The following is a 57,671-nucleotide window of genomic DNA, read 5'->3' as shown; positions in this document are numbered from 1 at the left end:
GGCATATACGGCATCGGCACATTTTCCTACCAGATTCAGTTCCTGATCCCTGGAGATAAAACTTTCCAGAATTTCTGCAGCAATGGGCTCGTCTTCTACGATAATGCAGTTGTATTTTTTAGAGGCTGGGTGTTGTGTCATGGAAATCTATGGTTAATGTTACAATATAGCGGCCGCTTTGATCTGCCACAGAAAGTGTGTGTTGTGGATAAAGCAGTTCAAGCTGTCTGCGGATATTTTTCTGGCCTATTTTTGTGGAATGCGTATGAAGTATTTCTTCTTTGGAATTCTCTATGAAATAAGTAAGAATTCCGTTTTTCAACCGGATATCGATGGTAATAAATGCCTCTCCTAAACTTTCGGAAACCCCATGTTTGAAGGCATTTTCAACAAATTGTATCAAGATCAGCGGTGAGATTTCCTGAGAAGGATGATCAATATCTTCCGTAAAGTTGATGATGAGATGCCGATGTCGGATTTTCTGAATCTGTATGAAATCTTTAATGTTTTCAATATCCTTGGCTATAGAAATGCTTTTTTCTGCTGCTTCATAGATATTATACCGCATTATCTTGGAAAGCTGAAGAATAACATCCGGAGTTTCATCAGCTTTTTTCAGGGCCATTCCGTAAATATTATTGAGGGTGTTGAACAGAAAATGCGGATTGATCTGTGCCTTCAGCATAGTAAGTTCCTGATCCAGTTTTTCAGACTTTAGCTGGGAGATCTGTTCTTTCAGAAGATTTTTCTGACGGGTAATTTCAACCCCGAAAATAAGACCTACCATAAAAATAAGGTCCATAAAAGAATTGAATGCCACATAACCATTGATAAATCCCGACGGATATTTTCCATCCAGAGTTTCTGTAACTCCATAAATATAAGGGTAAATGATATAATGCGTTAAAAAGCGATGCCCAAAAACAGCGGTGATCACGATAAAAATATAGAGAAGATATTTGAAAATTTCCTTAATATGAATCTTTTCAAATACATACAGCAAGGCATAAGCAAGCGGCATTTTGATCAAAAGATATCCCAGTTCCAGGATCAGAGTATTCTGAAGCCTTACTGACCATTGGAAATCCGGAAACTGATACCTGGACCAGTAAAAGTCAAGGTAAACTTCCAGGATATAATACAATATCCAAAAAAGCAAATGAATCTGCCATTTAGATCTTTTGTATGGTTTCAGGTTGATCATGATTTTTAAGAATACAAAGTACGATTTGTTCAATCAAATATAGAAATATAAGTGGACCAAATTGAGGTAATGATCTACAAACTACGATTTTGAATGGTCGTCTTGGAAACTAAAATAAAAAACTGCGGATTTTAAGCAAATTTAAATATCCTTTTCATGGGGAAAACGGTTCTGCTTTTTAAAATAAATTTCAGGATACATAAGGCTCAGAAAACTGAAGATCAGCAAAACATTGAATTCAATTCCATTCGTTCCACCTCCCACTACAAACCAGCCGTTTTGCCAATGAACGAAATAGATTCCAAAAACGAAAATAAGAATATTACCAATAGCCACGGGCTTTATATATCGGTCAAACCAAAGTAATGGTACAGAGAAAAGATGGGTTAGTTTTACAGCCCATGCAATATAAATCCCAATGGGACTGAATCCTATACTATCCAGATAAAAATGCCCGAAATTATTAACATCTCCACTGAAAATAGAAATTACACTATGCATCAGCAATATCACTGACAGCCCCAAGCGAAGGAAGACACTTTTTTTCATACCTCAAAGCTATAAGACAAAAGAAAGGATTGATGTATGTTGTATATCAATTGCTTTGTAGTGTATATGAAAAAATAAAGAGCAGTAATGGATGTACTGCTCTTTGAATATTTGTAAGATTTTATATTCTTAATTCTGACTTAAAGTTTTCTTTAAAAACTTCTCCAGTTCCTTTCCGTGAAGGTTTTTAGCTAAAATTGTTCCCTGTCCGTCGATGATGACATTAAAGGGAAGTTCATCAACTTCGTAAAGTTTGGCTACAGGACTTTTCCAGAATTTTAAATCACTGATCTGTATCCATTTGATCGTAAACCGGTCAATTGCTTTCTGCCAGCTTTCTTTATTTTTATCTAAGGAGACTCCAAGAATTTCAAACTTATTGTTTTTTACCTGTTCAGAATAGGTGTCATACAATGTTTTCAGCTCAGGCTGCTCCTCTACACACGGAGCGCACCAGGTTGCCCAGAAATCGATCAGAACCACCTTTCCCTTTAATGTTGAAAGGGTGAATGAAGTTCCGTCTGCCTTGGTCATTGTGATTTCAGGAGCTTTCTTTCCTACTTCTATTGTACTTTGAGCAGCAACAGATCCTGAGAAAATTATTAAAAATAATAAGGTAAAACCAGTCTTCATATTAATCATTTGTAGGAAAATCTTTATCTAGCCAGTCTGTTTTGATGTTTTTCGGAAGATTTAAAAGCTTTGCATTTTTAAAGCCCATTTCCATCAGTAATGCAAAAGCAGGACGTATATTGGGACATTTTACAAAAGGACAGCATCCGCAGTAGATTACAATTTCTCTGTTTTTAGGAATATCTTTAAGATAATTTCTCAGTTTCTCCAGGTTTTCAGGCTCATGCGTTGGTCCTATATCTACAGAACCTTTGATGATGGCTTCCGGACCTACTGAAATGATCACCAGATCTTTTGTTGTATGCTTTACAATTCTGGAAGCCAGTAACGCCGGATCCATCAGCTGGCTGTCTTTCCATGGATCCTGTTTTTGCTGTGCCTGACTGAAAATGGAACAGACAAAGCAGGTAATGATAAACAAATACTTCATACTTCTATTTTTCACAAAGATAAGATGAAAAGTTTAGAGTTCGAAGCTGAAAGATAAAAGCAAAATTATTTTAATTTTCAACCCGATTACAAATAATTTTATACATTTATATTAAGTATCATTCAAAAAAAATACCTCATAAAATGGAAGAAACATTCCAGCCTGATGCCATCATCATAGGAAGCGGACTGGCAGGGCTTACTGCTGCGATGGAAATTACCAATGTCGGGAAAAAAGTACTGCTTTTGGATCAGGAAACCGAACAGAATATAGGAGGGCAGGCATTCTGGTCTTTCGGAGGTTTGTTTCTGATTAATTCGCCTCAGCAAAGGAGAATGGGAATTAAAGATTCTTATGAACTGGCACTTCAGGACTGGAAAGGGACTGCTGGTTTTGACCGCCCTGAGGATTACTGGCCCCGTCAATGGGCAGAAGCTTATCTGAAATTTGCTTCCGGTGAAAAGTATGAATACATCTCGAAATTGGGTATCAAGCTGATGTTTATGGTGGGCTGGGCAGAACGTGGTGATGGTTCAGCAACAGGGCATGGAAATTCAGTACCTCGTTTTCACGTAAGTTGGGGAACCGGGACAGGTGTCGTAAAACCATTTGTAGAAAAAGCTTACAAAGCTCAGGAAAAAGGATTGCTGCAGATGAAATTCAGGCACAGAGTGACAGAATTGCTGGTTGAAAATGGAAAAATAAGAGGTCTTAAAGGAGATATTCTGGAAAATGACACTCAGGAAAGAGGTGCTGAGACTAACAGAACTGTTATCTCAACCTTTGAATATACTGCTCCGAATATCATTATAGCTTCCGGAGGAATTGGTGCCAATCATGAGCTGGTAAGGAAAAACTGGCCGGAAAGACTTGGTAAAGCCCCGGAAAATATGGTTTGTGGTGTTCCTGCCTATGTAGATGGTAAAATGATTGGTATCGCAGAACATACAGGAGCTCATATTATCAATCGTGACAGAATGTGGCACTACACAGAAGGTTTACAAAACTGGAATCCCATCTGGCCCAACCACGGAATCCGGATATTGCCAGGACCATCATCTTTATGGTTTGATGCTGAAGGTAAACGGCTTCCCGCTCCCTTTCTTCCTGGATTTGATACATTGGGAACCTTACAATATATACAGGAAACAGGATATTCTTACTCGTGGTTTATCCTCACTCAGAAAATTATAAAAAAAGAATTTGCCCTTTCGGGGTCAGAACAGAATCCGGATATTACCAATAAGGACTACTCCCTTTTTCTGAAAAGGATTTTTGGTAAAAAAGCTCCCGGACCGGTAGAAGCTTTTAAAGAACATGGAAAAGACTTTATTGTATCAGATAATCTGGAAGATTTGGTTGACAGGATGAATGAATTGGCCGGAAACAGACTTTTGAATTATGAAAAGATAAAATCTCAAATTGAAGCGCGGGACAGAGAATTAGACAATAAATTTTCAAAAGATACCCAGGTCAATTATCTCAGAAATACCCGCAATTATTTAGGGGATAAACTTGGGCGTGTAGCAGCTCCGCATAAAATTTTAGCTCCTGAAAACGGACCTTTGATTGCTGTACGGCTCAATATTTTAACCCGAAAAACGTTAGGAGGGATAAAAACCAATTTGAATGGACAGGTATTAAAAGATGATGACAGTATCATTGAAGGACTGTATGCTGCCGGAGAAGTGGCTGGTTTTGGTGGTGGCGGAATGCACGGTTACAGAGCGCTGGAAGGGACATTTTTGGGAGGCTGCATTTTTTCAGGAATGAAAGCCGGGAAATATATTGCAGGACTTAAAAATTAAATAATAGTACAAGTATGAGCAGTTACTTTGATCATAAGGTTATTTGGATTACCGGAGCATCATCAGGGATTGGGGAAGCTTTAGTAACTAATTTGGCAAAGAACAGCCATGCAAAAATCATCTTGTCCTCCAGAAAAGAAGAACAGCTGCATCTGGTGGCTCAAAAAGCCGGATTGAATACAGATCGGTATGTGGTGATTCCTTTAGACCTGAAAAATTATAAAGAAATGCCTGCCATTGCGGCAAAAGCTTCAGAACAGTTTGGGAAGATTGATATTCTGATCAACAATGCCGGGCTTTCTCAACGTTCTTTAGCCATGGAAACGGATATTGAAGTAGATAAACAGCTGATTGATATTGATTATATTGGAACGGTGGCGCTTACTAAAGCAACTGTACCTTATATGATCAGAAATAAAGGTGGGCAGATTGCGGTTGTGTCCAGTCTTATGGGAATATTTGGTGCTCCTATGCGAAGTGGATATGCAGGAGCAAAACATGCTTTACATGGTTTTTTTGATGCTTTACGGGCAGAACTATTCAGCCAGAATATTAGGATTACGATCATTTGTCCGGGTTTTATACAGACAGACATTTCTATTAATGCTGTTACCGGAGATGGCTCATCACAGGGAACAATGGATAATGCCACAAAAAATGGCATGCCTGTGGAAATTTTTGCAAAAAAAATGCTCTATGCTATTGAAAAACAGAAAAAACAAAAAGCTATAGGAGGTAAAGAAGTAATGGCAGTATATCTGAAGAGATTCTTTCCAGGTTTATTAGCAAAAATAGTCCGTAAGGCGAAAGTGGTATAAAGAAAAGCACAATTCAGTATTGAATTGCGCTTTTATATTAGAAGGTTTTTACCAACCCTATTCCTACAGTTTTATTCTGATAAAATGGCATCACCATTGTGGAGGACAAGGTATTTTTACTCTTATTTTTTCCACGTAATAAGTTATCAATTTTTGGAAACAGCCAATAGGCAAGTTCGGTAGAAAGAATCCCAAATCCGGCTCCTGCCACAACGTCCCCCAGCCAGTGTTTATCATTCAGCATTCTGTATACCCCGGTGAAAATAGCAAATGGATATCCTGAAATACTCAGCCAGAAATTACTGTCTTTATATTCTCTGAACATAAACTGTGCTGAAGAAAATGCTGTTGCCGCATGTCCTGACGGAAAAGATAAGGTATTTGATCTGTCTGGTCTTTCCTCTTTTACAAGATATTTTAAAGGCATTGTAAAGGCTGCTGCAATCAGTTGTGAAGAAGCATAAATGATAGTGCGGTCTCTCAGGTTATGCTTTCCTTTTATCCCTGCTGCATTCAGTCCATATACAATAACTGCAGGGGCATACTGGGTATAATTATCCAGTTTTATTTGCGTGGGCTGGTGTTCGTTGATTTCAACTTTTGTAGAGATATTAAGCTGTTTAAGATTATTCATCGACAAACCTGCTACTCCATAGGCAATGAATGCTGTAGGAATAATCAGGCTTTTATAATTCAGTTTGCTTTTTTGAATTTTTGTTGTGATCATACTGTCTTGTACAGGTTTTTGAACTTCAATCGTATCATTTGTATTCTGAGCGTTGATTCTGCTTAAACCTGAACTCAAAACCAAGATATAAATCATCGTTGTTTGAAAGTATTTTTTCATCTTAAATCACATTTATAATTATTCAGTTCTGTATTAAAATTTATAGCTGTACCCCATCCGGATCACCTGAGTTTCGTAATAATCATTGCTGGTATAAGCGAATCCGCTGCCTTGAACAGACTTTCTGATCACCATTGTATTGAGTAAATCTGAGGCATTTAAAAACAATTCACCCTTCCCTTTCTGAATGGCTTTTTTCACTCCTGCATCCATTGAAAACCTTGATTTTATTTTTCCCTGCGGAATAATATCCGGAGCTAAATAAACAAGTGTAAACTGCATATTCAATCCCTTAGAAAAATGAAAAACGTTATTCATCTTGATATTTCCTGATAGAGCAGTCTGCTGGTCGGCGGAGAAAGTATTAGGTTCTGGGTACAGATTTTCTACAGTAAATGCATTGATCTGATTACGGTATAAATTTCCATTGACATTGAAGGAATATGCATCTGAGATCTTTTGGTTCCATATTGTTTCCAGTCCTGTATTATAGCTTTTTCCGGCATTCTGGAATATGGCATAAATAAGAGTGCTGTCCGGGACAATACTTGAAATTCTTGTGATGGTTCCGGCAGCAAAGCGGTGGTATAATGCAGCATATAAATATCCGTTATCCCAATTGTGTTTGTATCCCAATTCAATAGAATTTGTAAACTGAGGACGCAGTGCCGGATTTCCTACTTTAATGATTTCTGCATCGTCATATTTTGGAAAAATACGGATATCAACTTCATTAGGACGGTCTACCCTTCTATTATAAAATACCGAGAACTTATTACGGTCATCAATTTTATAAGCAAGTCTGAAATTCGGGAATGGCTGGGTATAATTATATCCGTCACTTTTATAAGTTGGGTGATTAGGATTTACATCATATTGAATTTTTACATATTCCAGCCTCAATCCCAGTTCTGCTTCCCATTTTTCATTTTCAAAAACATAATTTCCGTACACCGCAGGAATAAATTCTTTATAATCGGCTTTCCCACCCGCAGAAACATCGAGAACAGAGTTGGTACCGGGAATAAAATTCATATTGGTAGGAATGCTTCTGTTTCTCAGTTTAATTCCGGCCTCTATTCGTCCGTACTTTAAAGGTTTTATATAATCTACATTGAAATCATAGACCTGCTCATCAGATAATAATTTGAAAGCATCAGTTCCTGCGGAGGAAGGAAGATAATTATCATAGAAATATTTTTCATCCTCTCTGTGGAAAGTATAATTGAATCCTACATTTAAAACATGCCCGGCATCTTTGAATTTATGCTGATAAGAAGCGGTTCCCATCACAGTGGTTTTCAGCTCATCTTCCAAAAACTGCCACAGGCGCAGACGTTGGGATCTATCTCCATTGAAAAACGGCTGATCTCCCCTATCGATAATCTTTTCGCTTCCATACATTCCTGAAATAGTTACTGTATTTTGCGGATCAATAGTCCAGTCTATTCCGGCTTTGGTGGTAAAGAAATTTGTATTTCTGTTTCTTTTCAGCTGAGAATTAATGACTGTTCCATTATCATAAGTACGGGTTACAAATTCATTTTTATTAAGTGTTTCGGTGTATAAATTATCGGCCTGCAAAAATACATTTACCTTATTTTTTCTGTAATTTAATGATAGAGAGGGATTTATTTTAGGCGTTAGTGTATACTGCGGTCTTATTGTAGGAAGGTTTTCTTTTCTTACCCAAAGTGAACCTAAACCTGTTGTAAATCCTGCTTTTCCGTTCCATCCGTTCTGTTTATTCTTTTTCATGATAATATTGATGATTCCAGCGTTTCCATTCGCATCATATTTTGATGAAGGATTGTTGATGATTTCAATTTTATCAATAGCAGAAGCCGGAATATTATCCAATCCTGTCTGGCTTCCAAACCCCGTGAGAGCAGTCTGCTTACCGTCAATGAGCACCGTTACTTTATCATTCCCTCTTAGCTGTACTTTACCATCTTGTACGGTGATTCCGGGAAGGTTCTGCATGCTTTGTAATACCGATCCGCCACTTTGGCTGATATTGTCTGCTACGGAATACGTTTTTTTATCAAGGCGGCTGTCTATTTCATTTTTTTTAGAAGCGGTAATGGTGATGGCATCAATTTTTGTTTCATTTTCCTGTTTCTGAGCCAGTTCAATAGTTGGTATTTCCAGAAACTCTGAAAGGGTTCCTATGAAAACGGGTTGTGTGTACGTATTATATCCGGTGATGGAAGTTTCCAGAAGATAATGGTCCGGCTTTATGCCTGTAATGGAAAATCGTCCTTCCTCATTGGTAATGGTTCCGGCTGTAAAAGTGCTGTCTTTTTCTTTTTTTAAAATAATATGGGCGTAAGGTATTGCTGTTTTATCTTTATTGATGATTCTTCCAGATGCCGTTACAGAGGTTGTCTGCGCAGAAACAAGGGAGGAAATTACCATACTGGCTGGAAAAAATAACAAGGCTGTTTTATTCATTCTGCTAATCTTTATTTTTCTTTAAAAAGTTTGTTATAAGGGAAACATTAGTTATTCCTTTTGAAGAGGTAATTCCCGGCTGTGTTTTCTTTGTGAAATAATGATCATGAAAACCATCAGTGTAAGAGAGATCAGGGAAGCATTGAGAGTTCCAAGGTCCAGACCTCCTTTAGCTAAAGGCTTTGTCAAAAGATCTCCGAATGTAGCACCAAAGGGTCTGGTAAAAACAAAAGCAATCCAGAACAGAACAACATGATTGATTTTCGTAAAATAATGAAGTGCCACCACCACTACTATGATCAACCCTGTAATCAAAGCTCCCGTCATATATCCGAGTCCCAAATTATCACTCAGAAAATCCCCAAAAGCTGTTCCCAGACTATTGGAAAATAAAATAGCCGTCCAGTAATAGAATTCTTTATTTCTTTCAAAAATCGGATAAACCTCCAGGTTCTTATATTTTCTGTACCATAAGAATAAGGAAGTTAAAAGGCCGAGAAACAAAATCAGACTTCCTGCCAGATATCCTGTTTTTAAAGTACGGTCGATAAAATCTGAGATTTCGGTTCCCAAAGTGGTTGTTCCGATAATCACGACCCAATACACTGCCGGAATATATTTTTTTACACGAAGCTGCACCGAAAGTATCAGGATGAAAAACATCAGCGTAACCAGAATTCCTACAACATATCCCAGATTAAGGGTCATAGAAATAAAATCTCCCAAGGTCTCTCCCAATGTAGTGGCTACAATTTTCATAAGCCAGAAAAGGAGTGTAACGGCTGCTACTTTGTTTGCTGTTCTCATTTTGCTTTGTTTTCAATACAAAGGTGCAAACCGATTTAGAAGAAATTTAGAATTGCCTGAGCCGTGAAATTTTTTAACTATAATTTAACAGTGAAGATGTGATGTTTGTTTTCAAACCTATAGCTGATAGTCCAATGATGAAACCTGCAGATTTCCTGGATGATAGAGAGTCCGAGCCCGCTTCCGCTGTTATCCGTTGAAAGCTTAGAGAATCTTTTGAAAAGCAAATCCATATTCAGCTTTTCAGTACCCGAATTGGAAACTTCAAAAGAAGAATCTGCCAATTGTATAGAAATAGAACCTCCGGGAGTTGTATGGCGGATTGCATTGATGATGAGATTGTTGATCAGTATCTCAGTCAGAATACTGTTTCCATTCACCTGTACATTATCTACTATCTTTTCCTGAACGGAAATATTTTTTTGCTCAATATGTTCCTGGAGAGTATCAATACTTTGTTGAAGCAAATGATCAAACAAAATAATCTCTGAACTGTCAAACTGATTATTATCAATTTTAGCAAGCAGCAAGAGGTTTTTATTGATGCGAGAACTTCTTGTAAGAGCCTTGTTTATGTCTTCAGCGATTTTGTACTGTTTTTCAGTAAGATCCTGATCCTGAAGTAAAAGATCCAGCTTATTTTTAATAATGGCCAGCGGTGTCTGCAGCTCATGGGAAGCATTTTCTGTAAATTCTTTCTGGGTTTTATAGGTAGAAATATTACGCTCTATCAGTTTATAGAGAGACTGATTAAGTTCTTCAAATTCTGTGGTGTCAGAAACCGGAAACTGTATGGTATTCTGGCTGTTAAGGTTGAAGGTTTTCAGTTGATCCAATGTATTCCTGAACGGTTTCCAGATAGATGAAGAAAGTTTTCTGTTCAGATATAAAAGCCCTAGCACTATGATTACAAAGAAAAATATGGTAATCATTGCAATTACAGCTATTGTTTCATGAGATTCCTCAATATTGGTCTGTATTGTAAAAAGATAAGGTTTGTTCTGTAGATAAACGACTTTTCTCAGGCATCTGTAACGCTCTTTTTTTTGTTCCGAAATAAAAGGTAAGTGTTTTTCGTAAGTATAAACTGTGTCCCGTTTTATTTGTTGAGCTGAAATTTTCTCAATATTCGTTTCAGGCTGGATATGATTCCACAGTGCAAGACTTTTGCCTAATTCTTCCTCAGACAGTTTCAACTGGTTGAACTCATAAGCCGTCTTCTCAACAATAATCTGATTATGCTCATCCAGTTCACTTTTCCAGATGGTATCCACCACAAAATAATACACAGGAATACTTATCATCAGCACAATAAGTACATAGATGAGAAAAGGTTTTGTCGTTTTGGTAAGTAAAGGCTTCAAGATAATTATGAATTAAAAATTATGAGTTGTTGGGCTCTATGAAAGATTATTTATTTTTTGATGTAATGATGATGCTCCTGATTATCTTTAATATTTCAATAGCTTTATTATGAATACTTTGACACTCATTGGATGATAAATATTCAGTATGATATAAAAGCTCAATCCAATAAATAGATTCATCACATTCTTTTTGAGCAATAGCGAGTTTATGAACAAAGTCTGCTTTATTTTCCGCATTTTGTGACTCTCTTATTAAGGCTCCTACTGTTGTTCCACTTCTTAATAACTGTTTACTCAGAACATATTCACTCCTGCCACTTGAGAGATATTTATAAAGATTAATAATTCTTATTGCAAAATTAAAACTTTTATCTTTCAACACATTTTTCTTTTCGCTTATAATAACTCATCATTTATAATTTTTAATTCATAATTTATAATTAACCTAGCTTTCCCACTTATACCCCGTTCCATATACTGTTTTCAGATAATGTTCACATCCGGCATCATACAGTTTTTTCTTGAGGTTTTTCACATGAGCATATACAAAGTCATGATTGTCAAGCATATCTGCAAGGTCTCCGGAAAGATGTTCCGCCAATGTACTTTTGGAGATGACTTTATTTTTGTTACCGATAAAATAAATTAAGAGATCAAATTCTTTTTTTGTTAATGAAATCGTTTCGCCGTTTACAGCAACTGTTTTAGCAAGCAGGTCAATTTGAAGTTCATTTTGTTTTACTACATTGGAACTACTGAACTGCTTCCTCCGAATGATAGAATATACTCTTGCCATAAGCTCTGAGAGGTGAAATGGTTTGGTAAGATAATCGTCTGCACCCAGTTTTAAACCTTCAATTTTATCGTCCAGAGCATTCTTGGCAGAAATGATAATGACTCCGTCCTGCTTCTGCTGCTTTTTTAATTCTTCAAGTATTTTCAGACCATTTCCGTCTGGAAGCATAATGTCCAGTAAAATACAGTCATAGTCAAATGTCTCTATTTTACTCATCGCTTCACTGAATGTGCTGGCAGCTTCACAGAGATAGTTTTCTCCGGACAGATATTCGGCAATACTTTGGGTAAGCGCTGCTTCGTCTTCAACGATTAGGATTTTCATGCCATAAAACTATCATTAAATTTTGAAGAAATTTTGAATTTAAAATTAAAACATAAATTACAAAAATATAAATCACAAACAAGTGTAAATCTTCAAAAGGGTATTTTTTGTGATATATTTCATAAATTTACGGAGCTGTATCAATCTGATGATAGCATAAAATGTTTCTAAGGTGAAAATTCACAACAAAAAAAAGTACCTGAGCTTCCTTAAATTTAAAAGAGATTTCCAAAAATATGGATTAGAAAAAGCGCGCAGTTATGAGCTTATTCTGCATTGGCTGAACAACAGGCTGAGCCGGAATCAGTTTCTTGTTCTTTCCGGAATTCTGGTAGGCTGTACGGCGGGTCTTGCAGGAGTTATTCTGAAAACGCTGGTACACAATATACACAATTTCATTACTACCAAAGTCCACTTTGAATATCAGATATTATTCTATATTGTTTTTCCTTTTTTAGGAATTGTATTGACCACGATGATCGTTCTGACGTTGTTCAAAGGACAGGATCGTAAAGGTATCGGGGCTATACTCTATGAAATTGCACAGAATTCCAGTATCGTAGCTTCAGTTAAAATGTATTCCCAGGTGATACAGAGTGCGGTTACCGTAGGATTGGGAGGTTCGGCAGGATTGGAAAGTCCTATAGCTGTTACCGGAGCTGCTATTGGTTCAAACTATGCGCAGACCTACAGATTAAGTTACAAAGAACGTACTTTATTGCTGGCTGCTGGTGCTACAGCAGGAATTGCATCTGCATTCAATGCTCCAATTGCCGGGATTATGTTTGCCTTTGAAATTCTGTTGACCGGAGTGGTTTTTACAGATTTTATTCCTTTGGTTGTGGCTGCAGTCTGCGGAAGTCTTTTGTCGAGGATTTTGCTTCAGGAAGATGTTCTTTTCAGGTTTTATACAAGAGATCCGTTCAACTATAAAAATGTCCCTTATTACCTTATTTTAGGACTTGTAACAGGTTTGTATGCCCGTTATTTTGTGATTATTTCCCAAAAAGTAGAACATTTTATAAAAGGACTTCAGCTTTCCAGAATGCGTAAAGCAATGTTTGGTGGCGCTGTACTTTCATTGTTGTGTGTTCTTTTTCCACCATTATTTGGAGAAGGTTATGAAACAGTGAAAGCATTTACCAACGGAAATACCCACTCTATTATTGAAAACAGTTTTTTCAGGTATTTTGAGATCGGAGACTGGACGATTATTGTATTTTTAATTCTGGTATTGCTTTTAAAAGCATTTGCCACTTCTTTTACCATCTTCAGTGGTGGTAACGGAGGTAATTTTGCCCCGTCTCTTTTTGCAGGAGGAACTTTAGGGTACTTATTTGCTTTGGTTTGTCAGCATTTAGGCTTTACAGATGTTCCGGTGACCAACCTTGTTCTGGTAGGAATGGCCGGGGCAATGAGCGGTGTACTGTATGCTCCGCTTACTGCAATATTTCTGATTGCAGAATCCAGTTTCGGATATGATCTGTTTATTCCCCTGATGATCGCTTCTGTGATATCTTACCTTATTGCCAAATGGTTCTCCCCAATCTCTCCGGAACTGAAATCTTTAGCAGATGAAGGAAAGATTTTGACCAATAAACATGATAAAAACCTCCTTTTTGCCTTGAGAACAGAAGATTTTATAGATCAGTATTCTCAGACCATTAATGAAAATGCTTCTGTTACTGAATTATTTGAAATGGTAAAGAATGGAGATAAAAATATTTTTGCTGTTGTGGATGAAAATAGAAAGCTAAAGGGAATTCTTACCCTGGATGATATAAGACCTTATCTTTTTAACAAAGAAATGGATGCTTCTCAGCTGGTCATTCAGATTATGAAAGCTCCACCAGCTATACTTCACCGTGATAATAAACCTCTGGAGATTCTTCAGACTTTTGATGATACAGGGGTATGGAATCTTCCTGTAGTGAGTGAGAATAATGATTTTATAGGCTTTATTTCAAAATCCTCAATACTGATGAGCTACAGACAGCTTTTGAAGGAATATTCTGATTAATTAATAACTGAATAATCACAATCGAAGAACCAAAATTTCTCTTCATTGGAGGGGTGTCGAAAATTCAAAGAATTTTTGACGGGGTGGTTAAGCATTGTCGAAATAAAAAATCCGTTCAGCAATGAACGGATTAAATTTTAGTCTATAATGAAAGTTGAAAATTAGTTGCCTGCACTATTCAACAGATCAATATCTTCCTGATCAAGAATAAGTTTTGGAGCATTGAATACCGTTTCAAGCTGTGATGCACTTGTAGCACTTACAATAGGAGCTGTGATCAAAGGATTGGATAACAGCCATGCCAGAGAAACCGTTCCCTGAGTGGTATTATGTTTTGAACTTACCTGATCCAGAGCTTTTAAAACTTCAAGTCCTTTAGGATTTAAATACTTTCTTACCCCTTCACCTCTCGCGCTTTTTGCAAGATCTGCTTCATCACGGTATTTACCCGTTAAGAAACCAGCTGCCAGAGACCAGTAAGGAAATACACTTAAATCGAACTGCTCTGCCAGAGGTGCATAATTTCCCTCAAAACCTTCCCTTTCCATCAGGTTATAATGAGGCTGTAATGCAACATATTTAGGAAGATTATTCTTTTCAGCAGCTTCAAATGATGCTTTTAAACGTTCCGGTGATAAATTGGAAGCCGCAATATAGCGCACTTTTCCAGCCTTAATGATCTCATCATAAGCCGAAAGCGTTTCTTCTACCGGAGTGATATTATCATCAAAGTGAGTATAATAGAGATCAATATGATCGGTCTGAAGCCTTTTCAGTGACTCATCCACTGATTGTAAGATATGCTTTCTGCTGATATCATAGCCATGTTCTTTGGTTTCAGAACCTACTTTTGTTGCCAAAACGATATCATTACGGTTAGAACGGCTTTTCATCCACTTTCCAATGATCTCTTCAGATTGTCCTCCTTTCCCGTTCACCCACCATGAATAGGTGTCTGCAGTATCTACAAAATTGAATCCTGCTTCTGTAAAGCGATCCAGTATATCAAAAGACTGTTTTTCATCCAGGGTCCATCCAAAAACATTTCCTCCGAAATTGATTGGTGCAATCGTTAAATCGGTGTTTTTGATCTTTCTTTTTTCCATAAAAATAATTTTACTAAGTAGGATCTAAGGTAAGGAATATTATGCCCAAAGGATATTCAAAATAGCCATTCCGTCTATAGTTATTATAAATGAAAACACGGATGTTTCCTCAGTTTTTTTGACTATTATTTTTTTATAAAACGCAAAGACGCAAATAATTCTTACTTGCAACATCGTTTTTAAGACGCAAGGATTTTTTCTCCGATAAAATTATATACCGTAAAAATTAGACACACGCTTGCTGAAAATCTTTGATTTTCTAGCGCCTTACATTCTACAGTAATATTATAAATCTTTGCGCCTTTGCGTTTTTCCAACTCCTAATCATTTCATAAAATATGATTGTTGAAAGATCACAAAGACGCAAGGATTTTATCTCCGATAAAATTGTGTATTGTAAAAATAAGATACATGCTTTGTTGGAAATATTTGATTGCCTGCATTTATATTTTATATTTCCCCAACAGAACAACTCAAAAAAATAAAAACAGCCTCCGCGTTGAAAGCTGTTTTTATTATCTATCAATTAAAAAATACGGTTATTTTTCAACCTGCGGAACATCAATAGCAGTAAGCTGAAGTTTATATTCCTGTAATTGCAGATTGATGGTTGATAATCCGTTGCTGAAGAATGATGATCCTATAAAAAGATCATGATAATATTCTATTCCTTCAAGTATATTTTTCTTGAAAGCATTCCATTTTTTTGTTTGGGCATGGGTAATCTGTACTGAAGATTCTGTAATTTCCTTTCTCAGATAGTCAACATACATTTTCAGTTCATTGATAAACATATTTGGACGTTGAGTATGGGAAAGAATATTGGTATTTCCATAAATATGTTTTACCATTTCCGAAAGTGAAACTTCTTTATCAAAAAAAGCAATATTGGGTCCGGGACATATCACAACCCCCTGTTTTTCTCCTTTGATTTCAAGATTCTGCTCCATATATGCTGCATTCACAAGTCCTACACACAGACAGGCTTTATCGGTTATTTGAGACTTTCTTTTATCAAACTCTTTTTCTGTTAAGGTTTCCCGGTCAGTATACAATTCTTTCAGTTTGATATCCTGATATTTTTTAGAAGCGGTACAGGTTCCTTCCGGTGAGAATTCTTTGCTTAATGCCAGAAGCTTTTTCGGACACGAACTGCCGTATTTACCTTTAGCTTCTTTTTCATACTTCAATAGTTCATTAGAAGTTCCTTTTACCGTATTGAAAGGCACTCCCAGAGGCGAAATATGACTCAGATACAAATCCTGTTCTTTTGATTTTACAAGCAGATTTCGGGTTTCCGTATCTACAGAAGTGGCTTCAGGGACCAGTAAAAACGGCGAGCCCCATCCTACACTGTCTACCTTATAATGAGCCAATAGAAACTCATGTTCTTCGGAAGTTCCTACTCCACCCTGAACGGTAATTTTCATTTCCAAAGGCTCAGAAACCAAAGGCTTTCCTTTTTGTTCCAAAGCAGCTGTCATTAACGTATGCGCTGACTGTATCAGATCATTTTTTTTCTGCTTAAATTCTTCCATGATAGGCCCAAGAAGCATTCCTTCGGTTGCAAAAGCATGGCCGCCGCAGTTCAGCCCGGATTCTATTCTGTATTCTGAAACCCACAGTCCTTTTTTAGCCAGAAAGTTTCCCTGGATCATTGCAGAACGGAAGTCGCTTACTTTAAGAATGATTTTCTTTTTGATCTTTCCGTTTTCATCCGGGAAAAAGTCTTCAAACTCTTCCATATAACTATACAGACGAGGATTCATTCCTGCTGAAAGAACCATTGATGATGACAGTTTGCTTTTGGCAAATCCCCGCAGTGAAGCATGGGCATCGTTATACATTACCGGAAGCTGCTCGTTGTTCTGATAATTGTCCTTATCCACTTTCGTCATGATATTGACGTCAATACTTCCAGGTCTTAAGTTAGATTCTATGAAGTTTTTGATATTGGAGCTCCAGTTATCTTTTTGATTAATGAGATTCTGAAGACTTGTTTTAAGATCCGAAGTATTCGGAAGTATGGCCATGAAGTCCTTTAAAGCCTCTTTGTTTTTGCTGATTTCCTGTTTGAAAGATTCAAATTTTTCATTCACGATATCATCCACCATATCCAGATAGGCAGTAACTCTTCTTGCCCTGTAATCATCTGCTTTTGTTGAGATTCCAAAATAGTCAAGATTAAACTTCTTATTATAAAAGTTTTTCATCTTTTCAAGGATTTCATCATCAATGATAGAGATCACAGAAGAAATTCCATATTGTGCAACACGGATCGGGCTGTCTATGGTGTAAGCCAGTCCCATTACCGGAATATGGAAATTGTGCAAAGGTTTTTTTGTCATAAATTTTCGATAAAAGTTCTTTTCTTATTCATCTAAAAAATCCTTTAAAAACTATTCACTTCTTAAATATATTATTTTAAAATGAATTATGCATTAAATAATATTTTACAAAATGAAAAACATGTCAAATATCATTTTTTTTAATTGGTTTTATAGCTATGTATATAAAGTATAGTCATTCAAATAAAAAAGATCAGCCGGCTGACTGATCTTTTCGTTTTGTAGTAGATTTTATTTTAACCACAAAAGACACAAAAGTTTTTGAACACTTAGGCTTTTTAAGAGCCAGCTTTTATGCATAATAAGTACACCTAAGTTTTATGAAAATCTTTGATTTTCATCTTATATCAACTTTTATGTAGTATTATTGTGACTAAAGTATTTCAAAATGAACGCTTTAATGACTTTCGTTTAAATAAATAAAAAAAATTAGTCAGGCTTAAATTATTCTGCCTTGTTTTTAAGCATCATCAGAAGGCTGTAAGCACCTTTCTGTACAATTTTTTTATCCATTAAAGCATCTGCTTTTACAATCTCTGTAAACTGGTCATCAGAAATTCCGGTTACAACAGGAATCATTTTATAATTCGATTTTCCGAGATCTTCAAAAACATAATTTTTATTTTCAAAAGATATTACCGCTTCATTAGGAAGCCCCTGTGTGTACCGGCTGTTGATATTAACTTCAGCATTGATATACATTCCTTTTACAAATTCAGAATTTACCGAAGACAATTTAGCAACGGCAGTTGCAGATCCCCCATTTTCAATGCTTGGAACTACACTGACAATCCTTGCGTTGGATTTCACATCCGGATTCTGATTGTTGTACACTACAATTTCCTGTCCTGCTTTCACATCATTCACATCATTTTCAAAAACCTTTAATTCCAAAAGCAATCCTGCGGGGTTGATCAGCTCAAACAAAGTATCTGCCGGATTGATGTATTGTCCGTTGTTCACAAGAATTTTACTTACAAAACCGGTAAATGGGGCATAGATATTAATCTTACTTCTGATATTTCCAGTATGTAAACCTCTGGCGTTAATTCCAATGATTCTCAACTTTTCTTCAAGGCCCTTTAAAGTAGCATTCAGGGTAGCATAATCTGCCTGAGCGGTCTGCATCGTCTTATCACTGCTGGCTTTGCTTGTATTAAGATCTTTCTGGCGGTTAAAGTTCAGTCTTGCGGCTTCAAGCTGTGCTTTTGTCACCAGATAATCCTGCTGAAGCTGTATAAATTGTGGATCTTCCACAACAGCAAGAACTTGTCCTTTATTGAAATGGCTTCCATTAATTATGTTAATAGATTTGATGTGCCCGCCCATAATACTGGAAACCGAACTGATGTGTGAAGGTGCAATTTCTGCTTTTCCGTTCAGTCGTACCAGCTTTTCCATATTTCTGTTCTGAATAGATGTGGTGGTAATTCCTACAGACTGAATTTGTTTTTCCGTGAGATGAACCGAATTTTCATTGTTTTTGGTAAATTTTGTGTTTTCGTAAACCGTTTTTTCTTCTTCTTTTTTTCCTGAACATGAAGATAAAGTAAGGATTAAAGTAAGGCTGTATATAGATATATTCTTGAACTGCATGACGTTGTTATTTTGAAATTAAGAAATTAAGTTCGGCACTGATCTGATTCAGTTTTTCCAGCTGATCAATATAGTCTGCTTTGGTTTTTACGGCCTGGTTCACCAATATTACCCAATCCAGGTAATCAATTTCTCCTACTTCCATTTGTTTCTGTGCTGTTTTTAAAATGATTTCAGATTTCGGAAGTTGTTTTTGTTGATAATTTTCAATGATTCTCTGTTGATTCATATAATTATTCAGTTGCTGTCTCAATCTGTTTTTCAGCTCAATTTCTTTTCGCTGGTATTGATTTTCGGATATTGCAATTTTTGCCTGTGCAGCCTTTGCCAAAGCTCTTTGCCCTTTTGTAAACAATGGAATTCCTACGCCCACCTGAACCGAATTAAAACGGTTATTATTGATGTTTTTCATACTCTGATTGGTATATCCAACAAGAAGATCCGGAAGCAGTTTGCTTTTCTCCAGCTGTACTTCCGCCTCTCCTACTTTAATCTGTTGCTGCAGATACTGAAGTTCAGGATGTTGTTTTACCATTTCCTCAGAAATCTGAATACCCATATTCATTGTCGGTTGATCAGCAATCGGCTGGTAAGGATTCTCAGACTGAAGTAATACCTGAAGCTGAAGTTTTGCGATATCTAGATCATTCTCAAGAGTGTTCAGCTGTACTTGTACCTGTTCTTTCTGGATTTCAGCGGTTGATTCCTCTAAAATATTGGCTTCTCCTTTTTTTAATCTTAATCCCGCCTTGTCAGCAAAATTATTGTACATCTGGCTGATATATTCCAATACTTTTTTCTTCTCCTGAAGCACTAATATTCTGTAGAAAACGTCTGTAACCTCTTTCGTAAGCTGTGTTTTGGTCAGATTCTGATTGATGATACCCGCAGACCATTCCGCATCCAGCATTTGTTTTCTTTTTGAATAAACCGTAGGAAAACTGAATCTTTGAGAGATTCCGAAAGAATTGTCGGTTTCCTCTCCCTGAATCTGTCCAAATCCGCCTGTAACTTCCATTTGTGGAATATCCAGATAGCTGGCTTTGAGTTTTTCCTGATAATCTGATACTAATTTTGAGTTTTTAAGGGTTCCGTTTTGTTGATAGGCCTTTTCCAAAGCCTGGTCATAAGTAATGCTTTCCTGAGCCTGAAAACTTCCGAAAGAGATCAGCAGTAGGAAAACGGACAGTTTTTTATAGTTGAATTTTTTAGAGAATTTCATTTTATCTTTATTAATATTTTCGAATAAAACATAGAGAATAGGAAGTACAAAAAGGGTTAAAAGTGTAGCAAGCATCAAACCGCCGATTACAACGGTAGCCAAAGGCCTCTGTACTTCTGCTCCGGCACCATTACTGATCGCCATAGGAAGAAATCCTAACGAAGCCACAAAAGCTGTCATTAACACCGGACGAAGTCTGATTTTTGTACCTATCAGTACAATTCTGTTGGTGTTTGTTATTCCGTTCTTTTTCAATCGGTTAAACTCTGATATCAAAACAATTCCATTAAGTACTGCTACTCCGAATAAAGCGATGAATCCTACCCCTGCGCTGATACTGAAAGGCATTCCTCTCAATGCCAGAAAATAAATACCTCCTATCGCAGACAATGGAATGGCGGTATAGATCAGTAAGCTGTGTTTTACAGAACCGAAAGCAAAGAACAACAACAGGAAAATCATTACTAATGAAATAGGAACTGCTACTCCGAGTCTGGCTTTAGCTTCATTTAAATTTTCAAAAGCTCCTCCATAAGAAACGGTATATCCGGGTGATAGTTTCAGGCTTTTACCTGCCTTTTGCTGAAGTTCTTCCACGATGCTCTGAACATCCCTTCCTCTTACATTAAACCCTACGATGATTCTTCTTTTGGTATCTTCCCTCTGGATCTGGTTCGGACTGTTTTTAAGCTCTACTTTGGCCAGCTGTGATAAAGGAACCTGCTCTCCTGAAGCGGTAGGTATCAAAAGATTCCGGATACTTGTGATATCTTTTTTATGTTCATTATCCATCCGGACTACAATGTCAAACTTCTTCTCTCCTTCGTATAAAGCACCTGCTGTCTGACCGGCAAAAGCCATATTGATAACCCTGTTGATTTCTGCCACGGAAATATTATATCGGGACAGTTCCGAACGGTTATAATCAATAACAACCTGTGGAGCTCCCACAACGGGTTCTATATAAAGATCCTGAGCTCCTTTTACCGTGTTGATAATGCTTCCCATCTTTTTTGCGTAGGCAGCAAGGCTGTCCAGATCTTCCCCATAAATTTTGCATACCACATCCTGCCTTGCTCCGGTCATCAGCTCATTGAAACGCATTTGTACCGGGAACTGAAAACTGGTTGTCAATCCCGGAATAACGCTCAGTGCTTTACTCATTTTATCAGAAAGTTCTGGAAATGTTTTTGCAGAAGTCCATTCTTTTTTAGGTTTTAAGACAATGATCATATCTCCGGAATCCATTGGCATTGGTTCCGTAGGAATTTCTGCACTACCAATCTTCATGACCACCTTCTGTATTTCAGGAAACTGGGTTAAAAGTATATTAGCTGCCTGACTGGTTGCTTTTTTGGTTTCATTGATATTGCTTCCCTGAAGAATCCTCATTTCAACGGCAAAGTCACCTTCTTCAAGAGATGGGATAAATTCCCCACCCATTCTGGAAAGGGTAAAAACAGCACCAACAAACAGTACTAGCACTCCCAGAATAATGGTTTTTCTATATTTAAGGGCTTTTATCAGGAATTTCTGGTGGCCAGTTTCTACTTTTCCCATTACACGGTCTGAAATATTTTCTTTTTCTTTCTTCTTTCTGCTCAATACCAGAGAACTCATCATAGGAATATAAGTAAGGGAAAGAATAAATGCGCCAATCAGGGCAAATGCAACGGTCTGGGCCATTGGCTTAAACATTTTACCTTCAATGCCCTGAAGTGTAAAAATCGGAAGATATACAATTAAGATAATGATCTGCCCAAAAACGGCACTGTTAACCATTTTGGTCGCAGAACCGGAAACCTGGTCATCCATTTCTTTTTTGCTGAGCATATTATCTTTTCCGAAATGCTTTTTGTGGGCCAGCTGATGCAGTACCGCTTCCACGATGATAACGGCTCCATCTACGATAAGTCCGAAATCAAGCGCTCCAAGACTCATCAGGTTTCCTCCTACCCCAAAAATATTCATCATAATGATAGCGAAAAGCATCGCTAAAGGAATTACAGAAGCTACCAATAATCCTGCTCTGAAGTTTCCTAAGAATAAAACCAGAATAAAAACAACAATCAAAGCGCCTTCCGTCAGGTTTGTTTTTACTGTACTGATGGTGTTGTTTACCATTTTAGCACGGTCAAGGAAAGGTTCAATGACAACCCCTTCAGGTAATGATTCCTGTATTTTTTCCAGTCTTTCTTTAATATTTCCAATCACTACATTGGCATTCTCCCCTTTCAGCATCAGGACAATAGCTCCGGATACTTCTCCTGTATCATTATAGGTCATAGCACCATATCTTGTTGCATACCCTATCTTTACGGAAGCAACATCTTTAATGTGAACCGGAATACCTTCTTTGGTTTCTGCCACCTGAATACTTCCGATATCTTCCGTACTTCCCAGAAGCCCTTCGCTGCGAATAAAAAGAACGGTTTCTTTCTTCTCAATATAAGCACCTCCGGTATTTTGGTTATTTTTCTCCAACGCTCCAAAAACATCGTTGATATTGATATTGAATGCCTGAAGTCTGTTGGGATTAATGGCGATTTCATATTGTTTCAGTTTTCCTCCGAAACTGCTGACATCGGCGACTCCTTTAGTTCCCAGAAGCTGTCTTCTGACCACCCAATCCTGAATGGTTCTGAGTTCCGTTTCATCATAGACATTTTCATATCCTTTTTTGGCCCTTACCACATATTGGAAAATTTCTCCCAATCCTGTGGAAATAGGTCCCAGTTCCGGTTTTCCGATTCCGGCCGGGATATTGTCCTGAACAAGCTGCAAACGTTCCTGAACCTGCTGGCGTGCCCAGTAGACATCCGTATTGTCATCAAAAACTACCGTTACTAATGACAGTCCGAAACGTGAGAAACTTCTAAGTTCTGTAATTCCGCTGATATTGCTGGTAGCCTGTTCGATAGGAAATGTAACAAGGCGTTCAATATCTGCTGCACCGTAAGAAGGAGCAGTCGTAATAATCTGCACCTGATTATTGGTGATGTCCGGCTGAGCATCTATGGGTAGTTTGGTGGTTTCATAGACCCCAAAAAGAACAAGCCCCACTGTAAACAGAGCAATGATGAGTTTATTCTTTACAGAAAACTCAATAATTTTATTTAACATGGAAAAAACTATTAATTGATAACCCGGAATGTCTTATAAAAGCAGCTGAAGTCTTTATTTGTACAATTACAAAAGCACAGAAGATATCATATCACTCAGTAAGAATATCTCCCTGATAATCATGTACTTTGTTGTAAACTTATCATTCTGAAAAATTTAAACAAAGTTTAGTAAAGACATCATAAACAGAGTTATAATGCACGATAGGTTAAATTGATGTAATAATAAATGGACTGCTTTAAGTCTAAAGCAATGTCAGTGTAAAATCAGTTATGAAAGCCGCGGAGGCTGGAAAATCTGGGAAAGATAATGATTGGAGAAATCTTTTTCCTTGTAGATACTGTTTTTCTTGGAAACAGTAATTTCTTTAGGTTTTTTTATTTCAAATGTAAGTTCCGGAAGCTGGGCATGTACAGTCAATACAATAGGAGGATTGATAAATGGCAGTTTCTGATCAGTATCCCAGTCAGAATCCTCTTTGTGATTATCATAATGTTCCATGACAAACTCTGATAAGCTTCCATGATATTCCATAAAATGTTCCACAAACATAGGCACCTTCAGTACTTCCCCCGCATTGGTGGTAGCCAGCACATACATCATTGAGCATAATATGGAGAACCATTTTAACATGAGTGCAAATATAAGGCTTAAATTTTTCCTGAGAAGGCTCTGGTATTAATTTTTTGAGAATTTTATTCCGTTTAAAAATGGTTTAAAGCTCTTTGTAATATTATTAGATTTGTCAAACAAAAATCAAAGTCTTGATTTCAATCTGCTTAAAGTTTCCTGAGAGATATTAAGATAGGAAGCTACCATTTTATTAGAAAGTCTCCTTACTACAACAGGATTTTCATTCAGCAGCTGGCGGTACTTTTCAAGAGCATCCTGAACAAGGAAAGACATCAGTCTCTTCGTGTTACTCACATACGCTGTTTCCAGATATATCCTGTAAAATTTTTCCCATTGCGGAATAATATCCAGGAGATGGTAAAAGCTTTCATGACTAATGTAATATACTTCTGAATCCTCCACGGCCTGAATAAATTCGTCGGAGGGCTCAGAAGTAATAAAACTGGTTAATGCTGTTGCAAACTGATTTTCAAATGCAAAATATCGCGTGGAATCCTGCCCTTCTTCATTAATAAAAAATATACGGAGACAACCGTTTACAACAAAAAATGTCCGTTGGCTGTGTTGTCCGTTGGTAAGGAGTGTTTCATTCTTTTTTAATTGAACATGTTTGAAATAAGAAAGAATGGTATTCAATTCTTCATCCGTTACTGATATTCTATTTTTAATATATGAAGCTAAAAGTTCCTGCATGTAAGCAAAAGTAATGATAAAAAGGATTTGCTTACTATTTTTATCAAAACGGTCTATATATTTTCTGTCTGTCCGGCTTTCCAGTACGAGCAGATATATAGACCATGGGGATCCCATTGCGGGGTTGTTTTAAAATAATTACGAAGTTCATGAACTGTTGTGTATTCTGCAGCGATATACACATATTCTTTCAAAACTCCGGGCGGAAACTGAACAGATTTTACAGCTTCTGCAAGTCGGCTTCCCTCTTCCGGATGGGGATTGTAAAGCCATTCTACTGATACATCTGCTGCGGAACACAGAATAAGTTCATCTTCTTTGCCTGCCACCTCTAATAGGATCTTTGCGGATATATAAGGTGGAAACTGCTCAGCAATAGCACAAATGACAGGTAATGCTGTTGCATCTCCCGCCAGCAGATAAAAATCAGCATCGGGAACTAAAGGCCTTGTACTTTCTTTCATCCCTATTTCCAATGAATCACCAGGACTCGCTTGTAATGCCCATGCAGAAGCGGGCCCGTTATCACCATGGGCAACGAAATCTATACTCAATTCCCGGTTTTCCAAGTCAATTTTTCTGTTAGTATATGTTCTGATTAAAGGAGTTCTTCCTTCTTTAGTTGGAAAAAAGATTTTATTATTTGAACCGGAACGCACATTGGCAAGCAGTTCAGCCTGATTGTCATCCATTTCAAATACCACACGGATAAGATGTGGGGTGAGATACTGTTTATTTTTAATGATAAATGCAGAACGTATTTTTTTTGTTTTCTCTGCTTGAGTAATGATAGAATTTTCCATTTTTATTTTTTATTAAATAATAAAATAATCATTGATACCATACAGCTGATTCCCCCGAAAAGGTATACTGCCTGATAATCAAACCAGCCGGTAATTAGCCCGGCAATAGGTCCTGCCAGTCCTAATGAAAGATCAACAAAAGCAACATATGCTCCCAATGCTGTTCCTCTCATTTGTGGTTTTACTTTTTGAATCGCAAGAACTCCCAATGCCGGAAAGACCAATGAAAATCCAATCCCAGTTAATCCACATCCGATAATGGCTAATGTTTTGGAAACAGATGTCCATATCAGCAGCTGTCCTGCCACTTCGATGATCAGAGAGATCAAAGCAATCTTAAAACCTCTGTATTTATCCGGAAATGAAGCAAAGAAAATTCTGGTAAGAACATAACATATTCCGAAAACCATAAAAGCAAGTGAAGCATCTCCCCAATTCTTTTGTGAGAAAAATAAAGCAATAAAAGAAGCAATACATCCAAAAGCCATTGATGAAAAAGCAAGACTCAGTCCCTGCCCCGATATTGCCCCGATTACCTTGTAAAAAGGCGTTCGTACATGATCTTTATCTACAGGAATAGAAGGAAGTTTTGCGGTAGAAAGCCAGCTTACAAGCGGAAGTAAGGCTATAAGGATGAAAGCAGGCAGCATATTGTATTCTTTACTCAACCAGATACTGACAGGAGCCCCAATTGCAATTCCTGCATACATAGCAATACCGTTCCAGGTCATTACTTTTCCAGAGTTAGAGGGGCCTGCCAGCCCTATTCCCCACGTCAATGCTCCGGTAACCAGAAAGCTTTCGCCAATACCATGAATGATTCTTGCTGCTAACAGAAAGAGAAGTGCCATCAGCGGATGACCCTGAAATAGTATTGCAAGTATATAAACAATCCCGGCAATAACAGCTAATACCACACCTGACATTTTACTTTTCTTGGCTCCTCTGGTATCTGTAATTTTCCCGGAATAGGCACGCGTCAAAAGTGTTGACAACGACTGCAAACCAATAACAAGCCCCACAATAATGCTGTCAAAACCTAATGTGTTCTGGACAAACCCGGGAAGTACTCCCAGGGCAATTCCTATGGTAAGATAAACTCCAAATACCGAAATGATAATGGGAGCGGTCGCCTGATAGAAATTAATAGTCTGCCCTTTTTCTAATGTTGTACTCATAAATTTTGTTTAAAATATTCGGGTGCAAATGTCCCTGTACAACAAATACCAAACTTTGATCTAGATCAAAAAAGGTAGAAAAAGGTTATTCAAAATCCAATAAACTGTCGGTAAGCTGTTTCCATTGTATTTTAGCAGTTCCCATCATTCCTCCTGCGGCGGTGACAAGATTCCTAATGACATCAAGTAATTTAGCATTCAGATTAGGTCTTTCATTACGTCCGTATACTGCGGCTTTTACATGAGCAGGACTTTTTGATATCATAAAGGTAGAGGTTGCTCCGGAGCTGTAAAAATGAGCAATATGGCGGTTTTTTTTATCTTCAGGGTTTCTGGACGGTCTGCAGGTCATTGTTATACTTTCGGCAAAACTGTTCTGATAAAAACAGATATCTGTAATTTCCACCCAATCATATCCTCTGGCTTCAGGTTCTCCCGGTCCCGGAATATCAATCCTTATAAAATCTCCTTTCTGTGGTTCACGATCCACAGGATGACCATTGAAATCGTAAAGCTTAAATGCTGCAAATGCTTCCCCGCAATAACTTTGCCACTTATTGACTGAGAAAAATCTCTCTTTTAATGTTTCAAATTTTAACGACATGGAATCCTGATCAAATATTTTTCTGGTTTCTGTATCATGGAAACCTCCGAATTTTTGTTTTGGGACTCCTTTAAATTTTTTTGGCTTCATGCAATATGTTTTTTGGAGAAAATACAGCAAAAATTCTATAGGTTTTTATGAGTAGAGTCACAAAAAAGTTAAACAATTGTTTGAGTATTGTTTTAAAGTAGCTTTATTTTTATAATAATTCACTTCTCACAACTATTCTGTTCATGCTAAAAAACGGCATACAATTCATCAGGGCGCGAATTATATTTAACAGGATATGTTTTTGTGTAAAGAATTTCGGAATCCTAAAGAAAACCAAAATCATTTAGAGAATAATTATTTTTACTTAAAATAAATAATTATTAAAAAAAATAAGCTTATGATGTTTTGCATAACATGATTTTTACTTATATTTGTGGATCGAAATAATTTTTTTTCATCATTTGTGTTTTTTTAAGGTCTTCATTCGTGGAGACCTTTTTATTTTCAATAGTATCATAATTGAATATTGGCTGTTGAAGTGGAAAATGATGTAAAATGTGAATTATACTCTTTTTCAAACAAGTCAATTGCTTTTATACAAAGTAATGTTCAAAGTTTTAAGATCTCAATAAGTCTCTTTTTTGCTATATCTCGACCGCTTCTGCAGGTGCTCTAAACGTCTATTGAATTGTTTTAATAAAATCTGTAGGTCTGAACTGCATTACAGACAGAAAACTTCTGGTATAGGCCTGTACACTCTTGTACCCTACTTCATAAGCTGTTTCTGAAATAGTAAGATGCCCAGCACTCAGAAATTCCAGACTTTTAATGATACGAAGCATCTGCTGGTATTTACTTAAAGTGAGTCCGGTTTCTTTTTTGAAAATACGTTCCAATGTACGGAAAGACAAAAGTGCTGTATCGCTGAGATCTTCCATCTTAATTTCATCCCGATAGTGATGATGAAGATGCTCAATAACTTTTGTAAGGCGTTGATCTTTTGGAAGACTGATATGGAGCGTTAAGGAATGTTCAACAAATCGCGGAAGTTCGTTGAACAATGCTTTGAGAAATAGATTTTCATCATCATCAGAAATCATTTGCTTAGACCATTTTTCCGCATATTTTATCATTTCTTTTAAAACCGGTGGAACAGAAAATACATTAACCTCATGATAAAAGGGATTTTTTGTACTGATATCAGCAAACATGATCATCAGTTTTATCTTTTCGGAATGTGAATTAGTTTTATGAATTGCATTTGGAGGAATCCATACGGCATGATTTTGTGGGAGAAGATAGATTTTTTCTTCAATAGTGATGTATTGGAACCCACTTTCCACATATACCAGCTGACCTTTCTGATGATGGTGAAGGACATCATCATGAACCCAGTTTTCTTCAAACCATACAAAATAAGGTTTCTTCAGATCATCTATTTTTATGCTGTCGTTGGCATTCATGTCGTTTTAGGTTAAAACTTTGGCAAAATTAAACAAAATTACTATATTAATTTTGCAGAAAAGTTTTTATTATGATGAAGAATGAAGTAAAAAGGAATGCTTCGTATGTTTTGTTAATCATTAACGTTCTGGTAGTTATATTAATTTCCAGTAACCTCCGTTCACCAATTGTGGCAGTTGCTCCTGTATTGGGAGAAGTAAGAGATGCATTGAAACTTGATAATTTTCAGGTAAGTCTGCTTACCTCTATTCCACTGTTTATGTTTGCAGCCTGCTCTGTATTGGTCAGTAGATTTTCTAATAAGTTCGGAATCAGTAAACTTCTGATGTATTCTCTGATTATTTTAAGTTTTGGTTTATTTTTAAGAATCAGCGGATCTCTTTGGCTGTTATTTTTAGGATCTATATTTATTGGCTTAGGGATATGCATTGGAAATGTGGTCACTCCGGGATACGTTAAAAATAATTTCCCGAAGCAGATTGGTCTTATGACTGGAATTTTTGCTGTATCCATGAATCTTACGGCGGCCCTGGCTTCTGGTTTTAGTGTGAAGATCGGGGAACTGACGGGGTTTGGATGGAAAGGTTCTTTAGGAATCTGGCTGGTTATTGCGGCATTGGGTTTTCTTGTTTTAGTATTGGAATTTATCTTTAATAAAAGAAATCCAAATCTTCCTAAAACGGCACTCAGTACTTCTGATTTTAATATGTTCAAATCTGCTCAGGCATGGAACATCAGTATTTTTATGGGTCTGCAGTCTTTATTTTATTATTGTCTGGTAGCCTGGCTGCCTTCATTTCTTGCAGATTTTCATATGCAGGGAGAAAGCTCCGGCTGGGTTTTCTTTGTGATTCAGATTACGATGATTCCTGTGACGTTCTGCTGCCCGATTATTGCCAGTAAGATGAAAGATCAGAGACTGATGATTCTTTTTATATGCACCCTGATGTTTGGAAGTACGATGATGTTTGTGTTCCTTAAATCTCAGTGGATTTATGTGAATGCTGTGATCATAGGGATTTCTAATGGCTTGTCTTTCAGTTTATCTATCCTATTTTTTTCAACGAGAACGAAAAGCAGTATCAATGCTGTTAAAATTTCCGGAATGGCTCAGTCTGTCGGATATCTGATTGCTGCATTTGGGCCTCCATTATTTGGAAAACTGCATGATTGGGATGTTTCCTGGAACAGCTCATTTTATTTATTAAGTTTTGCGGTAATATTGATGTTATATTTTGGAATGAAGGCTGCGAGAAATAAATATGTTGAGGATTAGGATGGACAAAGGTCAGGTGACACGTCTTTTATTGCTGGATGCTACCCATTCTTCTTTTTGGCATTTTGGGCAGCGTCCGGCATTGCCCGCTTTTTTATGTTCTGTATACCCACAAAATATACAAGAGTAATGTTTGTCCTCATGAATATATTGTAAAGGATTAAGTAATGAGCCTGGCATAATAGGAAGCCCATATCTTACAGATTCATCTTCTAAAAAGAATACACTGATCTCTCCTGATATTTCTTCTATAGCCATTTCAATCTGTCCAAGTTGCGAAATTCCTTTTAGTCTCAACTCTGCAAAGAATTCGTCACTCCCAAGGTTTTCTTTTTGAAAGTTTTTAATTGAAAATTCGCCATTTTCTACCAGGCAGATGGATTTTCCTTCTACCAGATTTTCAAAACGTTTACTTTTTCCGATAAAATGGGTCACAATAGAATATAGAAGAATAATAACAATAAAAACAATAAGGGATGAAATAATTCCGACATCCTTATTAAACATAGGATCTCCTGCTGCCGATCCCAGGCCAATAATGACTACCAATTCAAAGATTGAGAGCTGTTTTACCCCTCTTTTTCCTAAAATTCTAAGTCCTATGATAATAGCAAGGAACATAATCATGGTACGAAGAATGATCTCTAAAAGAAAAGACCATTCTTCGTGTCCCAATAATAATTCTTTCCAATCAAGATGTAAGAGAAAAGCTGACAGCATACCAATTATTTATCAGGAAATATTCAAAAAATAAGCCATAACTCCTGTTATTTATTTCATATCTGTTTCAGGCTTACCTCTTCTCCGTCTTTCAATATAAAACATTGGTTTTCGAGTCCTTTTTCCGTTATTTTTCCCTGAATAAATTTTCTGTCTTCTTTGCAATGGCTTACCGCTTCCAGATGAGTTACCCAAACTGTAGATTCGGGAGCGTGTTCACAGACTTTTATAATATCTTCACTGGTCATAATAATAGGATCTCCTACTGAAAAAGTGGCGGCTCCACCTGCAACAATGATATGTTGTGGTTCATGTTTATCAATTTCCTGAGCAATTTCATCATACCAGATGGTGTCTCCTGCGATATAAACGGATTTATTTTCTGTTTTAAAAACAAAACCATTTACAATTCCCATTTTCTCTCCGATTTCTCCCGTTCCATGTTGTCCTTTGGTACTAGTTATCTCAATATTTCTCCATTGTACGCTGTCACTAACAGAGGTAATATTTGTAAAACCCTGTTCTGCAATCTGTTCTGAAATGAGATATGAACAGATGATCGGAATATTTTTGTCAAGAAGTTCAATAGCTGTAGTGTCCCAATGATCAGGATGAAGATGGGTAACAGCTATAGCATCTACTTTTTCAAGTTTTTGATTTAATTCTTCCTTGCCAAAAGGCAGATCTACCAGAGGATTCAGTAATTCGTTGTCTACCATTGGGAATTTACCAAGAGAACCTTTTTCCCCAAGCATTGGATCTACGAGGATGGAAATTCCATCAATATTCAATAGCAATGTTGCATTGCGCCATAATTGTAATTTCATTTTGACTAAGTTTGTACAGCAAAGCTATTGCCCGATCGGGGTAAAACAATCGAAGGTTACCAAAAGGTTAACCATAAATATTCAACTGACTTATGAATTTTGAAGAATTTAAAAACTGTGGATTGAGACGAAGCCTGAATATTCTTTCAGGGAAATGGAAACCACTGATTCTGCATAACCTTTTTGAAGAAGATAAAGTACGTTTTGTAGAACTTTGGCGAAGTATGCCCCGGGTTTCCAAGAAAGTACTTGCAGAGCAATTGAAGCAGCTTGAAGACGACCTTATTATTGAACGGATTGAAGTCTATAATTTTCCGCCTGAAGTATATTACAAGTTAACCGAAAAAGGTCAAAAGCTTGGCCCTATTCTTTCTGAGCTTCATTCATGGGGAAATGGACTGGAGTAAAGCAAAAATCTGAGCACTTTTTTACTTTTCTAAAATTTTATCATACATTTGAAAACACAACCTAAAAATTATACTTACACAGGTTACATTTTAACCTCAAAATTTTATTAAAAAAACCAAACAATGAAAAAACAATTATTATTTGTGCTTACTCTCGTGGCACAAGCTTCTTTTGCACAAATTATTTCCAAAGATCCTGCGTTTGCTTCGAACGGGATTTATACCCTTCCAGCAGGAAGCTCATATTTAGGAACGGGAAGCTCTTATGCAGGAGAATTGACTGCAGCGACAAATTCAGTATTCTATAAATCCTATAATACCGGCACCAACCAATTAATTATTTCTAAAGCGACAAATTACAGTGGCTCTTTAGATATGACTTTTGGCACGAATGGCAACATTGCATTGAATTACAATGATGGTTCTCTTGCTGGATTTATAAGACATGCAGATGATAAATTAACTTTACTGCTCAAACGATATGGTTCTACAAACAATATGTGTTATTTGGATGTAATTCGATTACTTCCGAATGGGCAGTTAGACCCTTCATTTGGAAATGGAGGAATAAAGGTATTAGCTAATTTATCAGTTTCTTTTGAATTAACTAATCTTATACAGCAGGGAAATAAAATTCTTGTTTCAGGAATAAGTATGGATTCTTTTGGACAAACTGACGGGAAAACTCATACATTAAGATTAAATTCGGATGGTACATCAGACAATAGCTTTGGGAATAACGGAGAAATACTGACTTATCAACAGAATCCTTTTCAGAGTCCTTATCTTCCTCGGATCATTTTAGATAACCAGCTTAATCTTCTTTTTTTTGGAAATGGTACAATAAAAAAATACACTGTTGACGGGCAGCCTATGACTGGTTTTGGTAACAATGGAGAAGTTTTGTTTAGTGGTGACCCCAGTATTGTAAAAGTAGATTCTGCCAATAAAATTGTATATGCAAAGAATGATTTAATGTGGCAGACACCACCTGCATTAGGAAGGCTTAATGCCGATGGTACACCAGATACCACATTTAATTATAATGGTATTGTTGGACTTGAATTCCGTGATATCTATGAAAAAAATGGTTCTTATTATATTGCGGGCTTTGCTGACCTTAATAATAGTGGCTACACTTATTATTATATCTCTAAGCTAAATCAAAATGGAACTGTTGATCCTGTATTTGGAGAATATATAGAAAATGATCCTAATTTAGTCTATCATAATATTAACGCAATAAAGGTTTTTGATAATAATATCATTGTGAGCACCGATGGAGAAACATTAAATATTGTAAAATATCTTATAAACGGTACTGCTACATTAGCAACAAAAGGAACGGTAAAAAATAATCCTGAAATTACTTTTGGAAGCCCAGTACAAAATCATTTAACTTATCAATCAAAAGAAAAAATTGATAAAATAGAGATCTATTCTGTTGGTGGAAAATTATTAAAAACTGTAATAGAAAATAATGCTGATGTTTCTGACCTTTCTGAAGGAGTGTATTTTGTAAAAACTATTTTTGAAAATGGAAGATTTTCCACAAAAAAGCTAATTAAGAAGTAGAAAAAATATATATTTAAAAAACTAATAACAATTCTATCAATGAAAAGAATCATCATTATGATTTCCTGTGTATCAGGTGTATGGGCAGCTGCTCAAATTGCACCACCTCCTGTTCAAAGATCTACAACAACATCTCGCGGACTTCCCATCAATTCTAGAAAAGGGACATTAATTGAGAAGAAAATCATTAATGTAGGTAAGTTTAAAAACCTGAATATTCAAAAAATTGAAACAAAAGACGCTTCGGATAACTTATCAGAAACTTTTCTGGGGATAATGTATGAATATGAAACTTTTGACCAAATATCGAAAAAGACCCTTACGATTGATAAAAATGAATTGGGGAAGCTTATCCAGGCTCTTCATACTGTGGAACAGAAAGAAAATGAAAAATCGAATCAGGAAACCAAATATAAATTTGTCACCATGAGCAATATTGAATTTGGGAGTGTTTATCGTGAGAAACTTTCATCCTGGGTCAACTATATAAAAATTCCGTCAAGCCATTATAATCAGAATTTGCTTGAATTCAGTAAAGAAGAATTGAAAGAGTTGATTGGTATTTTAAAGAAAGCTGAGCAAGAGCTCTAAGACAATCAGGCAATTATTGCGAAAATAAAACGCTGAATATAAAACCCTAAAAACCTTATAGATTTTGGAAATCTATAAGGTTTAAAAAAATTAAAAAAAATTATTACCTGAAGAGATCGTTTAATCTCTAAACTGATCCAGAACTTCCATAATATTCTGATATACAAAATCCAATTCTTCGGAAGTAATACAATATGGCGGAACCAGATAGATTACATTCCCCAGCGGCCTCATAATAATCCCTCTTTTTAAGAATTCATTGTAAAGCTTCTTCCCTATTTCATTGAAATAAGAAGTACCATTCCCGGTTTTAAAATCGAAAGCTAAAATAGTCCCGATCTGACGAACCTTTTCTACATGAGGATGAAAAGCAAGTGCTTTTGCAAACTCTGAATGTTGATGAGTGATGCGGTTGATATTCATTTGAGTTTCGTTTGTAAGTAATAGTTCCATGCTGGCAAGAGCCGCTGTACAGGCTAAAGGATTGGCTGTAAACGAATGCCCGTGAAATAAGGTTTTATGACGATCATCTGAAAGAAAGGCATTGTAAATTTCATCAGAACAAGTCGTGATTCCCATTGGCATAGTTCCTCCGGTAAGTCCTTTTGAAAAACACATAATATCCGGTTTTTCTGTAAGATAATCTGCTGCGAAAAGCTTACCTGTTCTTCCGAATCCTGTAAAAACTTCATCCTGGATCATAAGAATCCCCTCTTCCCTGCAGAATTTCATTAGCTGGCCAAGGTCTTCTGCTTTATGCATCAACATTCCTGCAGCACCCTGAACTAATGGCTCATAGATAAAGCAAGCCACTTCATCAGCCAGATCTTTAATCTGTTTTTGCAGGCTTTCCAGGTTTTCTGCATTGGGTGTATCAATAAAAACAACTTCAAACAGCATGCTTTCGAAAGGTCTTGTCCAGAAGCTTTTTCCACTTACAGACATGGCTCCGAAAGTATCTCCGTGATAAGCATTTTTAAAAGCTAAAATCTTCGTCTTCTTTTTCTCTTTATTGTATGCATATTGAATACACATTTTTAAAGCAACTTCTACTGCTGTAGAGCCATTATCCGAATAAAAGACCTTTTTCTGGCCAGCCGGAAGAAGTTTGAGTAAATTTTCAGAAAGCTTTACAGCGGGTTCATGGGTAAATCCTGCAAAAATAACCTGTTCCAGTGTATTTAACTGTTCAAAAACACGTTGTGCAATATAAGGGTGAGAATGGCCGTGCAAAGTCACCCACCAAGATGAAACGACATCCAGATATTTTTTCCCTTCGTTATCATACAGGTAAATTCCTTTTCCTTTTACAATAGGAATAATATCGTCAGCTGTTTTCATCTGCGTATACGGATGCCAGTTGACCGCTTTATCTCTTTGCTGCAGGCTGATTTCTTTTGTTATTGTATTCATATATTGATGTAAAGAGTAAAAATGAGTGACGTAGTACTTTAATTTTAACGCTATGATCGCTAAGTTTTTTAATTTGTATGCTGTTTTTAAGTTCGCAAAGGCGCTTCACTAAGCAATAATAAACATTCTGCCTTGCTGAATAGAATGCCTTTGCGAACGAAATATTTTTACATTTAATCAATATTTCTTTGCGAATCTTAGCGTTAAATATTGATTAAGGTATTTATCAATGTTATAATAAAAGCGATAATACTAATGATCCAGCCCATCATTCATCATTCATAATTATCTAACAGCAGGTTTCCTTTTTCATCATAGGTTTCAATCCTAATGTCTGAAGCATCTGCATATCTTCAGAAACTCCCGGATTAGGCGTTACCAATAATGTTTCTCTTTCTCCTGTGAAAATGGAATTGGCTCCTGCCATAAAGCACCAAGCCTGTTCTGTCTCAGACATTTCTATACGGCCGGCACTTAATCTTACCATAGAAGACGGCATTACGATTCTTGCGGTAGCAATCATTCTTACCATTTCCCAGGTATCTACTTTTTCATTATCCTCTAAAGGTGTTCCTGCTACTCTTGCTAATGCATTGATAGGAACAGATTCCGGATGTTTTGGCATTGTTGCTAATGTCAGAAGCATTGAAATTCTGTCTCTGTGGGTTTCACCCAGTCCGATAATTCCTCCGGAGCACACGGTGATTCCTGCATTTCTTACATTGTTGATGGTATTGATCCTGTTGTCAAATGTTCTGGTAGAAATGATCTCTTCATAATATTGCTCAGAGGTGTCAAGATTGTGATTGTACGCATATAATCCTGCTTCCTGTAGTCTGATAGCCTGTTCTTCAGTAAGCATTCCCAGTGTACAGCAAACTTCAAGGCCTAGATCATTTACGCCTTTTACCATGTCAATCACCCTGTCAAAGTCACGGTTATTACGAACTTCACGCCATGCTGCAGCCATACAGAATCTTGAAGATCCGGAATCTTTTGCTTTCTGAGCATGGGCAATTACAGTTTCAGTTGGCAACAAAGCCTGTACTTTGATATTCGTGTGATAACGGGCTGCCTGTCCGCAGTATGAACAGTCTTCAGGACATCCGCCGGTTTTGATGGATAATAAAGTGGAGATCTGTACTTCAGAAGGATCATGCCATTCGCGGTGTACGGTGGCTGCCTTATAGATCAGTTCCATCAGAGGAAGATGATAAATTTCCTCAATCTCTTCTTTAGTCCAGGTATTTCTCAATGTTGTTTTTGTATCCATTATCCTATTTTTGTTATTGTTAATTGCTTTGCAGCATGTTTTATAGATTCCTTATCAGTAGTGTTGATTTCGGGAATCTTTATAATTTTTGTTTCTTTTTCAATAAAACTGCAGATTACTCTTTCTGTATCTTCCGGGAAATCTCCGTTAAGAATTAAATATTCCAATGGGATCTCTCTCTGTTGTAATGTTATGATTGATAATAAGCTGTGATTGATACATCCGAGATAATTTCTGACTACCAATGCAGCCGGAAGGTTTAATTCTTCTATCAGATCGATCATGAATGTAGAGTCAGATAAGGGCACCATAAGGCCTCCTGCTCCTTCTACAATCAATGGGTTTCCGGTTTTTGGGAGTTGAAAATCATTCAGATTTATGGTAATATTTTCTTCTCTTGCGGACTGATGTGGTGATGCGGCCAGCTGTAATCGGAAAGTTTCCGGATGGCAGAAGTTCGTGTCTGTCCATGCTTCAATTTTATCACTGTCCGTATACTGCAGATCTCCGGACTGTATGGGTTTCCAGTATTCTGTTTTAAAATGCTGAACCAAAACAGCCGAGCAGACTGTTTTTCCGATTTCGGTTCCTATTCCTGTTATAAATAATTTCATGTGTTTCGAGATTCGGGATTCGTGTTCCGGGGTTTGGAAGTTTTTCGAGAAAATTGCTTTATTTCTCCTCTTTTCTTTTAAATAAATTCTTTAATGATTCCTGTCAGTTTTATAATTTCCTTTTCTGTATTAAAGCTGTGAAGACATATCCGCAATCGTTCACTTCCTTCTTTTACTGTGGGGCTATATATCGCATAGGCTAAGAATCCTTCCTCAGATAAAGTATCCTGTAATTGTTTCAGTTTTTGATTATCAGGAATTACAATAGCCTGAACCGGGCTTGTTTCCATTGATGGAGACTCTAGATTTTGGCTTCGGAAAATTTTAATATTGTCCTGAAGTTTTATCGCCAGGTCATGATTTTGATCTAAAAATTCATATCCTGTTTTTATACTCATCCACTGAAAATCCTGTGCGGATGTGCTATAAATGAACGGACTCGCAAAATTAATCAGATAAGATTTTACTGTTTCATTGCAGAGGATTGCTGCTCCATGGGATCCGAGTGCTTTTCCATAGGTCACCACAACTGCTGAAACCTGATGTTGTAACTGATATTTTTCAATCAATCCATATCCGAAAACTCCAAATGCATGGGCTTCATCAACAATCAAATAGGCATTATACTGATCAGCAAGCTCAGCAATTTCCTGAATAGGAGCAAAATCTCCCTCCATAGAGTAAAGACTTTCTATGGCAATATAGCATTGGTTTTCCTGTCTTTTTAAAATGTTTTCAAGATCCTCAAGATCATTATGCCTGAACTTTAATTTTTTAGCATTCGACAGTTTGCAGGCATCATGTACCGACCGATGAATCTGTTCGTCTACAATAATTATATCATGACGGCTGGGAAGCGTAGAAAACAAGGCCAGATTGGCATTATATCCAGACGGAAAAAGTAATGCAGATTCAAACTGATGCATCTGAGCAATATAATTTTCTACAGAAACCGCAATATCATTGTTTCCACTAATGAGCCTCGAACCTGTACTTCCTGAAAGCAATTGAGGATTATCTGTAATCTTTTGCAGTAGTAAATGCTGAAGTTCTTTACTTTTTGCAAATCCCAGATAGTCATTGGAGTAGAAATCAATTCCATCAGATTGAAGTCGCAAACGTCTTAATGTTCCTTCCTCTTTTCTTTTGTTAAGAGATTCCTGAAAGCGATTGCTATTACTAAGCATAATTCAACTGAGCTACTTCTTCTGTAACAGCATTAATCCATTCTTCGTGCAGGTCTTTTTCTATTGTTAAAACATGGTCTGCATGCTTTTTCCAGTCTGGTGAAAATTCATTAAGCTGGTTGATCATTTCTTCAAGATGGCCTTCTTCCTCAAGAATAATAGATTTTACCATAATTCTGGAAGAAGCTTCGGTAAGAACCTGCTGGTAGACAGGATAAAGTTCATCAGCACGTACCTCAATAGCATAGGTTACAAAAAGGTATGCAGCATATTTAATATCTGTTTTATTAAGATTAAAAGCTTTCTGAAGATAACGACAGGCTTTAATGTCCAATGAGTGAAGATATTGGCTTGTTGCTATGGGAGCCAGAAGTTCTGTACTTTCGTAGGTTTTACATAATTCAGGATCTATTTTCCCGATCTGTTTTTTTAGATAATAAGCATGGCGGTGCTCTTCAGCAGCATGTTTCAGCTGGATCTGAGAAACCAGAGTTGGATGTTCACATTTTGATATTTTTCTTGCACCGGCATTTTCCATGAAAGAAAGTGTATTCAGCCATTTGGCGTGGGTACTTCCTTCCTGTACAATTTTTTTTAACAGATGATGAAATTCCATAGATTTTTATTTTGATGTCAAAAGTAGTATATTGCCGGATGGTTGTATGGTGCCAGTTTTGATATTATGGATAGTCCGGTTAAGATTCCTTACGAAAGTTTTATAAAGATTGATAGAAAATCAGAGACTTCTATCTATTTGCAGATTGCGAATCAGTTGATCAATGCTATTCAAAGAGGCTTTTTACCTTTTGGAACGAAACTTCCGGGAACAAGAACGTTCAGTGAAATGCTGGAAATCCATAGAAATACAGCTGTTACTGTGTATGATGAATTGTCGGCTCAGGGTTGGACAGAGAGTTTTCCGAATAAAGGAACATTTGTCATTGGAAAGGATCAGGAAAAACCTGTAAAAGTGAACGATTTTGAGGAAAATAACCTTCAAAACTATCCAATATCGACCGGTTTTTCATTCAAAACATCCAATATTCTTGATAATCCTTTTGAACATTCGGACTGTGAATATGTCTTTAATGATGGAGTGCCTGATATCCGTTTGACGCAGATCGGGCAGCATTCCCGGTTTTACAGTTCTATTCTGAAGCGTAAATCCAATCAGAAGGCTTTAGGACATTATAATCATGATGGAAGTGAGTTTTTTAAAGAACATTTATCACAATATCTGAATCTCTCCCGTGGACTCCCTATTTCCAAGAACAATCTGCTCATTACCAGAAGTACTGAAATGAGTATTTATATTGTTTCCGAAATTCTTCTTTCGGCTGGCGATATTGTATTAGTAGGAGCTTTAAGTTATTTTTCCGTCAATATGATTTTTATGAAAGCGGGGGTTGATATTGTTTCTATCCCTATTGATGAGGAAGGAATTATCGTAGAAAGTGTAAGAGAAGCCTGTAAAAAGCAGAAAATAAGAATGCTTTATCTGACACCTCATCACCACTATCCTACTACTGTTGCTTTGAGCGCTCAGAGAAGATTTGAATTATTGGAACTTGCGAATGAATATGGATTTATTATTCTGGAGGATGATTATGATTATGAATTTCATTACGATAAAAGCCCCATTCTTCCTTTAGCCAGTGCTGATACCAATGGAATGGTGATCTATATCGGTTCTTTCGGGAAATCTTTGGCTCCAGGATTCAGGACAGGATTTATCGTGGCTCCTGAAAATCTGATGACAGAAATGCGTAAATACCTTGGAATTATCGATCGTCAGGGTGATATTCTAATGGAAAGAGCCCTTGGAGAAATGATTGCAGAAGGGGAAATCAACCGCTATCTGAAAAAATCTTTAAAAGTTTATCAGGAAAGGCGTGATTATTTTTCTGCGCTTCTGGAAGAAAACCTGGGTGATTTTATCTCCTTTCAGAAACCTTCGGGCGGTCTTGCCATTTGGCTGGAATGGAATATTCCACTGAATCTGATGCAATTGAGCCGAAACTGTGCAAAAGATAATCTTTTCATTCCTAAAACACTGTTGTATCAGAATAAAGGTCTTACCGCCATGCGACTGGGGTTTGGTGATCTTAATTTTGAAGAGATGAACAAAGGGATTGAGGTTTTTTCGAAAAATGTGAAGGGATTGATAAACTGATTATTTTATTAGTTGGAAAACGCGAAGGCGCAAATAAGGGCCAAAACAATGTGTTTTAAGGCGCGAGGATTTTATCTTCGATAAAATTGATACTGGATAATATGAAGTTCTAACCTTTTAAATTGATTATTTTTGATCACAAAAGTCACAAAAGTTCTTAACCGATTAAGTTTTTTAAAGCTAAATTTCATACATAATAAAGTACACCTAAGTTTTGAAAAAATCTTTGATTTTCTTCTTATGTGAACTTTTCTGCGGTATCTTTTTAAACTTACTTAAGTGAACTAATGTGTTTTTAAAATAAAACTTTTGTGACTTTTGTGGTTTTAAAAAAAAGTAAAAGCCTCTTTCCAGAGGCCTTTACTGATAATGAGAAGGAAAAATTACTTTGTTTTTCTTATGTTTTGGTTTCTTCTTTTTCTTATTCAAATAAATGATAAATCCGGTAATGGGAAGTGATAGTGCGATAACAGCCGCCAGAAAATAAATAATTCTGGTAGTCAGTCCCAGGATACTTCCGGTGTGAAGATCATAATTTCTTTCTCTTAATGCGGTTCCATATCCGATATTTTTGTTTTTATAAGATTGAGATTTTAAAATATCTCCTGAATACTGATCAAAATTAAAATGTTCATTTCTGTATTGTCTTCCATCATAAGTAAGTTCAGCATAATACGTTCCCTCTTCCGATCTTGGAAAATTGATAAGTGCTGACTTCTTATCTTTCAGTCCTTTTTCCATGGTATTTCCAATCAGATTGAGGATGTTATTCCGGTCTGAAAGTTCTTCGGAAGGGATGGTACTTTTGGCTTTCTTTTCTGTAGTGTTTCCGTTCAGTGTATTCTTTACCCATTTGTCTACATCTTCAAAGCTCCATATCAATGCGGAATAAGAGATTAAGAGTAAAGGAATCACAGCATAGAAACCCAGCACATTATGAGCGTCATAGTTGATCCTTTTCCAATTGGCTGATGTTTTAATGAAAAACATTCCTTTCAGCATGGTTTTACTCATTTTACGGGGATACCATATCACAAGCCCCGATAAAAGGATAATTGCAAAAATCAATGTGGAATAACCGGTAATTGTTTTTCCTATTTTTTCTCCCAGCAGAAGTCTTCTGTGGAGATCCAGCACAATTTCAAAGAAATCTTTTTTGGCATCTTCTACTTCCTGCACTTTTCCATTGTAGGGATCTACATAAATCCGGTAATAATAAAGATAAGTCCCCCAATACGTCCATGCTTCCTCATCCATTTTCAGCGTTCGGAAGACATAGGTTCGCGAGGGATCGGAAGACATTACCACTCTTTTGACTTTCAACCCTTCAGGAAGTGCTTTTTCTGCTTTTTCCGTAAGTTGAGATAATTCAAGTTTTTTTCTACCGATGTTTTCAACGAAATATCTGTTGGGGTGAACAATGTGTTTTAATTCTTCTTCAAAAGCCAGGATACATCCTGTAGCAGCCATAATAACAACTATAAGCCCGGACGTTAGTCCGAGCCATAGATGTAACTGATATGCTATTTTTCTAAACTTTAACTTCATTCTTAAAATTTAAAGCTAACCTCAGCAACAAAATTACGAGGCATCTGTGCGACTACCACTCCCTGCCCTGCAAAATATTGTACATTACCCAGATTATTCATTTTAAATCCTAATCTGTATCTTTCTTTTTCAAGAGAAATGGAAGCATTGACTAAAGTATAGGCAGGAAATGCAAACTGTCCGGTAACTACCTTGTTTCCGGTAATCTGTTTTCCTACACGGTTTACCCCAAAGCCAACTCCAAGTCCCTGAAATCCTCTGATAGGAAGAATATAACTGATCCATGAATTGAATACATTCGCTGGACCTGCAGATTCCGGACGGCGGCCATCTACAGCTGGATCTGCTTTTTCATATCTGCTGTGGTTGTAGGCATATCCCGCCATAATATTCAATCCCTGAACAGGATTCATGATGGTTTCGATTTCAATCCCTTTACTTCTTTGCTGTCCATCCTGAATAACAATACTGTATTCTTTTCCGTCACGGATGACTCCGGTTCCTCTCTGGATATTGTCAACAAGAATGTCGTAATATGAAACGGTAAAGTTAATCTTGTTTCTCCAAAGGTTTCCTTTGATTCCTACTTCCCACTGGTTCGCCATCTGTGGTTTCATATCTCCGCTATAATCAGCCAATTGCTGCGTAACAGGTGCTGTATAACTGAAACCATTCATATAGTTACCATAAGCAGAGAGTTGATCTTTAAGAATCTGGTAAACAACACCTACTTTTGGAGACCACGCTGTTTGGTTGAATTCTCCTGCACGTTTGTTATCGTTCAGATTCAGCTGGCCTTTGCTTTCATAATGGTCCATACGCAAACTGATCAATGTAGTCAAACGGTCAGTAATGTGAGTTACATTTGAAATATAAGCCCCATAAAGATTGGAGGCAGTGGTATTTCTTACCAAAGGTGTTTTACCAGCAAGAATAGCGGCTTGGGTAGCGGCCTGAATTTTCTGAAGAGCAAGATCTTTGGAAATACTTCCATAGCTGCCTGTCAGGTTTTGTCCATCCACATTGTCGAATACCACAATTGGAGAATGGTTATTATTAATTGTCTGGTTAAGATAGTCTAATCCTATCAAGACTTTATTTTTTATTTTTCCGATGTTAAATTCTCCATTGAAGTTTTGTTGAACACTTGTAGAAGAAGCTTCTGAATTCTGCCACTGTACATTACGTTCTAACATTGCATCACTGGTATTTCCTCTGATAAACTGATATTGGTACAAACCTTCTGTTTTTCTGAAGTTTCTTGAAAGCAAGGTCTGTGAAGTCCATTTATCTGCAATTTTGTAGACAGCTTCTGCTTTTACATTGATTGACGGAGCTTTTAAGGTCATATCATTATTGGAGTAAGATCTTTTCCAGTCGAAGCCAAGTTCATCGGGATTATGAGCAAAATAAGCTCTTGTTCTCGGAAGGAAAATAATCGGTGTATTGGTTCCTTCATAATTGTAAATCTGAGCTCCAAGGTTAAATTTAAGTCTGTCATTAACCTGATAACTTATCGTAGGTGCTACAAAAAATGATTTTCTGAATTCAGAATCTCTGAAACCATTCTGATATTGATACGCTGCATTTAAGCGGAACAGTATATTTCGGGATTCTGTAATGGGACCATAAACATCAGCGGTTACACGGTTCAGATTGTAGCTTCCCATCAGATAAGAAGCCTCGCCACCGAAATAGTCTTTTGGTTTTTTGGTTACTGCATTGATAAGACCTCCAAAAGAAGTTACAGCACCTCCATATAGAGTTCCTGAAGGCCCTTTGATCACCTCCAGACGCTCAATGTCGGCAGGATCTATCTCACCATTGGTATTTGCCGGAACACCATCTACCATGGATACTTTGGTTGGGAAACCTCTAAGGCTGTAATAGAAACTTCCGTCTCCTGAACCTCTTCCCGGGCTTCCCTGCATTTTGACCATACCCGGAACATTTTTCAGTACTTCCGAGATATCGTAAGTAAGCTGTTCCTTCATGATCTGCTGGTTGATGCTTGTATAAGCCTGTGGATTTTCAAGAACTTTCAGAGGCATTTTAGCTACTGAAGTGCTATCTCTATCCAGAAATTTATTTCTGCTCACTGCATATACAGTGATTCCCTCAATCACATTATTGTGTAATGGGGCATAAATCGCAGGAATTTCGTGGACATCTTTCTGAATATGGATAGATTCCCTCATCAGTTCGATGTCATTTAAAACCACCTGAAGCGTATATTCTCCAGGTGGTACATTTTCAAAGTAATATTCTCCTAAATTATTGGTTTTTGCCTGATAAGACGTATTGACAAGTCTTAAAATTGCATTTTTTACTGGTGCCTGTTCTGTCAGCATGATCTTGCCATGAATTCTGTCGCCCTGTTGTGCAGAAAGCGAGTTTGAAGATAAAGCAAGACCAAGAAGTAATATAAGGGTTTTAGATGTTTTCATGCTGTAAGTTTTGTAACAGGGGATAGTTTATTTTACCGTTTTGTGATAATGGAAATGATTCTATAAGTTCGACGCGTACATATTGCGGGTTGATACGCAGTTTATTTTTAATGGTTTCGGTGATGATCTGAGGATCAATGTCCGGATTGTCATACAACACAACGATTTTTTTATCATTGGCATTCAGACATACGAAGGTATTGCCCTGCATTTCATTTTTAAGAATGAATTCTACCTCATCCAGATTAAGGCGTATTCCGAAAAGCTTCATGATACGCTTTATTCTTCCTGTGATATAATAAATTCCGTTCTCCCCTTTTCTGGCGGTATCTCCGGTATGGAGTACGGAAGGTTGCTCATAAGTGGCAAGATCCTCCAGTTTATTGGCATAACCTCCGAAAATACTCATGTGTGAGAAGAGAAGTTCATCGGTTTCAGTATCAATTCTGAAACTTCCGTTGTGTACCGGAGTTCCGATAGAAGTTTCAGCTTCCAGCAATCCTTCTGTGGTAAGATAAGCCATTCTTCCTCCTGCTTCGGTCTGACCATATTGCGCAAAGAATTCTTTTTTAAATTCATGACAATAAGAGAAAATGGTTTTTCTAAGCTCAGCATTGATTACGCCTCCGGTATGAGTAAAATACCTTAGGCTTGGAGAATCTTTTCTGAAAAATCCTATTCTGTTCAGGTTCTCATAAAGGAAAGGAACTCCGCCCAAAGTACTGTAGCCATACTCTTCCATTTCATCCCAGAATGCTTTCTGCATAATGTCTTTATCTGTACAGACAATTCTTCCGGCACGCATACAGTTGGTGGTGAAAATAGAGAATCCATATACAAAGTTGATAGGAACGTTTAAAGGAACCACATCGGATTCCTGAACAGGCATATACTGAAGGATGCTCAAAGCATTCTGATAAAGGCTTTCATCTGATAATTTAACCAGTTTCGGAACACCTGTTGTCCCTGAAGTACTCAAAAGGATTTTAATGTCAGGATGAATTGTAACTTCACTCTTATAGTCATCCTTTGCAAAGATTCTGATGTGGTCTGAGAATTCTTTCAGGCTGTATCCTTCAATAGCTTCTCTTTGCGGATCAAAGATATATTTCGGACGGTATTCTGCCTCGATACGTTCTTTGAATTCTTCATGTAGCTTTTGTCCCAGTACCGCAATGGTGTGCGCTGTTCCGTAAAAATTGAGGAGTACCTCAATACTGGACAGCTGATTGTCATTGTACAAAAAGAGCAGCCCTTTTTCTACCGGATTTAAGCCTAAAGACCGGTACAGCGTTCCCACCGGTATTGTTTTACCGGTGGAAGCATCTGTAAACCCCAAGTTCTTATTGGCAATTACATTTTCTAAAATTTTCATATGCTTAGTTTTCTACGAATACTTCGTATTTTTTCATTTTTTCGCGAATCTTCCCGACGGTTCCCATCTCAAGAATATCATTAAAATCAAATTTGATCTGATAAAACTGTTCAAGCGCTTCTACGATAAGAAGATGAGACATAGAATCCCATTCCGGGATTTCCTGATACGTTAGTTTTTCATCTACCAATTCTTTTTTTATGGCGATGGCAGAGGCGATAATTTCATAAAATTCTTCTGTAGTGTTCATTTTAAATTTTTATAGTTTTCCATTTTCCATTTCTAAAAATCATTAGGAATAACACGGCTAAGACAATTTCCGAAGAAACGATAGCGGTAAATATTCCTCTCAGTTCCCACTGAAACCTTACTCCTAAGAGATAGGCCAAAGGAAGCTGAATCACATAAAACATGACGAGGTACAGCAGTGTAACCTGCAGAATGTTTCCGGCCGCATTCAGAGCACGGCTGATCACCATGGTGAATCCTAATAGCAAATAAGCCATAGAAACCACATGGATGTATTGAACTGCATATCTTGCGACTTCAGGTTCTGTAGTGAAAAATTTCACCACATATTCCGCTGCAATCTGCCAGAATAAGGCTACTATTACCAGATAAGTCATGTTGATTGTTCCTGCTCTCCAGACTGTTTTTTCTGCACGCTCAGGCTCTCCTGCACCCAGATTCTGTCCTGTAAGAACTCCTGCTGCATTTCCTATTCCCCAGGCAGGCATCGTTGCTACTGAAGCAATACGCTGGGCAATAATGTATCCTGCAAGAGCTGTTGTTCCGAAGGTAGAGATGATCTTCACCATAATCAGCCAGCTGGATGTTGGAATGATATACTGAACCAATCCTCCAAAGGCTATTTTCAGAATCTTCTGCAACAATGGTATATCAAGCTGAAAAGGAACTCTGATGCTGATACTGGTTTTACCGGACAGAAATATAAAAGCCTGGTATAAGACTCCTAACGTTCTTGATAAAACCGTAGCATAAGCCAATCCCATCAACCCGAAAGCAGGGATAAACCCTAATCCGAAAACAAGAATCACGGCAAAGATGATATTGGAAATATGGCAGATCCAAAGTGATTTCATTGCAATATCTGCATCACCCGCACCTCTGAAAAGTCCGTTCACCGACAGGCGGAGAATCACAAGCCCAATACTCAGAAAGACCAGTCTTGAAAAAGATACTCCATCAACTACGGCATTGGCGTTGACACCAAGGAAATCAACAATTTCAGCGGAGAAATAACAGGAGATACCACCAATAAGCACAGCAAAAAACAAGGCGAGAAGGATAATATACTGAGCTGTTCTGCCCATTCCTTCCTGATCTTTTTCACCTGCTCTTCTGGCTGTGAGAGTAGCTGCAGCAATGCCTAACCCTACTGCTATGGCATAAGCAAAGTTGATGTAGTTATCTGTAATTCCCACAAGGCCCAGAACTTTGTCTCCTAATTTTGCAATAATCAATAGATTGACGCTCACAAAAACAGATTCCATGACAAGTTCCATTACCATGGGAATGGCAAGGCTAAAGATGGAACGGTTGATGCTTCCGGAAGTCAATTCGACCTTTTTCCCGGCTATAGCTCCATAGGCAAAAACCGCTCCTTCTTTTAGTATATGCAGGAATTTCCTCATACTGCTGCTGCTGAATTTTTATTGGCAATCTGATACAACGGATTAGGCAATGCTCCATCTTTTCTTGGAATCGCAAATGCCTTATTTTCGCTGTAACCATTGTTTTTCAGACGCAGACTGTTGATATAGAATCTTTTGAATGCAGGAACATACAGGTCATACTTTTCGTATCTTTCCTGGAGATGCGTATTCTCAGCTTTATAGTTTTCTACACAGTTGTGAACCAGTTCCCAGAATTTTTCTTCTTTAAAGTCTGAATACGTATGCAGTGCATTTGAAAGATATCTGAAGAAGGCATCAAAAACTCCCAGCAGAATAAACAACGGGATATTTTCTTTGTTTGAAGACTGAATCAGGCCATCTGCAAGGTGAGCAGGAAGCTTTTCTCTGGCTTCAGTTGTTAAAACGATATCATCCACAAAATCTTTGATCACAATTCTCTGTGGAACTCCGTTTTTCAAAACAACCATAATATTTTCTCCGTGTGGCGTTACACATAATGAATGCGTGTAATAGATGTGTAGTAATGGCGTAAGATAAGCGTCAAGATAGCTTTCAATCCATTTTTCAATACTCAGGCCTGCTTTTTCTGCAAATGCCTGAACCAATGGAACTCCATTTTCGTCTACATACAGTAAAGAAGCCATGGTTACCATTTGCTCATCTTCTTTCAGATAGTTTTCAGCACTTTCTCTCCATAATGCTCCAAGGAATTCATTATATTGGTAAGGAACGCTGGCGATAGCTCCATACTGTGGATGTAAATAAGTGATAGCGGCTTCTTCTCCTAAGAAAATAGTCTCTTTATTCTCAAGGTAAGCATCGTCTTTAATTAAGCCTTTTACCCAATCGGTAATGGCAGGAGCAATTTTCATCTGCTTAGGAGACAGTCCTCTGATATTTCCTGTACTCAAAATAGAGACAGCTGTTTTCAAATATCTTTTCTTTGGATGATCTACATTAAACAAAGTACGGATACTCTGCTGTGGACTGTACGTATCACTACCCTCTCCCAATTGGATTAAAAGTCCGGAAGCAATATCTCCCGCAAAATGAATCTGAAGCTTATGCTCCCACTGCCATGGATGTACCGGGATAAAATGATAGTCTTCAACAATTTTTCCTTCGCTTATCAATTGCTGCTGAAACTCATTATACAGCAAATCTCCTATTTCAGAACGATAAAACTGCTCTCTGTCAATATGTTCCAAAGATTGAAATGATGATCTGCTTTTATGGGAAGCTAACCAGATTACTTTTAAATTTTCATCAGCCTCAGGGGCAAATGTTTTAAGATCTCTTGGAGAAAAACCAAGTCTGCTTTTGTTCACAATAACCCACGGATGTCCGGTCATATTGTGCTCCACAGTCTGATAATCTGCATCAGCAAGGTCTTTTGAAGACATTACTCCTCTTGATAAAATTAAAGCATCACAATACAACGTGTGCAGCAACTCTTCCGTATATCTTGCAATCGTATAAGGATCTAAATCAAATACAGACTGCATTTCCAGAAAGAAAGCCGCTACATCTACTGATGACAGGTCTTCACCGTTTTCAGTTTTTGTAATGCTGTCTTTATCAATATGCCAGTAATCCATCATTCTCTCCTGTCCGCGGAAGCTGTACGTAATATTTTCAAGTCCGGTTTCAAGTTTAAAAACAGTATATCCGTCTTTATCTTCAAAGGTTACTACGGGCTTTAGAAGCTCTTCGTGCATCAGTTCTGCGATGGTTTTGGCCATTAGATTTCTGTTAGCCTGATTCCAATTTTCCTGGCTTACTGTATTTTTTAAGTTGGTGTTCATTTTATGATTAAATTTTGGCAGTTGGTAAATCAGCATATTTTTCTACATCAAAGTCCTGGAAAGCAATTTTCTTTTCAATTTTATAATGCTCTCTTCCCAGAATATCATTGATGATATAGGAATTACGGTAAGCAGCCATTCCAAGGTCGGTAGAAATATAGCTGTGAGTATGAACTTCAGCGTGAAGCACATAGATTTCGCCTCCGTTATGATCTATTGAATAATTTCTGTTGACATCAAACAATCCGCTGGAATCTCTCTTGATTCTGGATTGAATATTCTTTAAGAATGCAGGCTCATGATAACGGTATCCGGTTCCAAGAATCACATAATCGGCTTCCTGATCATAAGGAACTTCCTGCTCCAGCTGTGTAAACTCAAGATTGATAAAATCAGGATTGCTGTTGTCTACTGTATTCAGCTGGCTGTTAGGAATGATTTTAAGATTAGGATCAGCATTGTCTATATTCAGATCGTAAATAAAATCATAGATATCATTGATCAGATCGTAATTGATTCCTTTAAACTGAGCCTGCTGTTTGCTTAAAATGGTTTTCCTGGCAGATTCATTTCTGTTGTAGAAATATTCTACATAATCAGGCGATGTAAGTTCCAGTGTCAGTTTAGAATATTCCATAGGGAAAAATCTGTCCGGGCGGGAATACCAACCCAACTGTGTGTTTTCATTTCTGCTCTGAAGAAGGTCATAAAATACCTCAGCAGCACTCTGACCAGAACCGATAATGGCAATTTTCTTTCCTTGAGATAAAAGTTCCTCTTTTCTATACAGATAAGAACTTGTATGAATGATTCTGGAATCATCTTTCGGAATGAAAGAAGGAATATGTGGCTGTGTTCCGGTTCCCAAAATCAGTCTCTCGGTTTTGAAAACCGTAGTTTCTTTGGTTTTGGTATGAACTGTCGTCACCAGATATAATCCATCTTCATAAGTAATATCAACCACCTGCGTTGAAAAACGACACTCTGGAAGTTGTTCGATAACCCACTGGCAATAACGGTTGTATTCTTTTCTTGGGATAAAGAAGCTTTCACGGATAAAGAATTTGTACAATCTTCCGGTTTCCTTCAGATAGTTCAAAAGACTTAAAGGATTGGTTGGATCAGCCATGGATACACAGTCGCACAAAAATGGAGTCTGCAGGGTTACATGGTCAATCATCAATCCCGGGTGCCAATCGAAACCATCTCTTTGGTCCAGGAAAAGGGTCTTGAGTTCCGGAATCGGATTGGATAATGCGGCAAGTCCCAGATTAAAAGGGCCTATACCTATGCCTATTACATTGTATACGGCTTCGTTAGTCATTTTTTGTGATGTTTGTGGTGATTTTTACCTCTTTATTCTGTGGGAATTTTTCCCAGTACCATTCTCTGTAACAGAAGTTCAGATTGGCTTTTTTATGAGGCATTTCAATTACTTTTTCTACTTTGAAGCCTACATGGGCTTTGTTCATCATAGAAGCAAGTGAGTCTACAGACCCTTCTCCTACCATTTTACCTACCTGCGGCTGTGCAAAAACATAGTCAACCATAGATTGTGTAGATGGAGATACAAATTTCTTTTTAGGATCAGTAGGTGCTATGAACTGGTGCGTTCCGTAATCTGTAGGCAGCACTTCGTAATAATCGCCTACAATATCTCTGCAAGCCCAATACACCTCTATATTACAGGAAGGCTCATCATTACCTGCAATGATATAACTGTGGGCTTCATCACTTGGAAGCATCAGTCTGTAATACGTTTCCAATTCATCAATAGGCCAGTTCATTTGCCAGATTTTTACGGCATGTTCGCGATTAAACCATTCATGAAGCATTTCAAGGTCATTTTCAAGATCTATAGGACGCATACTCATGATTACATCTTCCTTCTGGAAATATCTTTTAAAGAAAACTTCTTTTCCCTGAGGATGGATCAATTGATCTGAGAAGAAATGTTTATGAAGAAGGTTTGGAACTTTAGCATAAGAAATAGAGGCCGCATTCACTCCGCCATCTACATCAGACACCGCCGACTGAAGATTTGATTTTACTGCCCAATATCTTTGATTCAATGCATAATCTGTCAATGAAGAAGGCTCTGATTCATAAAGGTTTTCAAATTCTCTGTACAGAATATGGATCAGTTTTCTTTCTTTAACCAACCCTGTTTTACCTATTGATGAGATCAAAGCACTCAGATTGCTTACCAAAAGATGGTGGGAAACAATATCCAGAAGGCGCTCATCTCTGATGAAAAGATCTTCAACTTCAGGATAATCTTTAATCAGGTTTTGATATTTTTCTTTGAAACTGTCTTTAATAAGATATCCCTGTCCGTCTCTTACGTAGATAGACTGCGGTAAAAGCTGATTGTCAAGCTGAACAAGAAGGTTTTGCTGATGAACTTCCGGAGCCATCCCTAATTGATTGAACAATCTGTTTAAAGGGGAAAGCAATAGATTCACATACTTTTCAAACCAGATAATAGCTGCTTTTTCAGCATCTACACCCAGCTGATTCGCCACATTCTTAAAGAAATGAGTCGTAAAATTGAATCCATCTGTAGATTCATCCTGGCAAAGCCTTGCCAATAAAATGACTTTATCTTCATTTGAAAAAGGATTTTCACGGAGCAGTATATTCAGACTGTCCATATTTTTCCCTTCATAATGAACGCTTAAGGTGGAAGGTTCCAGCAATAATTTAAAGTTGGGAAAGGCTTTTTCAAATGAGGCTTTTTCATGCTGCCACCAGATTGCGGAAGCATATCCTCTGTTGAGATCTTTTAAGCTGTTTGTTCTTACAGAGCCTGTCATTAAAACATGCAGAGAAAATTTCAGCATCCAGCTGAAGTCCGGATTGTATACCGTTCTGATAGAAGATGTTGCATAAAAATCTTCACCCAGTGGTCCGATATGAATAATTTTCCCGGATCCAAGCATTTCAGGGTATTCTTCGGTTGATAGAAGATACTTTGCTTCCCATGGATGGCATGGAACGATATAAAAATCATTTGTGTTTTCAAAATCGTAGCTTTCCGGTAAGGAAGTCCATTTTTCGAAGATTTCTTTTGCTGAAATCCCCGGAAGAGATTTTTCCGTGATACAGTCTTTGTGAATCAGAAAATAATCCAGCTGAAATCCTTTACCGAATTCAGGGCCATATAAAAACTGTTCTTCTTCAGAGAAGCCCATTCTTGATTTGGTGAAAGGATGCAGATTGTGTCCTGCAGGAAGCATTTGTTCAGATTCAAGAAAAGAATATGTTAAAAGCTGATCGTCCTGAAGACATGCTTCTGTCGTTAATTCAAGATTTCTTAAGCTGCTCTGAATTCTTTCCACAAATTGCCTGAATCCACTTTCGTTAGTCGTCTCAGAAAACTCTTTGTAAACCAGTTCAGTCAGTTTTTCATCATTAACTTCAAAAACCTCTTGATTTTTGTGGTCTACAGCCCATAAAACAGGTTCGTATTCATGAAAAAGGGTCTCAGAACGATAAGAAACCGGAGCAAATAAAAATAGCCCGCTTTTCTTCATTTCAAACCTCATATACAGCGAATAATTGCTGTTCTGAAGAGCTTTTGCTGTAAGAAGATCATATTTCGGAACTCCCTGATAGAATTTTCCGTTTCCCAGTTCTCTCAGCATTCCGTTCAGCAGAATTCTGAGTGTAATTTCCCGGGCTCCCGTTTTATTTTTCTGAATTAAAGTCTTTTCCATGTTTTTTGATTGTGGTGAGAATTTGATGAATGTCTTCAGTCGTCGTAATCGGGTTCAGGAACGTAAACTTCAGATAGAAGTTACCATCCACTTTTGTACTTGCTACAAGGATTTCTCCGCTGTAGAAAAGTTTCATCTTGATGTATTGATTCAGGGCGTTCAGATCACTGATTTCCGGATTTACATATCTGAAAACAAGAACACTTAAATCCGAATCTGAAAGAAGTTCAAAATCTGCATCTTCAGTAATCATTGCGGCCGCATCCTTGGTAAGATCAATAACGGTATCTGTATATTCTGCCAGCTGCTCTCTTCCCATCATTCTTATGGTAAACCAAAGTTTTAAAGCATCAAATCTTCGGGTACTCTGCGTAATAGATTTATTGATCTGTGCCGGAATTTCTTCTTCATCCATTTCTTTCGGATTCAGATAATCGGCGTGATGTTTAAGAATCAACAGTTCTTTTTTATTTTTAACAATAAAGGCACTGCTACTGATGGGTTGGAAGAATGATTTGTGGTAATCAATCGTTACGGAATCTGCTCTCTCAATACCATTAATCAGGTTACGGTATTTATCACTTAATAATAAAGCACAACCATAAGCTGCATCTACGTGCATCCAAATGTTATAATGCTCTGCAATATTTGCGATATCTTCTAATGGATCGATATTTCCAAAGTCTGTTGTTCCTGCGGTAGCCACGATTCCAATTGGAATATTTCCTAATTGTTCTTCTCTTTTAATGTATTTTTTCAAAAGAGAAATGTCCATACGGAATCTTTCATCGGTAGGAACTTTAACAATACTTTTCTCACCCAGTCCCATAATAGAAGCATTTTTCAAATTGCTGAAGTGAGATTTATCTGAAACAAATATCCTGAAACTGCTTGCCTCTGCTGGCAGACCATCCATTTTAATATTGTGATTATATCTTTTCTGAGAGAAACAGTCACGCATCATGACCAATCCCATTAAATTGCTCTGTGAGCCCCCTGCTGTGAAAACGCCATCGCTTTCACTCGTATTATATCCAATTTGACCCGCAGTCCAGTCAATCAGTTTTCTTTCCATGAATGTTCCACCGGCACTCTGATCATAAGTATCCTGTGAAGAATTGATAGCACTTACAAGGATTTCTCCTGCCAATGCGGGAATAACTACCGGGCAGTTAAGGTGAGCTACATACTGAGGAAGGTGAAAAGCTGTGGCATGTTTTACATAGATTTCGTCTACTTCCGTCAGAAGCTCATTATAATTGGAAAGTTTTTGATTAAGGTCGATCTGCTGTACCATTCCTTTCATTGTTTTGGCTTCTATACCACTGAAAGGCTTGTTGTTTCTGTAAAGGAATTCCTGAACCAGGTCTAAAGTACTGTTGACAGCATTACGATAATGATCATAATTGTCTGGATGAAAAATATTCCCAAAATTCCCCGAAATGTGAGGTGAAGTTGTGCTTGCGAGCTCTTCTAGGGAAATTAAATTGTTGTTCATAAAAGTTTTGTAATGTGATTTTTTAAATCTGTGAGTTGTTGTGGTTTTTTTGATATACGATTATATATATCTGATAGTCAGGTTTTTATTTTTTACATTTTTTTAAGATTTTGTTTGGTGGTTGAGTAATTATTCATAAATTTGACTCGGTTATTGTTATTTAGAATAATTAAAAACAAATATAAAAATTATTAGTTAACACCAAATTTTTTTTTAATGAATTCTACAGAAATTTTAGATAAAGACTGTTCAACAGCGGTAAAACTGCTTCCTACGGTCATAGAGGTCACCTCACAGGAGAGAAGAATGATAAAAGATGCGGCACTCCATCTTCAGAAAAAGTATGAAACATATGAAAACCGTGATTTTATTAAGCATGTACATCAGCTGGCGTCTTATTTTTTACCAGAGAGAATTTTAAATTTAGCGGCTGATTTTGCAAGTGACTTTTCAAAAAAACAATATGGTGCATTGATCTTTACCGGATTAATGGATATAGATCAGGAGAATATAGGTTCTACGCCTTCCAATTGGCAGTCGGCAGATTATTCAAAATTTAATTTATATGGTTTTGCGTGTGCTCTTATTCATGGAGCGCTGCCATCAAAGCCTGTACAATATTATTCACAGCGTAAAGGAGGTGGATTGATCCATGCCATCATTCCTGATGAAAAGATGAAAGAAACACAGACAGGATCGGGATCTTCAACAGATTTGTACGTACATACCGAAGATGCTTTCCTGAAACATCAGGCTGATTATTTAAGCTTTATGTATGTGAGAAATGAAGAACAGGTTCCTTCTACTCTTTACTCAATCCGCTCTCATGAGTCTATCGGTGAAAATTACAGACCTCTTTTTGATCGTATTTATAAAATCCCGAAAGATGCCAACCTGGAAACGGGAAATAGTGAAGAAGAGACATTAGATTCTGTTTTGTATGGAAATTATAGTCTTCCGTTTATGCGATTTGATGCTGCGGAACAGCTTTTCAATTCCAGCATAAGACAATCGGATGAAGCGCAAAGTACACTGCATGAGTTCTGGGAAGAAGCCAGACACTTGATTTATTCGGGATTTACACCTCAGGCAGGTGATGTTATTCTGGTTAATAATCACTTATGTGCTCACGGAAGATCTGCTTTCCGGGCAGGAGTAAGAAATATTGACGGAATAGAATATCCGTGTGAGAGAAGAATTATGCTTCGTATGATGAGTAAAGTGAGCCTTATTGATATGAGAGCTCATACCCTTACGGAAGATCCGTTCTTCGTTATAGAAGAGCATTTGGGTAAAAACTTTCAACAATTTTAATATGCTGATTAGTTAGCATTTTGAACATCAATCAATCGTAAATCCTTTTTGAGCATTGCTCAAAAAGGATTTTTTATTAGAATTATATTTTCCTGTTTAAATTTTAAAAATCATTTTTGCTTTCTAATGTTTAAAAAATCTATCAAATAAAGACAATTGCTCAGACAATGATCTGCTCCAATATTCTGGAACATGGCCCCCCAAAGATTCGGTATAGAGATGCTGGATTTTCATTTCTGTCAGTTTTTTATGAAAATTTCTGTTCATATTGATCATCTGAGTGTCTTCTGTACCGCAATCGAAAATATATTGCTGTCCAGCCTCGGCCATGAATTTTATTTTGCTGTCAGTAAGAAAAATGGGATTGATCGATTCCAGTGGTCCCAGAACTTTATTCACCATATATTTCTGATATCCTTCTCCGAATGAATTGAAATCCAATGCTCCGCAAGAACTTCCTACGATACCAAATGTTTTATTATAGGTAACTCCGATATTGGTTGCTCCATAGCCTCCCATACTCCATCCCATAATCCCACGGAATTTTTTCTCAGCTTTCACAGGATAATTTTTGTCAATAAATTCTACCAGTTCTTTTCCGATAAAAGTCTGATATTGAGAATCCTTAACAACCGGGCTGTCTACATACCACGAACTGTAATTTCCATCCGGAAGTACATAGATTGTTTTCAATTCCTGAGCTTTTTTAACCAGATCAGGAATATCCTGTTTCATAATTCTGTCTGGATTACCGCTGAAACCATGAAGAATATAGACAGACGGATACTTCATATTAGGCTGAAGATTGGGTGTAATGATAACTGTTTTGATTTTTTTATTCATTTTCGGACTGAAAATTTCCTGATGAATAATTTTTTGTGCTGATAATGGGATAAATGCAGCCAGCACAAATACAATTTTGATGAGCTTCTTCATGTTAAAAAAGGTTTAATTAATGATAATCAAAGGTTTTTATTATAAAACATATAATGTACCAATGATCTTATGATAAAACAAAATTGCAACAGAAAAAGAAAAAAAGCCTCAACATATGTTGAAGCTTTTTAATTTAAATCCTTCTTGATCCGGCTAAGCTGTGTAGGCGTTATTCCAAGATAAGAAGCAATATGATGCTGTTTTAATCTGTTATACAATGATTTATTTTCAAATAACTGTAAATATCTTTTTTTTGCAGTTTCGTATTTCAGGGAAACTTCCAAAGGTTCTTTTTTCACTACCCAGTTTTTTTCCAGATAATACATATGAAAAAGAGCCAGATCATGATGCTTTTCAAGTAGTTCACGATAGGCTTTTGCAGGATATTGTATCACTGAACAGTCTTCCAGTGCAATAATATTGAAATCGCTCGGTTCATTTTTTATAATGGCGGCTGTAGAAGCTGCAAAACTGTTTTCTTCAAAGAAAATTTTATA

General features: G+C 37.1%; 48 protein-coding genes (2 of these 48 only partly in view). 9 read left to right on the top strand and 39 right to left on the bottom strand.

Annotated elements, in window-relative coordinates:
* The 5 genes from CHRYMOREF3P_RS02415 to CHRYMOREF3P_RS02395 all read right to left on the bottom strand — a co-directional run.
* A protein-coding gene (locus CHRYMOREF3P_RS02415) for a LytR/AlgR family response regulator transcription factor (RefSeq protein ID WP_180563769.1) crosses the window boundary here: on the bottom strand, nt 1–141 show its 5' portion. The gene continues 564 nt to the left of window position 1, outside the view; the window shows 141 of its 705 coding nt (coding positions 1–141); its start codon is at nt 139–141; its stop codon lies beyond the left edge, outside the window.
* Nucleotides 119–1,204 carry a sensor histidine kinase gene (locus CHRYMOREF3P_RS02410; protein ID WP_232538957.1) on the bottom strand — a complete coding sequence of 362 codons (1,086 nt, stop codon included), beginning with the start codon at nt 1,202–1,204 and terminating at the stop codon, nt 119–121. The genes CHRYMOREF3P_RS02415 and CHRYMOREF3P_RS02410 overlap by 23 nt, the downstream gene beginning before the upstream one ends.
* Before the next feature lie 141 nt (nt 1,205–1,345).
* Entirely contained in the window at nt 1,346–1,753 is a 408-nt protein-coding gene (locus CHRYMOREF3P_RS02405; RefSeq protein ID WP_180563768.1) for a DoxX family protein, read from the bottom strand.
* A 129-nt stretch (nt 1,754–1,882) separates the two neighbouring features.
* Nucleotides 1,883–2,386 carry a TlpA family protein disulfide reductase gene (locus CHRYMOREF3P_RS02400; protein ID WP_232538956.1) on the bottom strand — a complete coding sequence of 168 codons (504 nt, stop codon included), beginning with the start codon at nt 2,384–2,386 and terminating at the stop codon, nt 1,883–1,885.
* Between the two features lies 1 nt (nt 2,387).
* Complete coding sequence (locus tag CHRYMOREF3P_RS02395; protein ID WP_180563766.1) at nt 2,388–2,816, bottom strand: rhodanese-like domain-containing protein; 429 nt, start codon at nt 2,814–2,816, stop codon at nt 2,388–2,390.
* Between the two features lie 143 nt (nt 2,817–2,959).
* Here CHRYMOREF3P_RS02395 and CHRYMOREF3P_RS02390 point away from each other — a divergent pair, with 143 nt between their 5' ends.
* A complete protein-coding gene (locus CHRYMOREF3P_RS02390; RefSeq protein ID WP_180563765.1) occupies nt 2,960–4,624 on the top strand; it encodes an FAD-binding dehydrogenase in 1,665 nt (554 codons plus the stop codon).
* A gap of 14 nt (nt 4,625–4,638) precedes the next feature.
* The gene (locus CHRYMOREF3P_RS02385; protein ID WP_180563764.1) at nt 4,639–5,442 is read left to right on the top strand and encodes an SDR family oxidoreductase; all 804 of its coding nucleotides are present in this window, start codon (nt 4,639–4,641) and stop codon (nt 5,440–5,442) included.
* Between the two features lie 37 nt (nt 5,443–5,479).
* Here CHRYMOREF3P_RS02385 and CHRYMOREF3P_RS02380 read toward each other — a convergent pair whose 3' ends face one another.
* From CHRYMOREF3P_RS02380 to CHRYMOREF3P_RS02355, 6 genes are all read right to left on the bottom strand, one after another.
* A complete protein-coding gene (locus CHRYMOREF3P_RS02380) occupies nt 5,480–6,289 on the bottom strand; it encodes a phosphatase PAP2 family protein (RefSeq protein ID WP_180563763.1) in 810 nt (269 codons plus the stop codon).
* A gap of 33 nt (nt 6,290–6,322) precedes the next feature.
* Nucleotides 6,323–8,743, bottom strand: coding sequence for a TonB-dependent receptor domain-containing protein (locus CHRYMOREF3P_RS02375; protein ID WP_180563762.1), 2,421 nt, complete (start codon nt 8,741–8,743; stop codon nt 6,323–6,325).
* Nucleotides 8,744–8,794: 51 nt separating this feature from the next.
* Entirely contained in the window at nt 8,795–9,550 is a 756-nt protein-coding gene (locus CHRYMOREF3P_RS02370; protein ID WP_180563761.1) for a hypothetical protein, read from the bottom strand.
* Nucleotides 9,551–9,627: 77 nt separating this feature from the next.
* Entirely contained in the window at nt 9,628–10,914 is a 1,287-nt protein-coding gene (locus CHRYMOREF3P_RS02365) for a sensor histidine kinase (protein WP_232538954.1), read from the bottom strand.
* A gap of 46 nt (nt 10,915–10,960) precedes the next feature.
* Nucleotides 10,961–11,296: a four helix bundle protein gene (locus CHRYMOREF3P_RS02360; RefSeq protein ID WP_232538953.1), complete on the bottom strand. Its 336-nt coding sequence runs from the start codon at nt 11,294–11,296 to the stop codon at nt 10,961–10,963.
* 66 nt (nt 11,297–11,362) lie between these two features.
* Nucleotides 11,363–12,037: a response regulator transcription factor gene (locus CHRYMOREF3P_RS02355; RefSeq protein WP_077417348.1), complete on the bottom strand. Its 675-nt coding sequence runs from the start codon at nt 12,035–12,037 to the stop codon at nt 11,363–11,365.
* 172 nt (nt 12,038–12,209) lie between these two features.
* On the opposite strand from CHRYMOREF3P_RS02355, the gene CHRYMOREF3P_RS02350 reads away from it, so the two are divergent.
* Nucleotides 12,210–14,057, top strand: coding sequence for a chloride channel protein (locus tag CHRYMOREF3P_RS02350; protein WP_077417350.1), 1,848 nt, complete (start codon nt 12,210–12,212; stop codon nt 14,055–14,057).
* A 161-nt stretch (nt 14,058–14,218) separates the two neighbouring features.
* On the opposite strand, the gene CHRYMOREF3P_RS02345 is transcribed toward CHRYMOREF3P_RS02350, so the two are convergent.
* The 10 genes from CHRYMOREF3P_RS02345 to CHRYMOREF3P_RS02300 all read right to left on the bottom strand — a co-directional run bounded on the left by CHRYMOREF3P_RS02345 (nt 14,219) and on the right by CHRYMOREF3P_RS02300 (nt 28,817).
* Nucleotides 14,219–15,163: an aldo/keto reductase gene (locus tag CHRYMOREF3P_RS02345; RefSeq protein WP_077417352.1), complete on the bottom strand. Its 945-nt coding sequence runs from the start codon at nt 15,161–15,163 to the stop codon at nt 14,219–14,221.
* A 539-nt stretch (nt 15,164–15,702) separates the two neighbouring features.
* On the bottom strand, nt 15,703–17,511 hold the full coding sequence (locus CHRYMOREF3P_RS02340; protein WP_077417354.1) for a hypothetical protein: 1,809 nt from the start codon (nt 17,509–17,511) through the stop codon (nt 15,703–15,705).
* Between the two features lie 444 nt (nt 17,512–17,955).
* Nucleotides 17,956–19,107: an efflux RND transporter periplasmic adaptor subunit gene (locus CHRYMOREF3P_RS02335; RefSeq protein WP_180563760.1), complete on the bottom strand. Its 1,152-nt coding sequence runs from the start codon at nt 19,105–19,107 to the stop codon at nt 17,956–17,958.
* 7 nt (nt 19,108–19,114) lie between these two features.
* Nucleotides 19,115–23,452 (bottom strand): CusA/CzcA family heavy metal efflux RND transporter, encoded by a 4,338-nt coding sequence (locus CHRYMOREF3P_RS02330; RefSeq protein ID WP_180563759.1) that lies wholly within the window; start codon nt 23,450–23,452, stop codon nt 19,115–19,117.
* Between the two features lie 270 nt (nt 23,453–23,722).
* Entirely contained in the window at nt 23,723–24,085 is a 363-nt protein-coding gene (locus CHRYMOREF3P_RS02325) for a hypothetical protein (RefSeq protein WP_139348540.1), read from the bottom strand.
* Nucleotides 24,086–24,208: 123 nt separating this feature from the next.
* Entirely contained in the window at nt 24,209–24,778 is a 570-nt protein-coding gene (locus CHRYMOREF3P_RS02320) for a Crp/Fnr family transcriptional regulator (protein ID WP_077417360.1), read from the bottom strand.
* Nucleotides 24,779–24,831: 53 nt separating this feature from the next.
* A complete protein-coding gene (locus CHRYMOREF3P_RS02315; RefSeq protein WP_180563758.1) occupies nt 24,832–25,581 on the bottom strand; it encodes a siderophore-interacting protein in 750 nt (249 codons plus the stop codon).
* Between the two features lie 2 nt (nt 25,582–25,583).
* The gene (locus CHRYMOREF3P_RS02310; RefSeq protein WP_180563757.1) at nt 25,584–26,759 is read right to left on the bottom strand and encodes an MFS transporter; all 1,176 of its coding nucleotides are present in this window, start codon (nt 26,757–26,759) and stop codon (nt 25,584–25,586) included.
* 85 nt (nt 26,760–26,844) lie between these two features.
* Entirely contained in the window at nt 26,845–27,453 is a 609-nt protein-coding gene (locus CHRYMOREF3P_RS02305; RefSeq protein ID WP_180563756.1) for a hypothetical protein, read from the bottom strand.
* A gap of 581 nt (nt 27,454–28,034) precedes the next feature.
* Nucleotides 28,035–28,817, bottom strand: a complete 783-nt coding sequence (locus CHRYMOREF3P_RS02300; RefSeq protein ID WP_077417368.1) for a helix-turn-helix domain-containing protein — start codon at nt 28,815–28,817, stop codon at nt 28,035–28,037.
* 71 nt (nt 28,818–28,888) lie between these two features.
* Here CHRYMOREF3P_RS02300 and CHRYMOREF3P_RS02295 point away from each other — a divergent pair, with 71 nt between their 5' ends.
* A complete protein-coding gene (locus CHRYMOREF3P_RS02295) occupies nt 28,889–30,094 on the top strand; it encodes a CynX/NimT family MFS transporter (RefSeq protein ID WP_232538951.1) in 1,206 nt (401 codons plus the stop codon).
* A gap of 12 nt (nt 30,095–30,106) precedes the next feature.
* Here the strand turns inward: CHRYMOREF3P_RS02295 and CHRYMOREF3P_RS02290 are convergent, their stop codons facing one another.
* Together CHRYMOREF3P_RS02290 and CHRYMOREF3P_RS02285 are read right to left on the bottom strand one after the other, a co-directional pair.
* A complete protein-coding gene (locus CHRYMOREF3P_RS02290) occupies nt 30,107–30,814 on the bottom strand; it encodes a DUF421 domain-containing protein (RefSeq protein WP_180563755.1) in 708 nt (235 codons plus the stop codon).
* Nucleotides 30,815–30,870: 56 nt separating this feature from the next.
* Nucleotides 30,871–31,641, bottom strand: a complete 771-nt coding sequence (locus tag CHRYMOREF3P_RS02285) for an MBL fold metallo-hydrolase (RefSeq protein ID WP_180563754.1) — start codon at nt 31,639–31,641, stop codon at nt 30,871–30,873.
* A 92-nt stretch (nt 31,642–31,733) separates the two neighbouring features.
* Between CHRYMOREF3P_RS02285 and CHRYMOREF3P_RS02280 the strand changes: the two genes are divergently transcribed.
* From CHRYMOREF3P_RS02280 to CHRYMOREF3P_RS02270, 3 genes are all read left to right on the top strand, one after another.
* Nucleotides 31,734–32,048 (top strand): winged helix-turn-helix transcriptional regulator, encoded by a 315-nt coding sequence (locus tag CHRYMOREF3P_RS02280; RefSeq protein WP_077417377.1) that lies wholly within the window; start codon nt 31,734–31,736, stop codon nt 32,046–32,048.
* A 123-nt stretch (nt 32,049–32,171) separates the two neighbouring features.
* Nucleotides 32,172–33,623: a T9SS type A sorting domain-containing protein gene (locus tag CHRYMOREF3P_RS02275; RefSeq protein WP_077417379.1), complete on the top strand. Its 1,452-nt coding sequence runs from the start codon at nt 32,172–32,174 to the stop codon at nt 33,621–33,623.
* Between the two features lie 39 nt (nt 33,624–33,662).
* On the top strand, nt 33,663–34,214 hold the full coding sequence (locus tag CHRYMOREF3P_RS02270) for a hypothetical protein (protein ID WP_180563753.1): 552 nt from the start codon (nt 33,663–33,665) through the stop codon (nt 34,212–34,214).
* Between the two features lie 120 nt (nt 34,215–34,334).
* Here CHRYMOREF3P_RS02270 and bioA read toward each other — a convergent pair whose 3' ends face one another.
* The 5 genes from bioA to CHRYMOREF3P_RS02245 form a co-directional block, all read right to left on the bottom strand.
* Nucleotides 34,335–35,627, bottom strand: a complete 1,293-nt coding sequence (gene bioA / locus CHRYMOREF3P_RS02265) for an adenosylmethionine--8-amino-7-oxononanoate transaminase (RefSeq protein ID WP_077417383.1) — start codon at nt 35,625–35,627, stop codon at nt 34,335–34,337.
* A gap of 289 nt (nt 35,628–35,916) precedes the next feature.
* Complete coding sequence (bioB, locus tag CHRYMOREF3P_RS02260) at nt 35,917–36,900, bottom strand: biotin synthase BioB (RefSeq protein WP_077417385.1); 984 nt, start codon at nt 36,898–36,900, stop codon at nt 35,917–35,919.
* Nucleotides 36,900–37,514: a dethiobiotin synthase gene (gene bioD / locus CHRYMOREF3P_RS02255; RefSeq protein ID WP_180563752.1), complete on the bottom strand. Its 615-nt coding sequence runs from the start codon at nt 37,512–37,514 to the stop codon at nt 36,900–36,902. Before bioD ends, bioB begins: the two co-directional genes overlap by 1 nt.
* 77 nt (nt 37,515–37,591) lie before the next feature.
* The gene (locus tag CHRYMOREF3P_RS02250; protein WP_180563751.1) at nt 37,592–38,701 is read right to left on the bottom strand and encodes an aminotransferase class I/II-fold pyridoxal phosphate-dependent enzyme; all 1,110 of its coding nucleotides are present in this window, start codon (nt 38,699–38,701) and stop codon (nt 37,592–37,594) included.
* A complete protein-coding gene (locus tag CHRYMOREF3P_RS02245) occupies nt 38,694–39,317 on the bottom strand; it encodes a hypothetical protein (RefSeq protein WP_077417391.1) in 624 nt (207 codons plus the stop codon). The genes CHRYMOREF3P_RS02250 and CHRYMOREF3P_RS02245 overlap by 8 nt, the downstream gene beginning before the upstream one ends.
* A 66-nt stretch (nt 39,318–39,383) precedes the next feature.
* Between CHRYMOREF3P_RS02245 and CHRYMOREF3P_RS02240 the strand changes: the two genes are divergently transcribed.
* Entirely contained in the window at nt 39,384–40,874 is a 1,491-nt protein-coding gene (locus CHRYMOREF3P_RS02240; protein ID WP_180563750.1) for a PLP-dependent aminotransferase family protein, read from the top strand.
* 360 nt (nt 40,875–41,234) lie between these two features.
* Here CHRYMOREF3P_RS02240 and CHRYMOREF3P_RS02235 read toward each other — a convergent pair whose 3' ends face one another.
* Genes CHRYMOREF3P_RS02235 through CHRYMOREF3P_RS02195 form a run of 9 tightly spaced genes read right to left on the bottom strand, consistent with a single transcriptional unit; the run spans nt 41,235 to nt 54,924 of the window.
* Complete coding sequence (locus CHRYMOREF3P_RS02235; protein WP_180563749.1) at nt 41,235–42,422, bottom strand: PepSY-associated TM helix domain-containing protein; 1,188 nt, start codon at nt 42,420–42,422, stop codon at nt 41,235–41,237.
* Nucleotides 42,423–42,424: 2 nt separating this feature from the next.
* On the bottom strand, nt 42,425–44,869 hold the full coding sequence (locus CHRYMOREF3P_RS02230; RefSeq protein ID WP_180563748.1) for a TonB-dependent receptor: 2,445 nt from the start codon (nt 44,867–44,869) through the stop codon (nt 42,425–42,427).
* Nucleotides 44,856–46,244 (bottom strand): AMP-binding protein, encoded by a 1,389-nt coding sequence (locus CHRYMOREF3P_RS02225; protein ID WP_180563747.1) that lies wholly within the window; start codon nt 46,242–46,244, stop codon nt 44,856–44,858. The genes CHRYMOREF3P_RS02230 and CHRYMOREF3P_RS02225 overlap by 14 nt, the downstream gene beginning before the upstream one ends.
* A 4-nt stretch (nt 46,245–46,248) precedes the next feature.
* Entirely contained in the window at nt 46,249–46,494 is a 246-nt protein-coding gene (locus CHRYMOREF3P_RS02220; protein WP_047374822.1) for an acyl carrier protein, read from the bottom strand.
* Between the two features lies 1 nt (nt 46,495).
* On the bottom strand, nt 46,496–47,899 hold the full coding sequence (locus CHRYMOREF3P_RS02215) for an MATE family efflux transporter (protein ID WP_180563746.1): 1,404 nt from the start codon (nt 47,897–47,899) through the stop codon (nt 46,496–46,498).
* Complete coding sequence (locus CHRYMOREF3P_RS02210) at nt 47,896–49,707, bottom strand: IucA/IucC family protein (protein WP_180563745.1); 1,812 nt, start codon at nt 49,705–49,707, stop codon at nt 47,896–47,898. The genes CHRYMOREF3P_RS02215 and CHRYMOREF3P_RS02210 overlap by 4 nt, the downstream gene beginning before the upstream one ends.
* A gap of 7 nt (nt 49,708–49,714) precedes the next feature.
* Nucleotides 49,715–51,031: a lysine N(6)-hydroxylase/L-ornithine N(5)-oxygenase family protein gene (locus CHRYMOREF3P_RS02205; RefSeq protein WP_077417400.1), complete on the bottom strand. Its 1,317-nt coding sequence runs from the start codon at nt 51,029–51,031 to the stop codon at nt 49,715–49,717.
* Nucleotides 51,024–53,426, bottom strand: coding sequence for a GNAT family N-acetyltransferase (locus CHRYMOREF3P_RS02200; RefSeq protein ID WP_180563744.1), 2,403 nt, complete (start codon nt 53,424–53,426; stop codon nt 51,024–51,026). The genes CHRYMOREF3P_RS02205 and CHRYMOREF3P_RS02200 overlap by 8 nt, the downstream gene beginning before the upstream one ends.
* Entirely contained in the window at nt 53,398–54,924 is a 1,527-nt protein-coding gene (locus tag CHRYMOREF3P_RS02195; protein WP_180563743.1) for a pyridoxal phosphate-dependent decarboxylase family protein, read from the bottom strand. The genes CHRYMOREF3P_RS02200 and CHRYMOREF3P_RS02195 overlap by 29 nt, the downstream gene beginning before the upstream one ends.
* A 216-nt stretch (nt 54,925–55,140) precedes the next feature.
* Here CHRYMOREF3P_RS02195 and CHRYMOREF3P_RS02190 point away from each other — a divergent pair, with 216 nt between their 5' ends.
* On the top strand, nt 55,141–56,238 hold the full coding sequence (locus CHRYMOREF3P_RS02190) for a TauD/TfdA family dioxygenase (protein WP_180563742.1): 1,098 nt from the start codon (nt 55,141–55,143) through the stop codon (nt 56,236–56,238).
* A 123-nt stretch (nt 56,239–56,361) separates the two neighbouring features.
* Here CHRYMOREF3P_RS02190 and CHRYMOREF3P_RS02185 read toward each other — a convergent pair whose 3' ends face one another.
* Together CHRYMOREF3P_RS02185 and CHRYMOREF3P_RS02180 are read right to left on the bottom strand one after the other, a co-directional pair.
* Complete coding sequence (locus CHRYMOREF3P_RS02185; protein ID WP_180563741.1) at nt 56,362–57,174, bottom strand: alpha/beta hydrolase; 813 nt, start codon at nt 57,172–57,174, stop codon at nt 56,362–56,364.
* A 128-nt stretch (nt 57,175–57,302) separates the two neighbouring features.
* Nucleotides 57,303–57,671, bottom strand: partial view of a Crp/Fnr family transcriptional regulator gene (locus tag CHRYMOREF3P_RS02180; protein WP_077417410.1) — the 3' portion only. 207 nt of this gene lie beyond the right edge of the window; 369 of the gene's 576 nt are visible here — the last part of the coding sequence; the start codon falls outside the window, past its right edge; its stop codon occupies nt 57,303–57,305.

Origin of the sequence: Chryseobacterium sp. JV274 (assembly GCF_903969135.1) — a bacterium.
Lineage (GTDB): Bacteria > Bacteroidota > Bacteroidia > Flavobacteriales > Weeksellaceae > Chryseobacterium.
This window is presented reverse-complemented; position numbering and strand designations above follow the sequence as displayed.

Excerpts from the sequence above, each read along its gene's own strand:
- CHRYMOREF3P_RS02410 (WP_232538957.1), bottom strand. The coding sequence starts at position 1,204 with ATGATCAACCTGAAACCATACAAAAGATCTAAATGGCAGATTCATTTG.
- CHRYMOREF3P_RS02405 (WP_180563768.1), bottom strand. The coding sequence starts at position 1,753 with ATGAAAAAAAGTGTCTTCCTTCGCTTGGGGCTGTCAGTGATATTGCTG.
- CHRYMOREF3P_RS02400 (WP_232538956.1), bottom strand. The coding sequence starts at position 2,386 with ATGAAGACTGGTTTTACCTTATTATTTTTAATAATTTTCTCAGGATCT.
- CHRYMOREF3P_RS02395 (WP_180563766.1), bottom strand. The coding sequence starts at position 2,816 with ATGAAGTATTTGTTTATCATTACCTGCTTTGTCTGTTCCATTTTCAGT.
- CHRYMOREF3P_RS02390 (WP_180563765.1), top strand. The coding sequence starts at position 2,960 with ATGGAAGAAACATTCCAGCCTGATGCCATCATCATAGGAAGCGGACTG.
- CHRYMOREF3P_RS02385 (WP_180563764.1), top strand. The coding sequence starts at position 4,639 with ATGAGCAGTTACTTTGATCATAAGGTTATTTGGATTACCGGAGCATCA.
- CHRYMOREF3P_RS02380 (WP_180563763.1), bottom strand. The coding sequence starts at position 6,289 with ATGAAAAAATACTTTCAAACAACGATGATTTATATCTTGGTTTTGAGT.
- CHRYMOREF3P_RS02375 (WP_180563762.1), bottom strand. The coding sequence starts at position 8,743 with ATGAATAAAACAGCCTTGTTATTTTTTCCAGCCAGTATGGTAATTTCC.
- CHRYMOREF3P_RS02370 (WP_180563761.1), bottom strand. The coding sequence starts at position 9,550 with ATGAGAACAGCAAACAAAGTAGCAGCCGTTACACTCCTTTTCTGGCTT.
- CHRYMOREF3P_RS02355 (WP_077417348.1), bottom strand. The coding sequence starts at position 12,037 with ATGAAAATCCTAATCGTTGAAGACGAAGCAGCGCTTACCCAAAGTATT.
- CHRYMOREF3P_RS02345 (WP_077417352.1), bottom strand. The coding sequence starts at position 15,163 with ATGGAAAAAAGAAAGATCAAAAACACCGATTTAACGATTGCACCAATC.
- CHRYMOREF3P_RS02340 (WP_077417354.1), bottom strand. The coding sequence starts at position 17,511 with ATGACAAAAAAACCTTTGCACAATTTCCATATTCCGGTAATGGGACTG.
- CHRYMOREF3P_RS02335 (WP_180563760.1), bottom strand. The coding sequence starts at position 19,107 with ATGCAGTTCAAGAATATATCTATATACAGCCTTACTTTAATCCTTACT.
- CHRYMOREF3P_RS02330 (WP_180563759.1), bottom strand. The coding sequence starts at position 23,452 with ATGTTAAATAAAATTATTGAGTTTTCTGTAAAGAATAAACTCATCATT.
- CHRYMOREF3P_RS02325 (WP_139348540.1), bottom strand. The coding sequence starts at position 24,085 with ATGTTAAAATGGTTCTCCATATTATGCTCAATGATGTATGTGCTGGCT.
- CHRYMOREF3P_RS02320 (WP_077417360.1), bottom strand. The coding sequence starts at position 24,778 with ATGCAGGAACTTTTAGCTTCATATATTAAAAATAGAATATCAGTAACG.
- CHRYMOREF3P_RS02315 (WP_180563758.1), bottom strand. The coding sequence starts at position 25,581 with ATGGAAAATTCTATCATTACTCAAGCAGAGAAAACAAAAAAAATACGT.
- CHRYMOREF3P_RS02310 (WP_180563757.1), bottom strand. The coding sequence starts at position 26,759 with ATGAGTACAACATTAGAAAAAGGGCAGACTATTAATTTCTATCAGGCG.
- CHRYMOREF3P_RS02305 (WP_180563756.1), bottom strand. The coding sequence starts at position 27,453 with ATGAAGCCAAAAAAATTTAAAGGAGTCCCAAAACAAAAATTCGGAGGT.
- CHRYMOREF3P_RS02300 (WP_077417368.1), bottom strand. The coding sequence starts at position 28,817 with ATGAATGCCAACGACAGCATAAAAATAGATGATCTGAAGAAACCTTAT.
- CHRYMOREF3P_RS02295 (WP_232538951.1), top strand. The coding sequence starts at position 28,889 with ATGATGAAGAATGAAGTAAAAAGGAATGCTTCGTATGTTTTGTTAATC.
- CHRYMOREF3P_RS02290 (WP_180563755.1), bottom strand. The coding sequence starts at position 30,814 with ATGCTGTCAGCTTTTCTCTTACATCTTGATTGGAAAGAATTATTATTG.
- CHRYMOREF3P_RS02285 (WP_180563754.1), bottom strand. The coding sequence starts at position 31,641 with ATGAAATTACAATTATGGCGCAATGCAACATTGCTATTGAATATTGAT.
- CHRYMOREF3P_RS02280 (WP_077417377.1), top strand. The coding sequence starts at position 31,734 with ATGAATTTTGAAGAATTTAAAAACTGTGGATTGAGACGAAGCCTGAAT.
- CHRYMOREF3P_RS02275 (WP_077417379.1), top strand. The coding sequence starts at position 32,172 with ATGAAAAAACAATTATTATTTGTGCTTACTCTCGTGGCACAAGCTTCT.
- CHRYMOREF3P_RS02270 (WP_180563753.1), top strand. The coding sequence starts at position 33,663 with ATGAAAAGAATCATCATTATGATTTCCTGTGTATCAGGTGTATGGGCA.
- bioA (WP_077417383.1), bottom strand. The coding sequence starts at position 35,627 with ATGAATACAATAACAAAAGAAATCAGCCTGCAGCAAAGAGATAAAGCG.
- bioB (WP_077417385.1), bottom strand. The coding sequence starts at position 36,900 with ATGGATACAAAAACAACATTGAGAAATACCTGGACTAAAGAAGAGATT.
- bioD (WP_180563752.1), bottom strand. The coding sequence starts at position 37,514 with ATGAAATTATTTATAACAGGAATAGGAACCGAAATCGGAAAAACAGTC.
- CHRYMOREF3P_RS02250 (WP_180563751.1), bottom strand. The coding sequence starts at position 38,701 with ATGCTTAGTAATAGCAATCGCTTTCAGGAATCTCTTAACAAAAGAAAA.
- CHRYMOREF3P_RS02245 (WP_077417391.1), bottom strand. The coding sequence starts at position 39,317 with ATGGAATTTCATCATCTGTTAAAAAAAATTGTACAGGAAGGAAGTACC.
- CHRYMOREF3P_RS02240 (WP_180563750.1), top strand. The coding sequence starts at position 39,384 with ATGGATAGTCCGGTTAAGATTCCTTACGAAAGTTTTATAAAGATTGAT.
- CHRYMOREF3P_RS02235 (WP_180563749.1), bottom strand. The coding sequence starts at position 42,422 with ATGAAGTTAAAGTTTAGAAAAATAGCATATCAGTTACATCTATGGCTC.
- CHRYMOREF3P_RS02230 (WP_180563748.1), bottom strand. The coding sequence starts at position 44,869 with ATGAAAACATCTAAAACCCTTATATTACTTCTTGGTCTTGCTTTATCT.
- CHRYMOREF3P_RS02225 (WP_180563747.1), bottom strand. The coding sequence starts at position 46,244 with ATGAAAATTTTAGAAAATGTAATTGCCAATAAGAACTTGGGGTTTACA.
- CHRYMOREF3P_RS02220 (WP_047374822.1), bottom strand. The coding sequence starts at position 46,494 with ATGAACACTACAGAAGAATTTTATGAAATTATCGCCTCTGCCATCGCC.
- CHRYMOREF3P_RS02215 (WP_180563746.1), bottom strand. The coding sequence starts at position 47,899 with ATGAGGAAATTCCTGCATATACTAAAAGAAGGAGCGGTTTTTGCCTAT.
- CHRYMOREF3P_RS02210 (WP_180563745.1), bottom strand. The coding sequence starts at position 49,707 with ATGAACACCAACTTAAAAAATACAGTAAGCCAGGAAAATTGGAATCAG.
- CHRYMOREF3P_RS02205 (WP_077417400.1), bottom strand. The coding sequence starts at position 51,031 with ATGACTAACGAAGCCGTATACAATGTAATAGGCATAGGTATAGGCCCT.
- CHRYMOREF3P_RS02200 (WP_180563744.1), bottom strand. The coding sequence starts at position 53,426 with ATGGAAAAGACTTTAATTCAGAAAAATAAAACGGGAGCCCGGGAAATT.
- CHRYMOREF3P_RS02195 (WP_180563743.1), bottom strand. The coding sequence starts at position 54,924 with ATGAACAACAATTTAATTTCCCTAGAAGAGCTCGCAAGCACAACTTCA.
- CHRYMOREF3P_RS02190 (WP_180563742.1), top strand. The coding sequence starts at position 55,141 with ATGAATTCTACAGAAATTTTAGATAAAGACTGTTCAACAGCGGTAAAA.
- CHRYMOREF3P_RS02185 (WP_180563741.1), bottom strand. The coding sequence starts at position 57,174 with ATGAAGAAGCTCATCAAAATTGTATTTGTGCTGGCTGCATTTATCCCA.